Source organism: Klebsiella sp. Lac1, assembly GCF_009825425.1.
Taxonomy (GTDB): Bacteria; Pseudomonadota; Gammaproteobacteria; order Enterobacterales; family Enterobacteriaceae; genus Klebsiella; species Klebsiella electrica.
Map to the genome: position 1 here is coordinate 2,674,114 of NZ_VJZJ01000001.1, position 57,671 is coordinate 2,731,784.

47 protein-coding genes are annotated in these 57,671 nt (G+C 57.2%); 21 read left to right on the forward strand and 26 right to left on the reverse strand.

What is annotated here, in order from left to right; all coding sequences use genetic code 11:
- Positions 1 to 8 precede the first annotated feature (8 nt).
- The 5 genes from FNY10_RS13175 to galF form a co-directional block, all read right to left on the reverse strand.
- Positions 9 to 443: a protein tyrosine phosphatase gene (locus FNY10_RS13175; protein ID WP_160702759.1), complete on the reverse strand. Its 435-nt coding sequence runs from the start codon at positions 441 to 443 to the stop codon at positions 9 to 11.
- 5 nt (positions 444 to 448) lie between these two features.
- On the reverse strand, positions 449 to 1,582 hold the full coding sequence (locus FNY10_RS13180; RefSeq protein WP_160702761.1) for a polysaccharide export protein: 1,134 nt from the start codon (positions 1,580 to 1,582) through the stop codon (positions 449 to 451).
- A gap of 133 nt (positions 1,583 to 1,715) precedes the next feature.
- Positions 1,716 to 3,155 (reverse strand): capsule assembly Wzi family protein, encoded by a 1,440-nt coding sequence (locus tag FNY10_RS13185; RefSeq protein WP_160702763.1) that lies wholly within the window; start codon positions 3,153 to 3,155, stop codon positions 1,716 to 1,718.
- Between the two features lie 940 nt (positions 3,156 to 4,095).
- Positions 4,096 to 4,725: a phosphatase PAP2 family protein gene (locus tag FNY10_RS13190; RefSeq protein WP_160702765.1), complete on the reverse strand. Its 630-nt coding sequence runs from the start codon at positions 4,723 to 4,725 to the stop codon at positions 4,096 to 4,098.
- A gap of 474 nt (positions 4,726 to 5,199) precedes the next feature.
- Entirely contained in the window at positions 5,200 to 6,090 is an 891-nt protein-coding gene (gene galF / locus FNY10_RS13195) for a UTP--glucose-1-phosphate uridylyltransferase GalF (RefSeq protein ID WP_160702767.1), read from the reverse strand.
- A gap of 901 nt (positions 6,091 to 6,991) precedes the next feature.
- Here galF and FNY10_RS13200 point away from each other — a divergent pair.
- Entirely contained in the window at positions 6,992 to 8,578 is a 1,587-nt protein-coding gene (locus FNY10_RS13200; RefSeq protein ID WP_131048271.1) for a TerC family protein, read from the forward strand.
- 305 nt (positions 8,579 to 8,883) lie between these two features.
- On the opposite strand, the gene asmA is transcribed toward FNY10_RS13200, so the two are convergent.
- The 4 genes from asmA to alkA all read right to left on the reverse strand — a co-directional run bounded on the left by asmA (position 8,884) and on the right by alkA (position 13,149).
- Positions 8,884 to 10,731, reverse strand: a complete 1,848-nt coding sequence (asmA, locus tag FNY10_RS13205; RefSeq protein WP_160702769.1) for an outer membrane assembly protein AsmA — start codon at positions 10,729 to 10,731, stop codon at positions 8,884 to 8,886.
- Between the two features lie 27 nt (positions 10,732 to 10,758).
- Positions 10,759 to 11,340 (reverse strand): dCTP deaminase, encoded by a 582-nt coding sequence (gene dcd / locus FNY10_RS13210; protein WP_100685221.1) that lies wholly within the window; start codon positions 11,338 to 11,340, stop codon positions 10,759 to 10,761.
- A gap of 90 nt (positions 11,341 to 11,430) precedes the next feature.
- Positions 11,431 to 12,072, reverse strand: a complete 642-nt coding sequence (udk, locus tag FNY10_RS13215; protein ID WP_100685222.1) for a uridine kinase — start codon at positions 12,070 to 12,072, stop codon at positions 11,431 to 11,433.
- A 228-nt stretch (positions 12,073 to 12,300) separates the two neighbouring features.
- Positions 12,301 to 13,149, reverse strand: a complete 849-nt coding sequence (gene alkA / locus FNY10_RS13220; protein WP_160703297.1) for a DNA-3-methyladenine glycosylase 2 — start codon at positions 13,147 to 13,149, stop codon at positions 12,301 to 12,303.
- A gap of 137 nt (positions 13,150 to 13,286) precedes the next feature.
- Between alkA and yegD the strand changes: the two genes are divergently transcribed.
- The 9 genes from yegD to FNY10_RS13265 all read left to right on the forward strand — a co-directional run bounded on the left by yegD (position 13,287) and on the right by FNY10_RS13265 (position 22,161).
- Positions 13,287 to 14,639 (forward strand): molecular chaperone, encoded by a 1,353-nt coding sequence (gene yegD, locus FNY10_RS13225; protein WP_100685273.1) that lies wholly within the window; start codon positions 13,287 to 13,289, stop codon positions 14,637 to 14,639.
- Between the two features lie 116 nt (positions 14,640 to 14,755).
- Entirely contained in the window at positions 14,756 to 15,664 is a 909-nt protein-coding gene (locus tag FNY10_RS13230; protein WP_160702771.1) for a LysR family transcriptional regulator, read from the forward strand.
- A 107-nt stretch (positions 15,665 to 15,771) separates the two neighbouring features.
- On the forward strand, positions 15,772 to 16,179 hold the full coding sequence (locus FNY10_RS13235; RefSeq protein WP_100685226.1) for a DoxX family protein: 408 nt from the start codon (positions 15,772 to 15,774) through the stop codon (positions 16,177 to 16,179).
- A 10-nt stretch (positions 16,180 to 16,189) separates the two neighbouring features.
- Positions 16,190 to 17,146 carry a glutathione S-transferase family protein gene (locus FNY10_RS13240; RefSeq protein ID WP_160702773.1) on the forward strand — a complete coding sequence of 319 codons (957 nt, stop codon included), beginning with the start codon at positions 16,190 to 16,192 and terminating at the stop codon, positions 17,144 to 17,146.
- 10 nt (positions 17,147 to 17,156) lie between these two features.
- Positions 17,157 to 17,765, forward strand: coding sequence for a dienelactone hydrolase family protein (locus FNY10_RS13245; RefSeq protein ID WP_160702775.1), 609 nt, complete (start codon positions 17,157 to 17,159; stop codon positions 17,763 to 17,765).
- Between the two features lie 392 nt (positions 17,766 to 18,157).
- Complete coding sequence (locus tag FNY10_RS13250) at positions 18,158 to 20,140, forward strand: ATP-binding protein (RefSeq protein ID WP_416309024.1); 1,983 nt, start codon at positions 18,158 to 18,160, stop codon at positions 20,138 to 20,140.
- On the forward strand, positions 20,137 to 20,832 hold the full coding sequence (locus FNY10_RS13255) for a response regulator transcription factor (protein WP_131048110.1): 696 nt from the start codon (positions 20,137 to 20,139) through the stop codon (positions 20,830 to 20,832). The genes FNY10_RS13250 and FNY10_RS13255 overlap by 4 nt, the downstream gene beginning before the upstream one ends.
- Before the next feature lie 421 nt (positions 20,833 to 21,253).
- Positions 21,254 to 21,391, forward strand: a complete 138-nt coding sequence (locus tag FNY10_RS13260) for a small membrane protein (protein WP_141964235.1) — start codon at positions 21,254 to 21,256, stop codon at positions 21,389 to 21,391.
- A gap of 152 nt (positions 21,392 to 21,543) precedes the next feature.
- Positions 21,544 to 22,161, forward strand: coding sequence for a helix-turn-helix transcriptional regulator (locus FNY10_RS13265; protein ID WP_131048111.1), 618 nt, complete (start codon positions 21,544 to 21,546; stop codon positions 22,159 to 22,161).
- Positions 22,162 to 22,467: 306 nt separating this feature from the next.
- Here the strand turns inward: FNY10_RS13265 and FNY10_RS13270 are convergent, their stop codons facing one another.
- From FNY10_RS13270 to FNY10_RS13300, 7 genes are all read right to left on the reverse strand, one after another.
- On the reverse strand, positions 22,468 to 23,736 hold the full coding sequence (locus FNY10_RS13270) for a dicarboxylate/amino acid:cation symporter (RefSeq protein WP_100685230.1): 1,269 nt from the start codon (positions 23,734 to 23,736) through the stop codon (positions 22,468 to 22,470).
- 257 nt (positions 23,737 to 23,993) lie between these two features.
- Positions 23,994 to 25,508, reverse strand: coding sequence for an ABC transporter substrate-binding protein (locus tag FNY10_RS13275; protein WP_131048112.1), 1,515 nt, complete (start codon positions 25,506 to 25,508; stop codon positions 23,994 to 23,996).
- On the reverse strand, positions 25,489 to 26,523 hold the full coding sequence (locus tag FNY10_RS13280; protein ID WP_160702777.1) for an ABC transporter ATP-binding protein: 1,035 nt from the start codon (positions 26,521 to 26,523) through the stop codon (positions 25,489 to 25,491). Before FNY10_RS13280 ends, FNY10_RS13275 begins: the two co-directional genes overlap by 20 nt.
- Positions 26,523 to 27,503, reverse strand: a complete 981-nt coding sequence (locus FNY10_RS13285) for an ABC transporter ATP-binding protein (RefSeq protein ID WP_100685233.1) — start codon at positions 27,501 to 27,503, stop codon at positions 26,523 to 26,525. Before FNY10_RS13285 ends, FNY10_RS13280 begins: the two co-directional genes overlap by 1 nt.
- Complete coding sequence (locus tag FNY10_RS13290; protein WP_160702778.1) at positions 27,500 to 28,345, reverse strand: ABC transporter permease; 846 nt, start codon at positions 28,343 to 28,345, stop codon at positions 27,500 to 27,502. Before FNY10_RS13290 ends, FNY10_RS13285 begins: the two co-directional genes overlap by 4 nt.
- Positions 28,342 to 29,280 carry an ABC transporter permease gene (locus tag FNY10_RS13295; RefSeq protein ID WP_160702780.1) on the reverse strand — a complete coding sequence of 313 codons (939 nt, stop codon included), beginning with the start codon at positions 29,278 to 29,280 and terminating at the stop codon, positions 28,342 to 28,344. Before FNY10_RS13295 ends, FNY10_RS13290 begins: the two co-directional genes overlap by 4 nt.
- Entirely contained in the window at positions 29,280 to 30,179 is a 900-nt protein-coding gene (locus tag FNY10_RS13300; protein WP_131048114.1) for a proline iminopeptidase-family hydrolase, read from the reverse strand. Before FNY10_RS13300 ends, FNY10_RS13295 begins: the two co-directional genes overlap by 1 nt.
- Positions 30,180 to 30,380: 201 nt before the next feature.
- On the opposite strand from FNY10_RS13300, the gene FNY10_RS13305 reads away from it, so the two are divergent.
- Both FNY10_RS13305 and FNY10_RS13310 read left to right on the forward strand, forming a co-directional pair.
- Entirely contained in the window at positions 30,381 to 31,136 is a 756-nt protein-coding gene (locus FNY10_RS13305) for a helix-turn-helix transcriptional regulator (protein ID WP_141964232.1), read from the forward strand.
- 81 nt (positions 31,137 to 31,217) lie between these two features.
- Positions 31,218 to 32,126, forward strand: a complete 909-nt coding sequence (locus FNY10_RS13310; protein ID WP_160702782.1) for a proline iminopeptidase-family hydrolase — start codon at positions 31,218 to 31,220, stop codon at positions 32,124 to 32,126.
- Positions 32,127 to 32,134: 8 nt separating this feature from the next.
- On the opposite strand, the gene FNY10_RS13315 is transcribed toward FNY10_RS13310, so the two are convergent.
- Positions 32,135 to 33,253: a succinylglutamate desuccinylase/aspartoacylase domain-containing protein gene (locus FNY10_RS13315; RefSeq protein ID WP_160702784.1), complete on the reverse strand. Its 1,119-nt coding sequence runs from the start codon at positions 33,251 to 33,253 to the stop codon at positions 32,135 to 32,137.
- Positions 33,254 to 33,267: 14 nt separating this feature from the next.
- On the opposite strand from FNY10_RS13315, the gene FNY10_RS13320 reads away from it, so the two are divergent.
- Positions 33,268 to 33,723: an Lrp/AsnC family transcriptional regulator gene (locus FNY10_RS13320; protein WP_100685240.1), complete on the forward strand. Its 456-nt coding sequence runs from the start codon at positions 33,268 to 33,270 to the stop codon at positions 33,721 to 33,723.
- On the opposite strand, the gene FNY10_RS13325 is transcribed toward FNY10_RS13320, so the two are convergent.
- From FNY10_RS13325 to FNY10_RS13345, 5 genes are all read right to left on the reverse strand, one after another.
- Positions 33,724 to 34,449 carry an ABC transporter permease gene (locus FNY10_RS13325; RefSeq protein ID WP_100685241.1) on the reverse strand — a complete coding sequence of 242 codons (726 nt, stop codon included), beginning with the start codon at positions 34,447 to 34,449 and terminating at the stop codon, positions 33,724 to 33,726.
- Positions 34,446 to 35,138, reverse strand: coding sequence for an ABC transporter permease (locus tag FNY10_RS13330; RefSeq protein ID WP_141964230.1), 693 nt, complete (start codon positions 35,136 to 35,138; stop codon positions 34,446 to 34,448). Before FNY10_RS13330 ends, FNY10_RS13325 begins: the two co-directional genes overlap by 4 nt.
- 64 nt (positions 35,139 to 35,202) lie before the next feature.
- Complete coding sequence (locus FNY10_RS13335) at positions 35,203 to 35,976, reverse strand: ABC transporter substrate-binding protein (RefSeq protein WP_160702786.1); 774 nt, start codon at positions 35,974 to 35,976, stop codon at positions 35,203 to 35,205.
- Positions 35,977 to 36,005: 29 nt separating this feature from the next.
- The gene (locus FNY10_RS13340) at positions 36,006 to 36,767 is read right to left on the reverse strand and encodes a dimethylarginine dimethylaminohydrolase family protein (RefSeq protein ID WP_131048120.1); all 762 of its coding nucleotides are present in this window, start codon (positions 36,765 to 36,767) and stop codon (positions 36,006 to 36,008) included.
- 188 nt (positions 36,768 to 36,955) lie between these two features.
- Positions 36,956 to 38,488: an EAL domain-containing protein gene (locus FNY10_RS13345; protein WP_160702788.1), complete on the reverse strand. Its 1,533-nt coding sequence runs from the start codon at positions 38,486 to 38,488 to the stop codon at positions 36,956 to 36,958.
- Positions 38,489 to 38,831: 343 nt separating this feature from the next.
- On the opposite strand from FNY10_RS13345, the gene FNY10_RS13350 reads away from it, so the two are divergent.
- The 8 genes from FNY10_RS13350 (at position 38,832) to yegS (ending at position 52,618) form a co-directional block, all read left to right on the forward strand.
- Positions 38,832 to 40,076 (forward strand): MdtA/MuxA family multidrug efflux RND transporter periplasmic adaptor subunit, encoded by a 1,245-nt coding sequence (locus tag FNY10_RS13350; protein WP_160702790.1) that lies wholly within the window; start codon positions 38,832 to 38,834, stop codon positions 40,074 to 40,076.
- Positions 40,076 to 43,198 (forward strand): MdtB/MuxB family multidrug efflux RND transporter permease subunit, encoded by a 3,123-nt coding sequence (locus FNY10_RS13355; protein ID WP_131048123.1) that lies wholly within the window; start codon positions 40,076 to 40,078, stop codon positions 43,196 to 43,198. The genes FNY10_RS13350 and FNY10_RS13355 overlap by 1 nt, the downstream gene beginning before the upstream one ends.
- A complete protein-coding gene (mdtC, locus tag FNY10_RS13360; RefSeq protein WP_100685248.1) occupies positions 43,199 to 46,276 on the forward strand; it encodes a multidrug efflux RND transporter permease subunit MdtC in 3,078 nt (1,025 codons plus the stop codon). It begins immediately after the preceding gene.
- A 1-nt stretch (position 46,277) separates the two neighbouring features.
- Positions 46,278 to 47,693, forward strand: a complete 1,416-nt coding sequence (locus FNY10_RS13365; RefSeq protein WP_141964225.1) for an MFS transporter — start codon at positions 46,278 to 46,280, stop codon at positions 47,691 to 47,693.
- Positions 47,690 to 49,192, forward strand: coding sequence for a two-component system sensor histidine kinase BaeS (gene baeS / locus FNY10_RS13370; RefSeq protein WP_160702792.1), 1,503 nt, complete (start codon positions 47,690 to 47,692; stop codon positions 49,190 to 49,192). Before FNY10_RS13365 ends, baeS begins: the two co-directional genes overlap by 4 nt.
- Entirely contained in the window at positions 49,189 to 49,911 is a 723-nt protein-coding gene (gene baeR / locus FNY10_RS13375; protein WP_100685251.1) for a two-component system response regulator BaeR, read from the forward strand. The genes baeS and baeR overlap by 4 nt, the downstream gene beginning before the upstream one ends.
- 168 nt (positions 49,912 to 50,079) lie before the next feature.
- The gene (yegQ, locus tag FNY10_RS13380) at positions 50,080 to 51,441 is read left to right on the forward strand and encodes a tRNA 5-hydroxyuridine modification protein YegQ (RefSeq protein WP_160702794.1); all 1,362 of its coding nucleotides are present in this window, start codon (positions 50,080 to 50,082) and stop codon (positions 51,439 to 51,441) included.
- A 283-nt stretch (positions 51,442 to 51,724) separates the two neighbouring features.
- Complete coding sequence (gene yegS, locus FNY10_RS13385) at positions 51,725 to 52,618, forward strand: lipid kinase YegS (protein ID WP_141964222.1); 894 nt, start codon at positions 51,725 to 51,727, stop codon at positions 52,616 to 52,618.
- Between the two features lie 83 nt (positions 52,619 to 52,701).
- On the opposite strand, the gene FNY10_RS13390 is transcribed toward yegS, so the two are convergent.
- The 4 genes from FNY10_RS13390 to dalD form a co-directional block, all read right to left on the reverse strand.
- Positions 52,702 to 53,364, reverse strand: a complete 663-nt coding sequence (locus tag FNY10_RS13390) for an HAD family hydrolase (protein ID WP_141964221.1) — start codon at positions 53,362 to 53,364, stop codon at positions 52,702 to 52,704.
- A 52-nt stretch (positions 53,365 to 53,416) separates the two neighbouring features.
- Complete coding sequence (locus FNY10_RS13395) at positions 53,417 to 54,694, reverse strand: RbtT/DalT/CsbX family MFS transporter (RefSeq protein ID WP_131048128.1); 1,278 nt, start codon at positions 54,692 to 54,694, stop codon at positions 53,417 to 53,419.
- Between the two features lie 69 nt (positions 54,695 to 54,763).
- A complete protein-coding gene (gene xylB, locus FNY10_RS13400) occupies positions 54,764 to 56,227 on the reverse strand; it encodes a xylulokinase (RefSeq protein ID WP_015583873.1) in 1,464 nt (487 codons plus the stop codon).
- A gap of 9 nt (positions 56,228 to 56,236) precedes the next feature.
- Entirely contained in the window at positions 56,237 to 57,604 is a 1,368-nt protein-coding gene (dalD, locus tag FNY10_RS13405) for a D-arabinitol 4-dehydrogenase (RefSeq protein ID WP_131048129.1), read from the reverse strand.
- Positions 57,605 to 57,671: the final 67 nt, after the last annotated feature.

Here is a 57,671-nt window from a genome sequence, read left to right on the forward strand (position 1 = left end):
CCTGATTATTATGCACCGAGCTTCTTAACCCAACATTTGCCGGCCTGCTCAATTAAGTCATAGACAGAAGCGAATGCTTCTTCACTTTTATGATAAGGATCAGGTATATCTCTTTTCCCTATCCATTGACCAAACAGCATTGTTTTCCCTCTTGCCTCAGGAGAAATACGACTAATCTGCTCAATATGAGATTTTTCCATGGCAAGAATCAGATCATACTGTCTGCCCAGCTCAGACGTGAACTGCCTTCCCTTATGCCCTTCCATCGATATTCCATGTAGCATTGCTATTTTGATTGCAGAGCTATCGGCATCGCAATCTATTAGAGCACCGGTTCCTGCTGAATCTATTTTTTTATAGGGTAATTCACGCTGTAAAAATCGCTCTCCGATGGGAGAACGACATATATTACCTGTACAAACGACAAGAATTGAATCAAACATAATTATCACCAAGTCCGTACAAATTTCGCCGTTTCTGTTATATCGTGCACACCATTAATAGTTGGAACTAATTGAGATATAACTCTGTTCCAGCGAACCAATGGCGTAGCTGTTACATAGACAATATCATAAGGCTGCAATTGGAATTCGGTACCTAAGACCATTGCTGAAGCATCTTGCGCGTTAAGCTGATAGATATTGGCAATTTTACCTTGTTTATCATTTTTCAATTGACGAATGACAAACACACCAGTTGCATCGCTCATCGCTTGTGACATCCCTTCAGCATTACCAATAGCTTCAGCTAAAGTCATACCACTGCGATCCATTTTCATCGTGCTTTGTTTCCCGACTTCTCCCATTACGAAGACTTTCAGGTCGTCATTACGTGGAACAAACAGAATATCACCGGGATACAGCAAATGGTTCTGGCTCAAATCTCCTTTCTGCATTAATGCATACAAGGATATTTGAGTATCCTTACCATTATGTGTTAATACAACATTTCGCCAGTCGGCATCCGGTGCAAGCCCACCAGCGGCATTGATTGCATCCATAACAGTCAGTGGAATATTAGTAATCGGCTGTTGACCAGATTTCATCACTTCGCCTGTAACATAGGCTTTTTGTGAACGAAATGCAGCAACGCTGATATCCACTTGCGGGCTTTCAATATAAGTTGTTAAACGGCTTGCAATTTCTTGACGTACCTGTGCAAGAGTTTTACCTGCAACCTGAACTTTGCCAATATAAGGATAGAAAATTGTACCGTCGGCGTTTACCCAGTTCCCCGTATCACTGGCACTACGGTATTGCCCTGCAGGAGTTGTCAACTCTGGGTGATCCCATACGGTCACCATCAGCACATCGCCGACGCCGATGCGATATTCATAGCTTTTCAGTAGATTATCCAGTTGCGGGTTAGGTTGCGCCATTACTGTAGTTGGACGTAGCTGATCGATCAGCCCAGGTGTCATCGGATAAACGTTAACCAGCTTATCCAAATCGTAATCGCTATCCGGTAATTCAACCACGTTTTTACGCAGGCTATTCAATCCCTGCCCTGGCAAAATAGTACAACCCGCTAATAACCCGATTGCCAACGCTAATGCCGAAAATCTAACCATTTTTTTCTTCATAATGTCACATCATCAGTAAACTAAAATTTGCCAATGCCTGAGCTACATATCGTCCACCAGTCTATTCCTGCCTGGCTGCACGCGGAGAATGGTAGGCTAAACTCCATTCTCCTGACTTCCTGTAGCATCTAGCCTATAAACTAAATGGGATCTCGATCCCGGCGCTTGCGCCAACATCATCGCTATCGCTATGGTCCGCATTGGTATACCACAGCGACGTATTCAGACGAACGGTCTTATAGACATCCCCGCTCCACCCCAACTGTACACCTTTCAATGTGTCGGAGTGCGGGAATGCCTTATTAATTGATTGATCCTTCGGATTCACTTTGGCATAGACCAGACGAGTGCTCCAGCGCTGATTATCTTCAGTTACCAGTTCAACTTTACCGGCAAACAGCTGCCCATCTCCCCCCATCGCGTCTCCCAGCGGGTAACCCTGCTGATAATAACCATCTTTATAAATATGGTGGTTATAACTATAATTTGTTCTACTCATATTTGAGCGCGTATCATGTGCTTCTACATACCAGTTAATCGCATCTTTCCCCCAGCCATGGTGTCCTTCCACACCACCAAGGTACATATTCGCAGAAGGCAAGAAACCTGATTCATCCTCACCAATCATCTGGCCATATAAGCTCACTGGCAAGCCGAGAGTCGGTTCTAGTTTCAGCTTAAAGTCAAACCCTGCCAGCTGGTTGCCAGGCTCATTCTGATCGTTTGCCGTGGTATTGTCTTTCCCGGTAAAACCATCCCAGAAATTACTCAGCGATTGCGGGCGCCCTTCCCCGCCCCACTGCATAATCCGTGAAGCGCCCAGTTCCAGAGACTGGAACGGGGTGAAGGTCAACCGACCGCCGATAATCTTAGTATGGGGTACCGCGGTGTACTGATTCATCTGACTGGCGGAGATCTGATACTGCCAGGGACCAATCCAGCGTAGCCACCAGGTTTCCGGCGCCGCCTGCTCAGCCCGCTGCATCAGGAAGCCGGTCAACGGCCGCATCGCATCCCCGCGGATCAGGCTCCCTTCATAGCCAGGCCCCCACCACTGCGGCATCTGGCCGAAAGACAGCCACTGGTTCCAGAACTTCACCGCGCCGTATGCGCCGTTGGCATTGAAACGCGAACCGTTGCTGATGCGCTCGCCGCCTTCAGCATTCCCCTGCAGGTGAACATCCCACCAGTCGCCGCTGTTATTAAAGGCCAGCGACAGCGAATTATCCGCCGGCTGGCCTTGTCCGAAGCCCTGCGGGGTTCCCGGCTGGTCGGTTGAGGTGTAACCGCTCACGCGGAAATCAGCCTTTAATGAGGAAAGTCGCTGATTGATACGCGCCAGCACCACCTGTTCAGAAGAATAGGAGGGTTTGGCTTTTTTTAACGCCCGGGTAATCTCTTCCTGACTCAGGGGCCAGGTAGAAAGGCTAAGCTGGATAACCCCCCTGTCAGAAAGCCAGGAGAGATCGTTACGCAGTTCGTTATCATTGAGAACCAGACCAGAGGCATAAACCTGCGCACTCATCGATGTCAACAGCCCCAAAGCAAGTGCAAGACGCGCGATTTTCATCATTGTACAAGATCCATTTTTAGCCCCGTTTCCGCAAGCAGGCGCGTCATGGGGAATATGAGTTTAGAGAGCGCACGCTGACGCCAGTCGTAGTATGTTTGTTCGACAGTGATGATGCAATAACCTGTAGCTTAGAACGTCATCAGCCACTCATGATTTCAAAATGTTCAGTGCACGCCAACGTCCCCACACCGGTTATCTCCTTAACCGAGAACATGAGCTATCTCAAGTCAGCCAGAGGTATAAAACGCTGTTGAGTCAGAAATATTGCTGATTATATACGGCAGTGGCGGGTAATCATCCGTCACAACCGGTTTTAGGAATTTCGAACATATGAAGGTGACTGCGGAATTGAGGCTGACGGTTTCGATACGCTACCGCCCCTGGCTTAACAGCTACCAATGCACTGTACTTCATTTATACATTTTAGCTGGCTCAGCGCCCGCCTGATTATTATTCACTGACAGTATTTTAGCGGCATTAAGTTTACGAGATTCTGCTGGCAAATGGGAGTAAAAATGACAACTATTCGCTTATAAAAACAGCTAAAGCTGACTCATCCGACAAGTGGACCGCTCCTCAATAAGATTGTTTAATAATATCTCGCCGGGCCAGCCTGCGGAGCTTAGCTCATCCATCGATAAAAGTTAACTAACTGTTTTTTAAGTGTTTTTTCTGGAAAGCTAAATTAACTGAACTTATTAGCATTACTTTCGTCAACTACAAAAATTAATACCCTTAATTCATTTTTTTATACTTGACAAACATAAGCCATATTCATGATTACGACGCACTCTGTCTATTTAGGATATTTCTCAGCCTCAAGACGTCCTGCGCCAGCAAAAATATTATTCAGATGTAGTAACAACTCTTTATTTCACGCATATGAATGTGGAGACAAGGTTCGTTTTATTATTTTCACTCACATCATTCAGCAGCGCACTCAGTAAAAACGCTTATGCAAATCCGCCCTGGTAAAAGGTTTTTCCAGCGGGCCAAGCTTGACGGCAATGTCTCCCAGCAGAGACTGTGTGGGCGCTTTAGCCCCGGTATTGAGCAGCACCACCGGAATGATAATCAGACTGAATACTCCGCCCCATGAGAGTTGCGCATCAACCACCCGCGATGAGTTCCGCTGCAGCAGCAGAAACAGTGCGCTACCGCAGGCACCAAGCAGCAGCCCGGCAATCACTTCAGACAGGGAATGAGCATGAATCGCCAGACGGGAATACCCCACGAGGCCAGCCAGCAAATACCCCATCACCATTGCGGTCCGACGTAAAGCTACGCTACCGCGAGCGCAGAGCAGCCATAAGAAAATGGGCCAGAAGGCCGTAGATAAAGCGGTGTGCCCGCTAAAACCCGTGAAATCAAGCTCGCGGATGCCGATCCCCCAGCCCATAAAAACCAGTTTTGATGCACTGACGATGGCACCGGTGATACCAAACAGCGAACCCCACTGCCAGGCTATCTGCCGCGAAGGCCTGCGCAGAAATAAAACCATGAACACTGCTGCCGCACTGGGTAACAGCACGGTACTATCGCCAAAAAAAGAAACCCACTGCCAGTTCATTTATTTTTCATCCTTTGACGATTTCTCCAGTCCGCAGCGCCTTTTCCATGACGTTGGTATGGGCATACACATCCAATAACTTCACATTTTTATGCATGCATGACTGTTGTTTAATGCGTAAGCATGATCTCAGTCAAGTTTTATTTTTTTATGACAACCCGCAGCATGCATATTTTTTTAAGAAAGTTCTTACTAAGTGATTATTAGCAAACATAAAATTCTGCTACTCCGACCATTCCATCACAGGAGGGCCAGCACAACAACCAGATGTCTCCGAAGTCGCTTTTTGTGTATACATTTAGCGCGTTTCAGCAAACAGGCATAACCATCTGATTTATATTGATTAATATTTATCTAAAATATGCTGTTTTAATCAACAGCATTGTCTTACAGAAGCATGCGACATAATGAATTTATGCCTCATACTTCTGTAAATCCTGCATTTTCACACTTCTGAAATCTGGCTCCGCCTATTTACGCAAGTAACTTCTTAATACTTTCGCGGAATTTCGTGCCTTCTTTATGGTTACGCAGCCCGTAGTTTACGAAGGCCTGCATATAGCCCATTTTTTTGCCGCAGTCGTAACTTTCGCCCGTCATTAACATGGCGTCCACAGGCTGCTTCTTCGACAACTCAGCGATCGCATCGGTCAGCTGAATACGGCCCCATGCGCCAGGTTGAGTGCGCTCCAGCTCGGCCCATACATCGGCGGAAAGAACATAGCGTCCTACGGCCATCAGATCGGAATCCAGCGTCTGCGGCTCGTCAGGCTTCTCGATAAACTCAACGATCCGCCCAATCTGCCCTTCCACGTTCAGCGGCTCTTTGGTCTGGATCACGGAATACTCGGACAGGTCGCCTTCCATTCTCTTGGCCAGCACCTGGCTACGCCCGGTTTCGTTAAAGCGGGCTACCATGGCTGCCAGGTTATAGCGCAGCGGGTCGGCGCTGGCATCGTCCAGCACGATATCCGGCAGCACAACAACGAACGGGTTATCCCCTACGATCGGGCGGGCGCAAAGAATAGAGTGCCCCAGTCCCAGCGGCTGCGCCTGGCGTACGTTCATAATGGTCACGCCCGGCGGACAGATTGCCTGTACTTCAGCCAGCAACTGACGTTTGACGCGCTGCTCAAGCAACGCTTCCAGTTCATAGGAGGTATCGAAATGGTTTTCCACGGCATTCTTAGAAGAGTGGGTAACCAGTACAATCTCCTTGATGCCTGCGGCCACAATCTCGTCGACGATATACTGAACCATCGGCTTATCAACGATTGGCAGCATCTCTTTCGGAATCGCCTTGGTGGCCGGCAACATATGCATCCCCAATCCGGCTACCGGAATAACTGCTTTCAAACTTGCCATTCTCATATCCACCCATATAGTGATAAATCTTCGATACCCGCCCGATTACAGGTTCCCTTGGTATCAATCTGTGATATTACCCTTTTGCACTCAGTCCGACTTCCTGCAAAATTCCGAAACTACATGTTTCATCAGAGAATACACTCAAAGTATTAGGTCCGACAGAGTGGTTTAAGAAATTTCTCATGAAACTGACGTCATCTTCTGCGCTGTGTCAGGACTTTCTCCTGTTTTCGCACAACTTACAGGATTTCTCTCTACTTCCCCGGCGGCGGACGCGACGGAGGTCGCTATTGAATACTGCGTAAAACGCAGAAAAAAGAGGGGTTATTCTCATGAACACCCGGCCATAATTCATAAAAATAATGATTGCCGCTATTTTCGCTAGAAAATAACGCAGAAAGCTTTCCGCTGCGCCCATCATGCCTTCCCTCGCCCCTTGCCCGCTATCCATGCCTTCCATCGGCTCTGTGCTTTACACCTCATTTCAAACTACTTGTATCCTCTGATTAAACAAAATATTTTGCAAGCCACGACATTCAGTAGGATGAAAATCTGTATAGCGACGATTTGTTGATTGAATAGGGTGTTTTCCCCTGCTCCTGATGGCGTCTGATTTTCATACTGCTATTCGTCCAGAGAGGGCAATAATCCGGCATTATTGATCCAGTACAATATTTGCAAATTTATATTCAGTTGTTCGCCGCCATACTTTTTCCTAATGAGCTTATTCGCATAAAAAATAATCGCGCATGTCTATAATTCATGCAGTTTAATATCACGAGCCGGGACATTCTCCCGCTTCTCGCAACGGCATGAGGTGAGAATATATTGCAATTTAACCGTCGCTTATCCATGATCGACGGATGGCACTCTCAGGTAGTATAGGTTTTAACTAATGATGGAATGGATTGCCGACCCCTCAATTTGGGCCGGTCTCATAACGCTGGTGGTTATAGAGCTGGTTCTCGGTATTGATAACCTCGTTTTTATCGCAATCCTGGCGGAAAAGCTCCCTCCGGCCCAGCGCGATCGCGCGCGGGTGATTGGCCTGCTGCTGGCGATGCTGATGCGTCTGCTGCTGCTCGCCTCGATATCCTGGCTGGTCACTCTGACCAGGCCGCTGTTCACCTACCACGACCTCAGCTTTAGCGCACGTGATTTGATTATGTTGTTTGGCGGGTTATTCCTGCTGTTTAAAGCCACCGTTGAACTGAATGAACGGCTGGAGGGTAAAGACAGCGATAATCCGGTTCAGCGCAAGGGGGCGAGGTTCTGGGGCGTGGTCGCCCAGATTGTGGTGCTGGATGCTATCTTCTCCCTCGACTCGGTGATCACCGCCGTAGGCATGGTGGACCATCTGGCGGTGATGATGGCGGCCGTGGTTATTGCCATGAGTTTGATGCTGCTCGCCAGCAAAGCGCTGACGCGGTTTGTCAACAGCCACCCGACTATCGTTATTCTCTGTCTGAGCTTCCTGCTGATGATTGGTTTCAGCCTGATTGCCGAAGGGTTTGGCTTCCCCATCCCGAAAGGTTATCTGTATGCGGCCATTGGCTTCTCGGTCATCATTGAGTCGCTGAACCAGCTGGCGTTGTTCAACCGCCGTCGCTTCCTCTCCGCGAACCTCACGCTCCGCCAGCGGACGACCGAAGCGGTGATGAATTTACTCAGCGGGCATAAAGAAACCGCCGAGCTCAGTAGCGAGACCGCCGCACTCATTGACAGCCAGGTCGATAACCCGCTGTTCAACCCTCAGGAACGCCGGATGATTGGCCGGGTGCTGAATCTCAACCAGCGCACCGTCAGCAGTATTATGACCTCGCGCCATGATATCGAGCATATTGACCTCAGCGCGCCGGAAGATGAAATCCGCGCGCTGCTGGAGAAAAATCAGCACACCCGGCTGGTCGTCACCGGCGGAAATGATGATGAAGATCTGCTTGGCGTGGTTCACGTTATCGACCTGCTACAGCAATCGCTGCGCCACGAACCGCTCGACCTGCGCGTCCTGCTCCGGCAGCCGCTGGTGTTCCCTGAGACGCTGCCTCTGTTGTCAGCGCTGGAGCAGTTCCGCCATGCCAGGACCCATTTTGCCTTCGTGGTGGATGAGTTTGGTTCCGTTGAGGGGGTGGTGACGTTGAGCGATGTCATGGAAACCATCGCCGGCAATTTACCCAACGAGGCTGAAGAGATTGATGCCCGCCACGATATCGTGAAAAACCCTGACGGCAGCTGGACCGCCAATGGGCATATGCCGCTGGAAGATTTAGTGCAGTACATTCCCCTGCCGCTCGATGATAAGCGCGAGTATCACACGATTGCCGGTCTGTTGATGGAAAATCTGCAGCATGTCCCTGAAGCGGGCGAAGAGGTGAAAATTGGCGACTACATCGTACGAACGTTGCAGGTCGAGAGTCACCGGGTGCAGAAAGTGCAGATTATCCCGCCGCCGCCGCGGGACGATGAGCTGAGCTACGAAGTGTGAGCCCCGCGGCACTGTTGCTCTCCCCTGCGGCTCTGTCGCGCTCCCCCGGTGGCGCTGCGCTTACCGGGGCTACGGGTCGGAAGCCTGGTAGCCCGGATAAGGCGTTAGCGCCGCGATTCGGGTCGGGCGGGTCGTACCGGGTCAATCGTAGACCCGGCAGGTCGCGCCGTGATCAATCATGGTCAGGCAGGTGGCACCGTTGCTTTCCCCGGTGGCGCTACGCTTACCGGGGCTACGGGTCGGAAGCCTGGTAGCCCGGATAAGGCGTTAGCGCCGCAATCCGGGTCGGGCAGGTCGCACCGTGGTTAGCGTTTTTCAAGCAGCTTCTTCACGTCTTTCCCGTCCTGGGTATTTTTATTGCGCTCAATCCAGTCGTTAAGCCGCTGTCTGGCCTCATCCTGCAACTGCTTACGCAGCAACTGGTCGACCTGCAGGCTATAGCTCAACGTTTGCCATTTGCCGTAGATACGCAGCGGAATCGAGGTCTGTTTGAGTCTGTCGATAAGCTTGCTTTCGCCTTTCCAGCCGCCCAGCACGCGCACGTTAAAGCGCATATCGCACTCTTCGTCCAGCAAATTCAGGTCGCCCTGCCCGGTCAGCGCCATCAAATCTGATTGCCCCTGCAGGCTTTGCAACGTGACCTGCCCCTGCGCCAGCTGCAGCTCGCTGCTCAGAGAATCCAGGCGGGTGGCGTTATCGTAATTTTCCTGCGCCTGCACATTGGTGCTGCGCTCAACGGCCTGCTGCACCAGCTGCTGGAAGTTCAGCCCTTCGGTACGAGGATTCGCCATCTGTATCTGCGCATCCCCTTGCCAGTGACGACGGAAATCGTCGGCATCAATTCTTTCGCCGGAGAAATCCCCGGTTAAGGAGAGCTTACCGGTCAGATTGAGCGAATAGTTAAAGGCTTTCAGGATGGTGGCGATCTCAACGTTATCCAGCTTCGGCTGGAAAGAGGCCTGCGAAGTCTCCCCGCGCGCGTCGAGGATGCCAGGCAACGATATCAGGCCGCCATCCAGCTCGCCCTGAAGCTGATTGATCGTCAGCAGCCCAAGCTGGTTGCTGATGTCGCTTTTCACCTGGGTAAAGGTCATTCCGCGCCACTGAAGCTGGTCGGCCGTCAGCGACAGATGGGCGGTAAATCCCCGCAGGCTAGTGTAATCTGCCTGAATATCGCTGTCGGCAATCACCGGGCGCAACGGCCTCGGCTGACCTTGCCCCTGCTGGCTGGCGCCAGAATCCGCCGCCGGCAAGCCGTGCGACAGCAGACTGTCGAGGTCAAGAGTGGTGGCATGAAGGTTGAGATTCCAGTCGGCCCGGTCGCCTAAAATCACGCTGGCGTTGCCGGCAATCGTGCTGCCGTTCGCCGTCAGATTGAGGTTATCGAAGCTCAGCTTTTTCTCATCTTCCTGCCAGTTCGCCTGCAAACTGCCCTGCCCGCTCACGCCGTCAGCCGGCAGCTCAGCGCCGCGCAGCTGCCAGTTAAGTCGCGAGATGTCAGCCTGCAAAGAGTGCGGGTAGTCGCCGCCCTGCACCTCGGCGGAGAAAGAGAGCGCCAGATCGCGCTGGTCGCGGTTGATGCGCCCGGAAAAATCGAGCGTCGCGTGCTGATGTTCATCCTGATCCATCTGCAGACGAATATCGCGTACCGTCACCTGCTCGCCATCTTCATGCTGGAAAAAGAGGACGCTGTCCACCACCTGCAGCTGCCGCACATCGTAGGACCAGCCGCTGTCATCCGCCACCAGAGGCAGCGTACTGTCGTGAGGAACCACCGGTGCATCCTGACTGCGTACCGCTTCGGTCTTCGGCGTCAGCTGAATCACCGCGCCCTTGAGCATCACCTGTTTGACCTGCAGCTGATGGGAAATCAGCGGCAGCAGGGCGACATCAAGACGCATATTATCCGCACGCACCACCGGTTCAGCGGCACCCGGTGCCGTCAGCGTCATGCGCCCGGAAAGAATACTCAGCTGCGGCCAGACGTGCCAGCGCAACGGGCCATCGAGTTCAAGCTGATAACCGCTACGTTCCGCCACCTTATGCACCATATAGGCGCGAAAATCGTTGGGATTAACCAGCAATACCAACGCGGTCAGCCCGGCTACAACCACCGCCAGCAAGATCATCAGCGTCGTCAGAATTCGTCTCATGGCACCCTCAGTACACCGCTTACGTTATCAATCCTTGTCGATTCGACTCGCCACCGCGCCCTGCTGGTCGCGATATTTGGCGTCTTCACGGCGGTTATAGGGCCGTGCCGCAGGGCCTGACAGCGGTTCAAAACTCAATGCGCCGATCGGCATCCCCGGACGCAGCGCCAGCGGCAGCTTGCCGGAGTTAAAGAACTCAAGCACGATGCAGCCTGACCAGCCAGGATCGATACGGTGAGCGGTGACGTGCACCATCAATCCCAGCCGCGCCAGCGAGGAGCGACCGTCCAGCCAGCCAACCAGATCGGCCGGCAGCGTCACCGACTCGTAGGTCACCGCCAGCGCCAGCTCTCCCGGATGCAGATAGAAGGCTTCGCCTTCCGGCAGCACGATCTCTTCGCTCATCACCCGATCCAGCGCCGCGGTCACTTCCGCTTTTGGCCCGCTCAGGTCGATAAAGGGCGCCGTGTGGCCGCGAAACGTGCGAAATTTATTCCCCAGCCGAACGTCTACGGTCGCACCGTTAATACGTTCAACGGGCGGGCGCGGGCTGATAGATAGCCGCCCCTCATCCAACCAGGCTTCTATATCTCGGTCGCACAGACGCATGAGCTCTCTCCTTTATGGCATCGCGCCCCCACACCTTCCGGGGTTAAGGGCAATTTGGGTTCTCTTTGCACGTTACACAATTCGTCTGTGTTATTCAAAGAACTGACTGATTTTCGCCTTCAGAATATCAATCGCGATGCGGTTTTTACCGCCGCGAGGCACAATAATGTCGGCATACTGCTTGGAAGGGTCAATAAACTGCAGGAACATCGGACGAACCGTTTTCTGATATTGCGCCATCACCGAATCCATCGAGCGCCCGCGTTCATTCACATCGCGCTTGATGCGGCGCATCAGGCAGATATCCAGCGGCGTATCAACAAAGATAGAGAAGTTCAGCTCATTGCGCAGGCGAACATCGGTCAGCAGTAAAATCCCTTCGAGGATGATCACTTTTTTGGGTTCGATGTGGATCGTTTCCGGCATACGCGTATGTTCAACGTAGCTGTAGACCGGTAATTCAATCGGCTGGCCGCTTTTCAACATCTGCAAATGCTGAAGCAGTAAACTGTGATCCATCGAGCTGGGATGGTCATAGTTCGTTTTAACACGCTCTTCCATCGACAAATGACTTTGATCTTTGTAGTAGCTGTCTTCCGGAATAACGCCAATATGTTCATCACCAACCTGTTCACGCAATTCGCGATACAGCGTGCTGGCGATAAGACTTTTTCCCGAAGCCGATGCGCCGGCGATACCAATAATGACGCACTGATGAGACGTATCAGTCATAACTTTTTTGCGACCTGATTAACCTGGATGTATATACACATAACCCTTCGAGCTGCCCCCGCGTGACCCGGCGTGCCGCCTCGCCCTTGTGGGGTTTGTTCAAAACGCTAACAGTTTTGAGACGCATCTCGAATAATTTCATGTATTGGAAGGGTGACGTTTGACCGTCAAACGCGGCAATTATAGGGATTTCAGCGCGTCGATACCAGTGATATGCGCCCCGCATGGCTATTCCTCAGTCGGCGCCCATCCTTCGCTATACCAGATATGCAACAGCGCATAAGAACGCCACGGCTGCCAGCGGCTGGCGTAACGCGCAATACGCGCCGGAGTCATACCGCTGAACCGCTGCTTAATCAGGTAATCATCCGCCAGAAAAATGTCCTTCGCCTGCCAGCCGCGCAGGGCAAAATAGCTGGCGGTCCAGCGGCCGATACCGGGCAGCGTTTGCAGCTGTTTCATCGCCGCCTCAATGTCGTCCGGCGCCTCCAGCGGCAGCTGACCGTCAACCGCCGCCTGCGCCAGATGGATAAGAGCCTCAGCGCGTTGCCGCGACATGCCCACGGCTTTAAGCGCTAACGGATCCGCTTGCGCCAGGGTGTGCGGTTGCGGAAAGAGTCTGTATTCCGGCGCCTCCGCCAGCGGTTCGCCGTAAGCCGCCGCCACTTTTGCCGTCAGCTTCGCCGCCATCGCCACGCTGACCAGTTGCCCCAGTATCGCGCGCACCCCTTGTTCAAAGGCATCCAGCGATCCCGGCAGACGCAGCCCCGGACGCGCGCTGGCCAGCGCGCCCAGCGTCCGGGCCACCTGATGCGGGTCGCAGGCTAAATCAAACAGGAGCGCCACCCGGGCGTGGCACGCCTCGGCCACCGGCAGCAGGCCGTCAGATAAGGTCACGCGTAATCCCTGCGCCGCCAGATCGGGCTCAACCGTGATCAGGCCGCGATGGCCCGCCTGGGAAAAACTGCGGGTGTAACGCTCCTCGCTGAACGTTTCAATACCTGCCACCGCACGGGCGCGTAGAAAACCGAATATCCATTGCGGGTCGTAGGGGGAGTGCCAGGGTAACAGCGTCATCATTTCTCCTTCTTTAATTGCCTCAATGATAGACCCTCCACGTCCGGGCTACCTTGCTTTTAAATTCCTGTTGTCGCCGTGGCGGCAATCCGCTAAAGTCGCCCCCCTTCTTCACTGGCATGGGGATTTTTCAGGTCATGTTTATTGGTTTTGACTACGGCACCGCCAACTGCTCGGTTGCCGTAATGCGCGATAATCTTCCGCACTTGTTAACGCTGGAAAACGGCAGCAAGCTGCTGCCGTCAATGCTGTCGGCACCAACCCGCGAAGCGGTCAGCGAATGGCTCTATCGCCATCATGACGTGCCGACCAACGGCGATGAAAACCAGGCGTTGCTGCGTCGCGCCATCAACTATAACCGCGATGAAGACATCGACGTCCTCGACAACAGCGTCCAGTTTGGTCTGGCCTCGCTGCATCAATATGTCGACGATCCGCAAGAAGTCTACTTCGTTAAATCCCCGAAATCGTTCCTCGGCGCCAGCGGCCTGAAGCCGCAGCAGGTCGCGCTGTTTGAAGATCTGGTGTGCGCCATGATGCTGCATATTAAGCAGCAGGCGCAGACGCAGTTGCCGGAAACCATTGACCAGGCGGTGATTGGCCGACCGATCAACTTCCAGGGGCTCGGCGGCGATGACGCCAACGCCCAGGCGCAGGGGATCCTTGAGCGCGCGGCGAAGCGCGCCGGTTTCCGCGACGTCGTTTTCCAGTTTGAGCCGGTTGCCGCCGGGCTGGATTTCGAAGCAACGCTCAAAGAAGAACAACGCGTGCTGGTCGTCGATATCGGCGGCGGCACCACCGACTGTTCGCTGCTGCTGATGGGGCCGCAGTGGCGGCAGAAAGCCGATCGCCAGCAAAGTTTACTCGGCCACAGCGGCTGTCGCGTCGGCGGGAACGATCTCGACATCGCCCTGGCTTTTAAATGCCTGATGCCGCTGCTGGGGATGGGCGGCGAAACGGAAAAAGGGATCGCCTTACCGGTGCTGCCGTGGTGGAACGCCGTCGCTATCAACGATGTACCGGCGCAAACCGATTTCTACAGCAGCGCCAACGGTCGCTTGCTCAATGATCTCCTGCGCGATGCCCGCGACGGCGACAAAGTCGCGCTGCTGCTGAAAGTCTGGCGCCAGCGCCTGAGCTACCGCCTGGTGCGCAGTGCCGAGGAGAGTAAAATCGCCCTCTCCGCACAGGAGCAGGTGACCACAGGACTGCCGTTTATCGGTAATGAACTGGCCGCGGCTATCAGCCAGCAAGGGCTGGAAGCGGCGCTGAATCAGCCGCTGACGCGTATTATGGAGCAGGTTCAGCTGGCGCTGGACAACAGCCGCGAAACGCCGGATGTGATCTACCTGACCGGGGGGAGCGCCCGCTCACCGCTGATTAAGAAAGCGCTGGCGGCCCACCTGCCGGGTATCCCGATCGCCGGCGGCGATGATTTTGGCTCCGTCACCGCCGGTCTGGCCCGCTGGGCGCAGGTCGTCTTTCGTTGATTGATGCCGGGGGCGGCGTCCCCCGGCAGGCAGCTCAGCCGTCGCTCTCCGCGAAACGCCCGGATCTCCGCCGCCCTTTGCTATAATGGCGCTTTCACACTACAAAGGGTGCCCGAATGGAACGGCTGGATTGCGATCGGATGTTTGTCGCGGTAATGGAAACGGGCAGTTTTACGCTCGCCGCACAGCGCTGCGGTACGAGCCACGGCCAGGCCTCAAAACTCATCTCCCGTCTCGAAAGCGACCTTGGCGTACACCTGCTCAGACGCAGTACCCGCTCGCTGACGCCAACCGATGTTGGCCTCGCCTATTATGAGCGTATCCGCCAGCTATTGATTGATTTCGATGAGCTCAACGACTCGGTTCGCAACATCTCCAACGCCCCTGCCGGGCAGCTGCGTATCTCCGCCCCCGTCACCTTTGGCACCACGCAGCTGGCCCCTCACCTGGTGACCTTTGCCCGCCGCTATCCGGATATTGAACTGGATGTCAGTTTTTCCGACCGGCTGGTGAACGTTGTCGATGAGGGTTTCGATCTGGCCCTGCGAATCGGCAACTTAACCGACAGCACCCTGTTGGCCCGTCGCCTTTGCCCCGTGCGCAGCGTGGTGATTGCCTCGCCGGAATACCTGGCCCAGCGGGGCGAACCGCAAAGCTGGGAAGCGCTTAGCCAGCACGATTTGATTGTCGATACTAACTTTCGCGATCCCTGGCACTGGCCGTTTCTCGATCAGCAGCAACAGCTGCATTCCCAGCCGGTGCGCGGAAAGATGAAATTTTCCAATGCCGAAATTTGCCTTGCCGCCGCCTGCGCCGGGCTCGGGATCGCGCGCTTGCCGTTTTTTATTGCCCGCAAAGCGCTCGATGAGCACCAGGTTGTGCCGGTGCTGGCCGCTTATGAAGCGCCGCCGCTGGCGCTGTTCGCCGTGTTTCCGCCCGCACGCTATCTGGCGCATAAATCACGGGTGATGATCGATTTTCTGGTGGATATCTTTTCCGCCGCGCAAGAACGGGTGAAGTATTAAGCCTTATTATTTCCAATATAGGAATAAACATGCGCGTTTTAACGGGATAATCCACAAAAAAGAAATAGTGTACAGTCCTTCAGTCAACTGAAAATGAGGACTCCACCATGTTCGATCAACGCACCACCCCTTATGCTGCCCTGGTCATGCGCCTTGCGCTCGGTATTCTTTTCCTCGCGCATTTTAGTCTCAAGTTTTTCGCCTTCACCCCCGCCGGAACCGCCAGGTTTTTCGTCTCGCTCGGCCTTCCCGGCTGGCTGGCCTATATCACCATGGCTGTTGAATTCTTCGGCGCCATCGCCCTGATTCTGGGAATTTATACCCGTATCGTCGCCGTGGTGCTGATCCCCATTTTATTGGGCGCGATTTTCACCGTTCACGGCCCGGCAGGCTTCTTCTTTACCAACCCCAACGGCGGCTGGGAATTCCCGGCATTGTGGATTGTCGGCCTGCTCGTCCTAGCGCTGACCGGGGATGGTAAATATGCTTTAAAACCAACGTCGGCAAAACGTTAACGAGGTCGCTATGCTCATCGATGGAAAATGGACCGCCGACTGGCACCCGGTACAGGCAACGGATAGTCGGGGCGGCTTCGTGCGTCAGACCTCCAGTTTTCGCCACTGGGTCACGCCGGATGGCGCCCCCGGCATCACCGGTAACGGCGGGTTTGTCGCTGAACCCGACCGTTATCATCTGTACGTCGCGCTGATTTGCCCGTGGGCCTCCCGCACGCTGATTGCCCGTAAGCTCAAAGGGCTGGAGGCGGTGGTCAGCGTATCGGTCGTCGAGCCCTGGCTGCTGAATGAAGGCTGGCATTTTGGCGACTACCCCGGCGCTAACCGCGATACGCTGAATAACGCCGAATGGGTTCATCAGCTGTATACCCTGGCCGATCCCCACTTTACCGGGCGCGCCACGGTCCCGGTGCTGTGGGATAAACACACCGGGACGATCGTCAACAACGAGTCTGCCGATATCGTACGGATGTTGAACAGCGGCTTTGGCGAACTGGCCCGTCACGATATCGATCTGTACCCGCAGGCGCTGCGCGAAGAGATTGACAGGCTCAATGCCGAAATTTATCCGCAGCTCAACAACGGCGTCTATCGCGCCGGGTTTGCCACGACCCAGGAGAGCTATCAGGACGCCGTAAGCGATGTCTTCTCAATGCTCGATAGGCTGGAGCAGCGCCTCGCCACCCGCAACTACCTGTGCGGCGAGGCGTTGACCGAGGCGGATATTCGCCTGTTCGTGACCCTGATTCGTTTCGATGCCGCCTACCACGGCCTGTTTAAATGTAATCTCCGTCCCCTGACGGCCTACCACAATATTGACCGCTATGTACGCGATCTGCTGGCAGTTCCGGGTATTCGTGAAACGGTCAGTCTCGATCATATTAAGCAGGGCTATTATTCCATCAAGGCGCTGAACCCCAACGGCATTGTACCGGCAGGGCCAGACCTGAGCCGCTACGGACTTTAAGCGAGTCGCAATGAACAAGACACTGATTATTTTGCTCCACGGCGTCGGTAGCCGCGGCGAAGATTTACAAGGGCTGGGCCATTTCTGGCGTCAGAATCTACCGGAGGTGATGGTCGCCACGCCTGACGGCCCAGACGCGTTTGATATGGGGCCGGGTTATCAATGGTTCAGCGTCAACGGCATCAGCGAAGCGTCGCGCGCTGAACGTATCGCCAGCGCGCGCGGCGCCTTCAACCGCACCCTTGAAGAGGTGATGGATAAGCATCATTTTTCCCCTGACGAGGATCGGCTGATCCTCGCGGGCTTCTCTCAGGGGGCGATTATGTCTTTGGATGCGCTGGTCAGCGGACATCTGCCGCTCGCCGCGGTCATCTCCTTTTCCGGACGCCTTGCCTCCCCGCAGCCCTGGCAGCCGGTTTATGGCACGCCCGCGCTGCTGGTCCACGGCAGCAACGATCCGGTCATCAGTCAGACCGAGAGCGTAAACGCCGCGCACAAACTCGCCGCCCTCGGCGTGGATGTCGATACCTACTTCGAGCCCGGCGTCGGTCACACCATCACCACGAATGGCGCCATGAAAGCGGCGCACTTTTTAACCCCGCTGCTTCAGGCTGAATAATATTCATCGCGTTAAATACACGTCAGCCGACATTGATCGCTAAAAAGTCCTGCACCTGTTTTCACGACATAGCGTGCAGAACTTTTTTAATCCGCCAGACCCGCCCGCTATCACAAAATCGAACTATCACAAAATCGTATCCTCCGGTTCATCGCGCTGTGGTATACCGATGCCGCCACCGCTATTCGGTTTGTTGCCTTTAGCGGCGCAGGTCTGGCCAGTATCGCGCATGACAGATAAGGCTGGAATAATCTCGCGCACGTCAGCAAAATGCCTCACCGTCCGGACCTAAGAATTTTCCTAGAATCAGGGAGGATTGGCGATGCGGGTTATAAACGCGCTGACTATTTAAATCGAACTCATATCGTAAGAGATGCCACAAGGGGGCGTGATTGAATCACGTGTGCGCTGTTATTCATTCTGCTCGGGCGGCGGGCTGGCTCCGCGCCACTTTTCGGCTGTGTTGCGGCCTGTTTATTTTCTTCCAGATGTCCGGGCCGCTTCATGCCCAGGTACGCCAGTTTGGCATTGATATTCCCGTCCATGGGTATGCCGACGCCACCGGCAAGATGACGGTAGATGAATTTATCGCTTTACCCGCGAGCGCGCTGACTACCGCGCAACGCATTCCCTCATTTGGCTACTCGTCAAAAGCTTACTGGCTCAAAGCTTCGTTACCGGCGACGTACTTCAGCGGGGAGCAGCGCTGGCTTCAGCTCGGCCCCTCCTTTATCGATCATTTCAGCGTTTTCTACCGCCCTTCAGCGCAAGGCGGGCCATGGATTAAAAAAGAGTTTGGCGACCGTTCATCGGCCAGGGAGAGCGATCTTGACTATCGTGAAAGCGTCCTGATTTTGCCGCCGCCCCCGGCGGCGACAGGTTACGACGTGGTGTTCCGCATTCAGAGTAGCAGCACCCTGCTGCTGCTGAGCACACTCTCTTCGCCGCAGGAGTTTCTCCAGTCCGCGACCCGGGATACCGCATTCTGGAGCTTTTACTTTGGCCTGGCGGTGATTGCCAGCGGCGTCGCTCTGTGGCTCGCCGTTTTATTGCGCCGCCGTTTACTGTGGGGGATCTGCCTGTTTTCCCTCAACTATCCGCTGGTGGCCGCTCTGCACGGCTACCCGGAGTGGTTTTTCGGCAATGCCGTTCTCCGGATCCAGGACGCGATGATCAGCTACCTGTCGCTGCTCAGTTACGCTACCGCGCTGTGGCTGCATAGCGAGGTGTTTGATCTTAAGAACAACATGCCGCGCTTACAGCGGATACTCGTCGCGGCTATCGGTTTAAATATGCTCCTCCTCGCCAGCATTCCACTGGACTTTTACGGACTGGCTATGCAAATTGAGGCGGGGATCTTCTTTGTCGCCGCCCCCGTGCTGCTGGTGACCTCATGGGCGCTCTGGCGACGAAAAGCCATTGACTGGAATACATTCCTGTTGGGGCTGCTCCCGCCGGCGTATGTTGTTGCCACCGCGCTGGCGCTGTTATCGATCCATGGCATCATTCCCTTTCACAACGCGATTTACTCCATCTGGCAGTACGCGCTGATTGTACATATCATCGCCGTGCTGATTATTGCGGTCCTGCGCGTACGGGCCGAAAACCGCAGGCTGGTGCAAAAACAACAGCTGACGCGCGAACTGCGGATCGAGCGCGAAGCAAGCTTTCATCAACGTCAGTTTATGGGCATGGTGGCACATGAATTCCGAACGCCGCTCTCGGTTATCCAGGCCGCGCTGGAGAACCTGCGTCTGTGCTCCCCGGAACCGGCGCAACGGCCGCGCCTGGAGCGCATGCAGCGCGCCACCACACGCCTGGTTCAGTTAACCGATAATTGTCTGGCCGATGCCCGGCTCTCCTCCAGTGCGCTGCATGTGGATAAACAAAACGCCGATCTGCTCTCGGTTATCCGCATGGCGGCCACCGTCGTTGAACTCTCGGCCAATCATTATCTGACTATCACGCTGGACGGGCACAGGGTCGACTCGACGACCCGTTCGCCGCCGCTGTTTGCCGACAGCGCACTGCTGTGCATTGCGCTGGCCAACCTCCTGGACAATGCGGTGAAGTACACGCCGTCCGGCGAGATTGCGATCGCCATTCGCCCGCAGGCGGAGCGCTGCGAAATCGCTATTCGTGACCACGGGCCCGGGATTGCCCTTGATCATGTTGACCAGATTTTTGAGCGTTACCGGCGCGGCGTCGTCTGCACCGCGACGCCGGTTGGCACCGGTCTTGGGCTGTATGTCGCCCGACAAATCATCCAGGCTCACGGCGGTGAGCTTTGGCTGGCAGTAAACGGTCCGACGGGATGCGAATTTACGCTCACGCTTCCCCAGGATGCCCCACCACAGCAAAAGGGTAAATCATGACATTACGCGTCGCCATCATCGAAGATAGCGCCGATCTCCTTGATGAACTGCTGGCCTTCCTGCGCTTTCGCGGCTTCAGCGCATGGGGCGTACACAGCGCGGAAGCGTTCTGGCGGCAGCTGCATCGCGATCCGGTAGACATTGTGCTGGTTGATATTGGCTTGCCCGGCGAAGACGGCTTCAGCGTTCTGGAGTATCTGCATGAGATTGGCGAGTACGGGCTGATCGTCATGACGGCCAGAGGGCATGAGCAGGATAAGCTGCAGGCGTTCAATCTTGGCGCAGACTTCTATCTCATCAAGCCGGTGAATTTTTCCGTTCTGGCGGAGACCATTGATTCGCTGGGCGCCCGGATTGTGCAGCAAACCCCCGCCCCCCCTGTCGCGGCCCCCGTCGACGAGAAGGCCGCCTCTTCATCCTGGGTACTGCAGCCGGAAAGCCTGTTGGCGCCGTCCGGCATCGCGCTGCCGCTGACCCAGCAAGAGCACCGGCTGATAGCGCGCTTAATGCGTAACCCCAGCGAAGTCTGTCGCAAGGTCGATCTGCACGCCTATCTTTTCCCCGATGAAGATGAGGCGGAACTGCACCGCATTGACGTGGTGATCAGCCGGCTGCGCAACAAAGCGAGGCTACACGGTATGACCTTGCCCATCCGGGCCATTTTTGGCAAAGGTCTGGCGTTTATTCCCTGAGGATCCTCACCGCCGTCATACGACCGGCGAGAGGCATTCTCCGCCAGCTCGATCATCCATACGTTATTTACTTTGCTATTGTTGTTAATTTTTCTCATTTTTTGAGAGAAATGAGAGAAATGAGACTGACAGTACATTAAGAATTTTCTTACATTGACCTTATACCGCAACGATAGCGCCCCAAATTAGCCATGCGACGAGAGGGGAACCGCGCCCGCCCTTTCGTACTAGCCATCTTGCGGACAGGCCGGGTTTCACTCTGCCAGGGTTGGGTTCCAGGCGGCGATGTCGCGCGAAAATTTTACGCGGCAGACGCCGCGACGACAGCAGCAGCTTCACGCGGAATAACAGAATAATAATATTGGCGTTCGCGCTGATGCATATTTATCACAGCACAAAACTCAGTTAAGGATGATCCATTATGGCTTTGCAAACGTGGCTGGCTTTATTGCTATGCCTGTTTTTCTTCGGCATCTCCGTTTATAGCTTTATTTCTTACATAAAAGACAGAAGAAAACAGAAAATCCCCTTCGCCGACCGAAAAATGCGAAGGAAATAATCATGGCAGAGCTTCTGCCCCTCCCGTCGTGTTGATGAAAGGCCATTTTCCGTTCATCAAATACGATATTCCCGATTCACGGCAATTGCCGTAAACGCCAGAAAGGTTACTCGCAGCATGGTATTATGTTGATGCCGCCGGAAAGTCACGCCATGAGAAAAATAAGCATCGCGATTATCAGCCGAAACACCTTCCTCAAGGCGTCGCTAATGGCAATTGTCAACGATCTCACCCGGACCCGCGACGACCTGACCATCGGGTTTAGCGGTCACTCAAGCGAATTGTCCGCTGCGGACATTATCATCGCTGAGATTCTCCCGGGTGAGATTCATCTCTGTAATACCAGTATTAAAAACCGTAAACAAAACAGTTCGGTCATCATTTTGCATAGTTATGATGAGCTGCCGGAAAAGACGCGGATCGTCAATTGCCTGAAAGACGTTACCTTCGTTCCGGTCAAAGCGGTCAATATTGACAGCCTGCGTGAAATTATTGCCAGGGCGCTAAAGAAGAATGAACAGCCGGAATCAAAACGGGCGGTCGATTCAGCATCAATATGCGCCAACTGCCCGCACAAAAGCCTGTCGCCTTCGCAGGTCGTCGTTGCCCATGGTCTGATGAATGGTTTTGATATTGGTAAAATTTCCGCACTGCACCAGATTAGCCCGAAGACCGTTATTTATCATAAGAACCAGATCATGGAAAAATATGGACTGAATAATCATCATGACTTCTTTCAGTTCATTAGCGTGTTAAAAGAGCGCGGCTAAGATCAATCAGCGTGATACGGGACAGGATTAAAAACAGTGAAAATTCGGAATTCGCCGGGTTGCCCGGGTTATCCGTTCTGAAAACAATCTTATAAGCGGGAAATAACTTCTCATGCCGCGCAATTAACCGGTAAAATTATCCCACACCCGGGTATAAAGATACTGCCGCGTATTTTTGTACCATGAAAATAAGACGTTAATCGCGGGTGATATTCTTTCGTCACATTGCCCCTTGCGTGCCTGTTGGGGGCCTCTTTTTCCGCAACCGGCGGAAAATACGCCCCCCGCGAAGAGGGCGTTGAGCTATCAGGCCTGCGCCTGCTGAGGCTCCGCTTCCGGCTCCTCTTCCTCTAACAGCCCTTCGTTTTTCGACAGCATCGCCGTAGCAATGCCATTGCCCAGCACATTGATCGCCGAACGGCCCATATCAAGGAAATGGTCGATGCCCATCAGCAACAAAATCCCGGCGACGGGAATATTGAAACTCGGGATCGTGGCGGCAAGTACCACCAGCGCGGAACGGGGAACCCCGGCAATCCCTTTTGAAGCCAGCATCAACGTCAGCATCATGACGGTAATTTCGCTAAAACTCAGCTGGATATTATAAGCCTGGGCAATAAACATTGAGGCGAACGAGCAGTAGACCATCGACCCCACCAGGTTAAAGGAGTAGCCAATGGGCAGCACGAAGGAGACGATGTTGCGCGAGCAGCCAAAGCTGACCAGCCGCTCCAGCGTCTTCGGATACGCCGCTTCCGAGCTGCTGGTGGTAAAGGCCACCAGCACCGGATCTTTGAGCATATTGAGCAGGCGGAAAACCTCTTTTTTCAGCACCATATAGCCCACCGCCAGCAGCGCCGCGCTGGTAAGCAGCACCGCCACATAGTAGCCGCCGATAAAGGAGGCATAGTTAAGCAGAATGCCCATCCCCTGTGAGGCGATAACCGACGAGATCGCGGCAAAAATCGCTAACGGCGCCACGTACATCACATATCCGGTGACCTTGAGCATGATATGCGAGACAACATTCAGCGCAGCGACCAGCGGCGCGTTGAACTTTTCCCCCAACGAGGCCCCGGCAATGCCGAAGAACATCGAGAACACCACGATTTGCAGAATTTCGTTGTTCGCCATCGCCTCGGTAATGCTGGTCGGGATGGTGTGAGACAGGAATCCTTTCAAGCTCATTCCGCTGACCGCGAGGCCGGTATCAACCGACTCTTTCGGAATCGCCAGGTTTAAGCCCGCGCCGGGATGTTCAATGGTCACAATCACCAGCCCGACCAGAATAGAGAGGATCGACGAGGTGATGAACCACACCATCGCCTTGCCGCCTACTCGTCCGATAGTCGCGGTTTCTCCCAGACGCATAATCCCCACCGTCAGCGTACTGAAGACTAATGGCGCAATCACCATCTTAATCAGTCGTAAGAACATGTCGGTAAAGAGCGTGATATTTTCTGCCCATGCGGTAATCGTGCCCGGAGAGGCATACGCATGGATCACTGCGCCGGAGAGGATCCCCAACAGCATGAAAATAACGATAAACAGCGTAAGTTTGTTTGCACTTGCCACAAAAAAGAACCCCTGATTTATTTAATGTATTGATTTTAATGCACATATGTTTTTTTTATACGAGTGCATTAAACATTCACCACATAAATTGAATAAAAGACGCCAGGGTTACAACTCTTTTTTAGTTATTTATGTCGATAGTTGAAGCAAACCTTGACACATATCAATCCCGTTCGGGTTGTCAGGTTTTGCGCGGCAGGAGCGTCGGCGGCGATGAAAAAAGCGTCGGCGACCGGGGCCGACCGACGCGAGAAGGCTCAGTTTTTCACGGTATCTTCGAGGAAGAAGCGACCCAGCGGATTCTGATAGAAACCGCTAATATTTTTACGACTGACGTTGCGGTACGGGCTGTAATACAGATCGATCCAGTTCACGTCTGCTTTCGCCATTTTCTGCAGCTCGATATACATCTGCTCCCGCTTTTTACTGTCCATCTCCACACGCGCGGCGGCCACCAGCGCTTTGACCTGCTCGTTATGGTAGCGGGTCATATAGTTCATGTTGGCGTCATGCCCCAGCACAAAGGTGGTTTTTTGATCGGGGTCGAGGATATCGTTAGTCCAGTACATCACCGAAATATCGTAATCCCCGGCCACCAGCATATCCCAGCTCTGACTCGGGTCCACTTTTTGTAAATTGACCGTCACCCCGGCTTTCGCCAGCTGCTGCTGGAGTAAAATAGCGATTTGCTCATCCACTTCATCCCCGGCGTTCACCACATAGTTCAGCTTCAGGTCGGCGGCGCCCGCCGCTTTCAGCATCGCTTTGGCCTTTTGCGGATCGTATGGCCGACGGAGATTATCCGCATAGTGATAAAGCGCCCCGGCGGGAATGTAGGAGTTCGCCACCTGACCATAGCCAAAGGTCACGGTCTTGACGATAGCGTCTTTATCAATGGCAAAATCCAGCGCCTGGCGCACTTCCACTTTGCCCAGCGCGCCATGAGAATGGTTAATCAGCAGATGATCTTCGCGGGTTGACGGGTCAAGCTCCACCTTCAGGCTGGCGTCCTTTTGTAAGGATGCAATCCGCGAGAAAGGCACCGTCAACGCGGCATCCAGTTCGCCCGCCTGCACCTTCAGCATGCGGGTATTATCATCCGGAATGGTTAACCACTCCACACCATCAAGACTGACGTTTTTCGCCTGCCAGAAGTTGGGATTCTTGACCAGCACGATTTTTTCGCCACGCAGCCACTCTTTGACGCTAAACGCGCCGGATCCCACCGGTTTTTCGGCAAAAGCCTCCTCGCCTTCCGTTTTCATCGCCTGCTGCGAAATCACCGACGCATTCGGCAACGCCAGTTGCGATAAGAAAGGGGCTGAAGGCGATTTCAGCGTCACCACCAGGGTTCGCGGGTCCGTCGCTTGCGCCTGCGCAATAATGCTGTAGGAATCGCGCCACAGCGATCCCGCATCGTCGCGGATACGCAGCAGGCTAAAAGCCGCATCGCTGGCGGTCAACGGCGTCCCGTCCGAGAATTTAGTCTCGCGAATTTTAAAGGTATAGACCTTGCCATCCGCGGAGATAGTCCAGCTCTCCGCCACGCCCGGCTCCAGCTTCGTCCCCGTCTTATCCACCCGCACCAGCGGGTCGAAGACGTTGGAAAAGACCCAGTTATCGGCATTCTGCGCCGATTTTATCGGGTCAAACGTGGTGCTGTCCTCACGGCGACCGATGGTCAATACGCCCGCCGCCTGCGCCATTTCGCTGACCACGCTCAGCGCCAGAAAAACGCTCGCCGCCAGTAACTTAACATGTCTGTGCTTCATCAAAAGATCCCCCTGTAAAAGGAAAAACGGTCTCATTACCCGTGTGGTTGAGTACGCAGGCATATGCGCGATCGGCAATCTGCCGGATTGGTGGTGGTGCGCCGGTGCGACACGGCACCTGCGCATAAGGGCAGCGCGGATGAAATGCACAGCCTTGTGGAACAGCGACGGGACTGGGCGGCTCGCCCCCCAACCCACTCTTCGGCAACGGCTTATCGGGGTCGATCTCCGGGATTGCCGCCACCAGCGCGGCGGTATAGGGATGCAGCGGTCGGCTGAAAACCGCTTCCACCGGCCCTTCTTCCACGATACGCCCGAGATACATCACCGCGACGCGATCGCAGAGCCGACGCACAATCGCCAGGTCATGCGCGATAAACAGAATCGCCAGCCCCATCTTCTCCTGCAGATCCATCAGTAAATTGACGATCTGCCCCTGAATAGAGACATCCAGCGCCGCGACGCACTCATCGGCGACGATCAGCCGCGGTTCCATCGCCAGCGCTCGCGCTATACCGGCGCGCTGGCACTGGCCGCCGCTAAGCTGCGCCGGTTTGGCGCTGGCCTGCTGCGGACGCAGGCCGACTTGAGTGAGCAACTCCGCGACTCGCTGCGCGACCGCGCCGCCCGGCACCTTTTGATGAACCCGCAGCACCTCGGCGATGCTTTCCCCGATGGTCTGACGTGGGTTCAGTGAGCCAAAGGGGTCCTGAAAAATCATCGCGCTTTGCTGGCGCAGACGGGCGATATCGCTGGTTAAACCATGCGTAATTCGCTGACCATCGAAGCGCACCTCTCCGGCGGTCACCCGCTCAAGCTGTAACAGCGCCCGACCCAGCGTGCTTTTACCGCTGCCGGATTCGCCGACCAGACCGAGCGTCTCGCCGGGATAAATTTGCAACGAAACCTGACTGACGGCATGCACCGCCCGTTTCGACAACCCGCATCCGCCGGAAAGCGGAAAGGTAACGGAAAGATTATCGGCCTCCAGCAACGGCCAGTGAGTACGCACCATTATTCCTCCCGCCGGACGAGCGTCGGCAACATGTGATGACAAGCCGCCGCATGACTGTGGCTATCCTGCCCGTAAGCCAGCGACGGCTGGTGCAGGCAAGCCTCATCGGCGCGGTGGCAACGTGGGTGAAAGCGGCAGCCTGACGGAAAATGGTCGGCGACCGGCGGCTGGCCGTCGATAGTCGTCAGCCTCCCCCGCCCGCCTTCGCTGACCGGTTGGCAGTCGATAAGCCCGCGGGTATAGGGATGCAGCGGCCCGGCCAGCACTTCGCGCTTACCGCCGACCTCACACAACCGGCCAGCGTACATCACCGCAATGCGGTCGCAGGTTTGCGCTACTACGCCGAGATCGTGGGTGATCATAATGACCGCCAGCCCCAGCTCGGCGCGCAGGTCGCTGAGCAGGCGCAGAATCTGCATCTGCACGGTCACGTCCAACGCCGTCGTGGGCTCATCGGCAATCAGCAGCGCGGGCTCCGGCGCGAGAGCGACGGCAATCATCGCCCGCTGGCGCATGCCGCCGGAGAATTCATGCGGATAGTTATTGAGCCGGTTTTGCGGGTCGGGGATCCCCACCTGTCGCAGCAATGCCAGCGCATCCTCCCGCGCCTGACGGCGGCTGGCGCCGAAATGGAGGCGGCGGCTTTCGGCAATCTGTTCGCCGATGGTCATCACCGGATTAAGGTGGCTGGTTGGGTTCTGAAAAATCATGCCGACCTCCCGCCCGCGCACCGCCGACATGTGGTCGTCGCTCAAGGTCAGAATATCGCGCCCGTTCAGCACAACCTCGCCGCCGGTAATCCGCAACCCGGCCCCCGGCAGCAGACGCATCAGCGCCCGACAGGTCACGGTTTTACCCGAACCGCTCTCGCCGACCAGCCCCAGCATCTCTCCGGCGTCGAGACTCAACGAAACGTTGTCCACCAGCGCCAGATCTGCGCCGCGCATGACCGTCAGATTGTTTACCTTCAGCAGAGTCATCCGCGCGCTCCTGATTTATCGCCCAGCCCGTCGGCCAGCAGGCTAAACCCCATCGCCAGCAGCACGATGGCCAGTCCGGGAAAGGTGGTTATCCACCATGCGGTGGTGATAAAACTCTGCCCCTCCGCAATCATGACGCCCCACTCGGCGGTAGGCGGCTGCACGCCAAGCCCCAGATAGCTCACCGAGGCCCCGTTAAGCAACACCAGCACGCAGTCGGACATCGAAAAAACAATCGCCCCGCTCAGCGCATTCGGCAGCAGATGACGAAATAAAATCCGCGGATGCCCATAGCCGAGGCTGCGGGCCGCCAGAACAAAATCGCGCAGCTTTAAGGTCAGTACCTGAGCGCGTATCAGTCGGGCGTAGGAAACCCAGCCCACCAGCGCCATAGCGATATAAAAACTGCCCAGTCCCGGCCCGAGGACGGCGATGATCGCCAGCATCAGTACCAGAAACGGAAAGGCCAGCACGATATCAATGATGCGCATGATCAGCGCATCAACGGCGCCGCCGGCATAGCCAGAGAGCGCCCCCAGCGTGGTGCCGAGCATAAAAGGAAACAGCACCCCCAGCAGGCAGATCTGCAGATCCACCCTCGCCCCCCACAGCACGCGGGAAAAAATATCGCGGCCAAAGTTATCGGTGCCGAACGGATGCGCGCCGCCCGGCGGCAGCAGGCTGGAGGAGGCATCCTGGGCTATCGGATCGAACGGCGCTATCCACGGCGCCAGACAGGCGATGAGGAACCATAAACCGACAATCGCCAGCCCGAAATATAACGCCTGCTGGCGCGGGATGACCCGCTGACGCAGACGGGAAAAAGTCGCGATCGCTTTCATAGCTTTATCCTCGGGTCGAGAGCCACGGTCAACATATCCGCCAGCAGGCTGACCGCCACGGTGGCGAGTGCAAAGACCATCACTACCCCCTGGACCACCATGTAGTCGCGGCTAAAAATCGCCTTGATCAGCAGTTGGCCGAGGCCGGGGATGGCAAACACGCTTTCGATAACCACCGTACTGCCGATGAGCCAGCCGATATTCACCGCCAGCAGATTGATGGTCGGGACCAGCGAATTGGGTAGCACGTGCCGCCAGAAAATGCGTCTTTCCCGCTGTCCGCGCGCCCGCGCCGCCACCACATAGTCGCTACTCATCTCCATCAACAGGCTGGCGCGCAGGTTACGAATCAATACCGCCGAGAGAGCCAGCGCCACGGTCAGACACGGCAGCGCCATATGGTGCAGCTGGTCAAAGAAATCGCTGCCATAGCCGGAGACCGGAAACCAGCCCAGCGCGATGCTGAACAGCAGAATCAGCATAATGCCGAGCCAGAACGCCGGAAAACCCAGCCCGGCGGTGGTAAAGAGGCGGATCAGCCGATCGGCGAGACGTCCACGCTGGCGGGCGGCAATCGCGGCCAGCGGCACCGTCAGAATGATAGCCAACAGCACGCTGCCCAGCACCAGCCACAGCGTTGGCTCAAGTCGGGAAGCAATCAGCTTGAGGGTGTCGACCCGATAGACGATGGATTTTCCCAGCTCCCCCTGCAACAGATTGCGCAGGAAGTAGCCGTACTGCACCCACAGCGGTTCGTCGAGGCCAAACTGCGCGCGGATACGCGCCAACGCCGCCGGGGTGCTCCGCGTCCCCAGCAGAATGCGCGCCGGATCGCCGGGGATCGCGCGCACCATCATGAAGGTAATCAGGCTGATGCCTAACAGAACCGGGATCAGTTGTAGCGGACGAAACAGCAGAAAGCGGTAGCGATGCATTAACGGCCTCCTGTATCGCGCTGGCGTGCCAGAAAGTCGAGCAGCACCGGGTAGTAAGCCTGCGGCTCTTCATAAAACGGCATATGGCTGCTGTTGGCAAAAATCGCGATTTCGGCATTCGCCAACCCCTGCTTCATTTTCAGGGCGCAGGCGGGAGTGAGTTCATCATGCTGGCCGCTGGTGATCAGGCACGGTGCCCGGATTAAGCTCAGTTCGGCGCTGCGATCCCATGCTTTTAAATTACCGGTATAGAGGAATTCGTTCGGCCCCTGCATGGTGATATACGGCGCCATATTCCAGTCCTCCAGCGAGCGTTTAACCGGTTCGGGCCAGACATCGAGACGGCACACATGGCGATAATTCAGTAGGGTAATCGCCGCCTGATAGGCCGGATGATCCAGCCAGCCCAGCGCTTCATAGCGCTGCATCATGGCGACGGTTTCTGGCCCCAGCGCACCGCGCAGACGGTTAAGCTCCTGCACCAGATGCGGCATATCGGCGACGGTATTTTCCAGAATCAGCGAGCGAATTGCGCCAGGATGGTGCAATGCCACTTCAATGGCCAGCCATCCGCCCCACGAGTGACCAAGCAGATGCACCTTGCCGAGCCCCAGCGCCTGACGAACGGTTTCCACCTCCCGCACGTAGCGCGCCATGGTCCAAAGGCTGGTGTCATCCGGCCGGTCCGATTTTCCGGTCCCCAGTTGGTCGAAGGCGATCACCCGATAGCCGTGCTGTTTCAGGCAGGAGTGGGCCTCGCGCAGATAGTCACAGGGTAGCCCCGGCCCGCCGTTGAGGCAGAGTACGCACTCATCGCCGTCGCCAAATTCCCAGGCCACGACGTTGTATCCGTCTACCGCAATGTTATGGCATCGATCGGCCGTTATTTCACTCCACATGGTCTATTCCTCGTCGTACAGGGCTGGCTACTGGCGTTGCGTTAACGCTAACGGCATCGCCGGAAGCTGAACAGTTAGCAAAAATACTAGTTTTACGCCGCGCCGGTACGGCATCGGAATTGCATACCTCACAGCGGGCGATTGACGGATTTGCACAAATCATGCCCGTAGCAGGTCTCGTTTTTATGTGAGGGGGGTTATATGCGACTGGAGTTTGAACGCCCCGGCGGCGCGCAGGCTGGCAGCCTGGATGAGGCATTCGGCGGGCTATTTCAGCAAACGCGAAAGCTGGGGTTTGACGCGGTTATTTACGACTACACCCCGGTCCCGCGCTCTCTGGAAGGGGAGCTGATTACGCCCTCGCTGCTCAAAACGTGCAATGTGCCGGAAGATATGCGTCAGCTATGGTGCGAACGCGGCTATTACCAGCTTGATCCGGTGCAGCATTGCGCGCTGGAGAGCTGCGCGCCCTTTATCTGGTCCTATCAGCGCCCGGACAGCAACATGCTGCGCGGCAGACTGGACCCGCATACGACCGCCGTCACCCACTATATGCGTGAACACAATATGCCCTGCGGCGCCACGGTTCCCCTGCATCTGCCTAACGGCGGTTTCGTCACCCTGACCGGTATTCACACCGATCAGCGTCAGGAGCCGGAAATCAGCGCCACTCTGGCGCAGCTGATGCTGCTTGCCCATCAGTTTCAGGAGACGGCTTTTCCGCTGTTCGACAGCACCATGCTGACCTGCCGCCACGTGAAATTAAGCAACCGCGAGCGCGAATGTCTGGCCTGGTCCGCCGAAGGACTCACCGCCAAAGAGATCGCCCGCAAGCTCCATCGCTCAGTGGCGACGGTGACGTTGCACCTGAATACCGCGGCGAAAAAACTGGGCGCCAGCAACCGCGTACAGGCGGTGGTTCGCGCCCTGCATTACCGCCTGCTCGACAGCCAATAACTAGCATTTTTACTAGTGTTCAGCTTCGCCGATGACCCTTTACCCTGAAAGCCGGTCCATTTAACAGGGTAAAGATCACTCATGTATACCATTCGCGAAGGCTATGCCCCGTTTCGGCAGTATCAAACCTGGTTTCGTATTTGCGGCAATATCGATAGCGGACTGACGCCGCTGGTCGTGGCCCACGGCGGGCCGGGGTGTACGCACGATTATGTCGATGCGTTCCGCGACATCGCGCTGAGCGGACGAGCGGTGATCCACTACGATCAGTTAGGCAACGGGCGCTCAACCCATCTCCCGCAGCAGCCTGCCGACTTCTGGCAGCCGGCGCTGTTTCTCGACGAGCTGGATAACCTGCTGCGACACCTCAATATTGCCGATAATTATGCCCTGCTCGGTCAATCGTGGGGAGGGATGCTGGGCGCGGAGCACGCGGTGACGCAGCCAAAAGGCTTAAAAGCGCTGGTTATCGCCAACTCCCCGGCCTCAATGGCGCTGTGGCTCCAGGGGGCGGCAGAGCTGCGGGCGCAGTTGCCCGCCGATATCCAGCAAATGCTGTTGCAGCACGAGGCCGCCGGGACGCTGGACAGCGCGGAATATAAGGCGGCAAGCCAGGTCTTTTATCAACGCCACGTCTGCCGGCTTGATCCCTGGCCGCCGGAAGTACGGCGCACCTTCGATGCGATGGACGCGGACCCGACGGTCTATCACGCGATGAACGGCCCCACCGAATTCCACGTTATCGGCAGCATGAAAGCGTGGACCATTATCGACCGTCTGCCGCAAATTGAGGTCCCGGTGCTGCTGATTTCCGGGCGTTACGATGAAGCCACGCCGGCAGTGGTACAGCCTTTTATGGACTACATTCCTGATGCCCGGTGGGTTATTTTCGAAGCCTCAAGCCATATGCCGCACGTGGAAGAGCGCGAACTGTGCATGAAGACGGTGAGCGACTTTCTGGCCCGTTCGACATCAATGCCGCCGGTTTAACCAACGGGTCACATCGCCAGCCCGCCGCCTCCGGCATAACTCTGCCTGCCGACGATTTTCATCACCTCGGCGCCAAAGGTGACAAAAGGCGCCCGACGGCTGGCGTAGATCAACCCGCCGGTCTGCGGGCGGACCGATTGAATCATATCGGTGAGCGGATCGATAATCTCGGCCACCACCTCATCGGCGCTGACCCACTCGCCGGGCTGTTTCAACGCTACGAAGATCCCGCTCGCCGGCGCGGTCACTATCTCTCCCGCCGCAAACGGCAGCATCAGCGTCTCCTGCTGCGGGACAGGCTGGACTTCGCCCGCCAGCACGCCGCGATATTGCAGATAACGGTACAGACGTTCAGCGTCCTCGCGGGCCAGCGCGTGATTCACATCCTGCTGACCGCGCAGCTCCACGGTCACCGCCATACAGCCAGGCTGGCCGTGCTGCCATTGCGGAGCGCGCGCCGCCAGGTGATGCCAGGGCAGCCCGCAGGCCTCGTCAAACGAGTTACCGCCGCTCTCTTGCGACAGCAGTACCGTTTCAATACCTAAAAAGGCCGCCATCACCCCGGCCTCCGCCTGCCAGGCCGGATCGGCGTACAGATGCAAAATGGCACGATCGTCACAGTGCAGATCCAGCACCACATCGGCATCACAGGCCAGGCTCAGCAGATGGTGGCGTAACGCCTGAACTTCACTGCGCTGCGGTTCGGCGACCAGCGCCTCGCGCATCGCCGCGCGGACCTGCCGCAGGTACGCTTCGCGGGTCTGCGGGGCATCGGCGCCGAGATAGCGCTGCGCAAGGTGGGCGAGGTCGGGAAAATCGCGGTTGAAGTTGCGGCCGCTGGCGAGATCAAATCGTCCGATCCCGCCGTTGAGCACGACCTGCGCCAGCCCCGGCGGGTTAGCGACCGGCACGAGGATAATCTCACCGCGCAGCTCGGCGCGCCGTTCCGCCTGGTTAAGTAATCTTTTAAGATAATGCAGTACCAGCATGCCCGGGATTTCATCGGCGTGCAGCCCCGCCTGCAGATAGATTTTCTCTCCGCGGCCGGGTTCGCCAAAGTGAAAATGGGTTAATTGCCGCTGCCCACTCAGCGCATGTTCGGGTAAGGTATAGTGTTTAATTTTCATTGGACGTCCTATCTGTGGAAAAGAAAGCCCGGCTCGACCGTATCGATCATAAGATCCTTGAAATCCTGCGCCGGGATGGCCGCATTTCTTATCAAAAGCTCTCGGAGCAGGTAAACCTCACCGCCCGTCCCTGCCTGGAACGCGTACGTGGCCTTGAGCGCGACGGCATTATCCGCGGCTACAGCGCGGTGATTGAACTCCCGGAACCGGAACATGCTTTCGTGGTGCAGGCGCAAATTGCGCTGGCCGACCATGGCCGCTCACAGCCGGTCTTTGAGCAGGAGATGCGCCAGACGCCGGAGGTGCTCGACTGCTGGCTGGTCAGCGGCAGCTTTGACTTTCTGGTGCGTATCGGCTGTCGCAGCATGGCGCACTACTGCCAGCTGGCCGACGGCTGGCTGACCAGCAAAAAATTTCGCATCGATAAAATCGTCACCCTGACGGAACTGCAGTCCATCAAACGCTCCTGATCAGGGGCGCTTGATAAACGCCAGCCAGCGTCGTTCCGCCCGCGAAAAGACGAAAATCAGCAAAAAGGTGCACACTAAATAGAGCGCGGCGGCCATCAGGAACGGGATAAACGGCGAGTAGGTGATGGCATAGAAAGCGCGCGCCACGCCGGTGATATCCAGCAACGTCACGGTACTGGCCAGCGAAGTGGCGTGGAGCAAAAACACCATCTCATTGTTCAGCGCCGGAATCCCCCGCCGCAGCGTAGCGGGCAGCACCAGTCGGCGAATAATCTGCCACTTAGTCATACCATAGGCTTCCCCGGCCACCCACTCCTGGCGCGGAAACGTCGCCATCATCCCCGCCAGCAATTCCGCGACGTAGGCCGCGGTGTTCAGCACCAGCGCCAGGGTGGCACAGAAGGTGGCGTCGCGGAACAGCAGCCAGAACGGCCGATCGTTTTGCCAGCCCAGCTGGACAATATCGAACTGAGACAGCCCGTAATAGATAAGCATCAGCTGCAGATAAAGCGGCGTGCTGCGGAAAAACCAGGTAAAGCCGCGGACGGGCCAGGCCAGCAGGCGCGGACCGTAGACCTGGCCTATCGCCAGCAGCACCGCCAGCACCATTCCGGGCGCCAGGGAGAGCAAAAACAGCTCCGCCGTCATCGCCAGCCCGCTCGTCGAACCGTTGCCATCGCTCCACAAATAGCCCGGTACCGCCTCGATAAAGGTCTGCAGATTCATTGCGCCGCCCCCGCCGTTGACGAACGCAGCGCGTAGCGCTTCGCCAGACGGCTAAACAGCCAGCTGGACAAGGCGGTGATAACCATGTAAATCAGCGAGACCAGGAAGTAGAACAAAAAGGGTTTTTGCGTGGCGCGCCCGGCCTGTTCCGCCAGCCACACCATATCTTCTAAACCGAGAATGGAGACCAGCGCCGACGCTTTCATCAGTCCCAGCCAGTTATTATTGATGCCCGGAATGGCAAAGCTCAGCATCTGCGGCAGCATGATGCGCCGGAAGACCAGCCACGGCCGCATGCCGTAGGCTTCAGCCGCTTCGGTTTGTCCGCGATCGACGGTGAGAAACGCGCCGCGAAACGTCTCGGTGTAATAGGCGCCAAACACGAAGCCAATCGCCAGCACGCCGGAAATAAAGGTATTAAAACGCACCGGCCCAACTCCAGCCAGCGACAGCAGGGCGTTGACCAGCATCTCGCCACCAAAAAACAGCAGCAGCATAATCACCAGCTCCGGGATGCCGCGCACCAGCGTGGTATAACCGGTGGAAAACCACCGCAGCCAGCGCGGTCCGAACAGCTTAATCAGCGCGTTCACCAGCCCCAGCAGCAGCGCCACCAGCAGCGAGACCAGCATCACGCACAGCGACACCCCCGCGCCGCGTAACAGTAGCGGTAAATAATCTGCAACCATATTCTGCCTTCCACCCGTGGCGTAAAGGGGCGCCGGTCGCCGACCGCGCCCTCCCCTTTACGGCTTAATTGCCGTAGATATCGAAGCTAAAGTACTTTTTCTCAATCGCGGCGTAGGTGCCGTCGGCGCGGATTTGCTTGATGGCCTCGTTGAGAGCGTCGCGCAATGCCGGATTGTCTTTATTGACCGCAATGCCGACGTCAGACGAAATGCTGCCGTCGCTGATGACCGGACCGGCGAAGGCGAATTTTTGTCCGCGCGGCGTGTCGACAAAGCTGGTCGCCGCCTGGATATTGTCCTGTAAGGAGGCATCGATACGCCCGGAGAGCAGATCCAGATAGACGTTGTCCTGGTTGGCGTAGCCCACGATCTTCACGCCGTGACCGGCCCAGTGGCTTCTGGCGTAAGCTTCATGCGTCGAGCCGGTTTGTACGCCGACGGTCTTGCCCTTGAGGCTGGCGGCATCCGGCAGCAGCGGGCTTCCCTTGCGCGCCACCAACTGCGCCGCGCTGCGATAGTAGCGGTCGGTGAAATCCACTTCCTTCTTCCGCTCGTCGGTAATATTCAGCGAAGCAATAATTGCATCAAATTTATGTGCGTTCAGCGCGGCGATCATGCTCTCAAACGGTTGCTTGACGAAAACGCACTTCGCTTTCAGCTGCGTACAGAGCGCGTTGGCAATATCAATGTCAAAGCCGGTTATTTCGCCGCTGGGCGCCAGCACGTCAAAGGGCGGATAGCCGCCGTCAACGCCGAAGCTGATGGTGTCGAACTGCTGAGCGGCCAGTGGCGCGCTCAGGGCCATACAAGCCAGTAAAGCGGCAATACCTGTTTTCATATCTGTGACCCCTGATGTCAGCGACGTGGCTAAAAACGCAGTGAAAGGCAGGTCAGGCCGCCATCCATTTTCTTAAATTCGCTGGTGTCGAGCTGCACAACCGGCATCCCCAGCTTGCTGATTTCGCCCAGAGTGTAAGGGTACCCCTGAGGCGTAATTAAGGTGTCGTTGATCCAGAGCGTATTCCCGGCATACGACTCTTCTTGTGGAATAACGATGGTATTGAACCCGCTAAACGCCGGGTGATTGACGTAGTCTTCCGTTAGCAGCAGCGTATTGCGTCCGACATAGTTGACGATCGACTTCAGGTGCAGCCCGGCGCTCACTTCAATGGAGGTCACCTGATAGCCATGCGGTTCAACGGCGGCCGCAAACTCGCGGATCCCCTGTTCATCGGTACGCGCGGTCTGACCAACAAAAAACTGCTTACCCACCAGCAGCACGTCGCCGCCGTCCAGATGACCGCGCTCGCTCATATGCGCCAGCGAACGAAAACCGGCCAGCACCGGCGCTATCGAGGCCACTTCTCCCTGGCGACTCGGCGCGCCGGGATGGGTGATGACCGCCAGTTCCGGCATGACGACCGCGGTATCTTCAACAAAATGGGCATCCGGATAATCCGCTGCCGCAGGCAAGACCGTCACTTTCAGGCCGAGCTGCAGCAAGGTGTGCACATAGGCGAGAAACTGACGTGTAGTGTCGGCAATATCCGGCGCGCCGAGCCGGGCGGTGGTTTGTCCGGCGGCACAGGTTGCGGCCGGCAGGCGGGCGATAGCCTGGGTAAAATGCATAGAGAACCCTCAGGTGACGAATGATCGTTGTTGTTCCCGCCAGGCTGGTAAAGCCACGGGTTTTCTTGATTATCAAACAGATGTTGTCACCAGTCCGGCTGAATAGCCGGCCACGGCGGTCAATTTACGCTGTATATTGCCGGGGAAACGACGCATTCCGCTGTCGGATAACGGTCTCTTGCCGCAGGCTAATCCCGTACGCCAGGCGCCGGGTCGGAGGGAGGGACGGAAAGGAGCAGCGCGGTGAGTTTGTCGATGGGCATCGACCGGTAAAAATACCATCCCTGAATTAACGCATTTTCATCGAAGGATTTGACGAACTCAAAATCAATTTTACTTTCCACGCCTTCGAAAACGATCTGCTTATTCAGCCCGTAGACGACATCAAGAATCGAGGTCAGGATGGCTCGTTTATACTCATTTTTAAGGCCGTTGACGAAAAACTTATCCAGTTTTATCTCATCATAAAACACTTCGGTTAACCACTGCAGGTTTGAAGATCCGGTGCCGAAATCATCGAGGGCGATGCGCAATCCGCGGCTCTTCGCCTGTAATGAAAAGTCCGCGATTTTTTTATAGTATTCGCCGCTTCTTTCGGTTATCTCAATTTTAATCTGCTGGGGTCGAATGCCGTTACGTTGCAAAATGTGCAGAAGATTATCTAAAAACAGCGGGTCGTTAATTTCATATTTGCCGATATTTATCGCGAGGGTAAACTGCGCGTCGGCGTGCAGAATGGTTTTCAACTCGCTGGTGGCCTTCTCCATCACCAGCTTAGAAATATCGGGGTATACATTCAGCTGTTCCGCCATTGAAATAAACAGTTCCGGGGAGACCTGGCCAAAGACCGGATCATACCAGCGAACCAGTGCCTCGACGCCGACCACCCGTTCGTTTTTAGCGCGCACCAACGGCTGATACTCCATATAAATACGCTGCTTAAAAATCGCTTTTTTTAAGCGATACTCCAGCGACCGCCGTTCGCTGAGATAGCTCTGAATGGAGTAGAAGAAGGCGGCGCCGAGAATAAAAGCCGTCCCGGTAATGAGCGCGATAAGGAGTGGAGAGAGTGAGAAAAACCCTTTTTTTCGCTGCGTCAGATGGCTGCAAATGTTGTATTTACTGCTGCATAGGTTAACGCTTATCGACGGCTTGGCCACGGATTTCACATCATTCAGAAAAATGTGATCGCCATTGAAACTGGTTAACGAAAAATTAAAGTCCTGGTGGCGTCGGGCAAAGGCGCTAAAGGCAAATGTCGAGGTAAAGGAAACAATATTACCCTGACGGCTCATATCCATAATCACACCGTACGGGAGATAATTCTCTACGCCTTTGTAAACGCTATATCCATTTGCTACGACATATTTCTCGGCGGGCATCGGCAGCGGTTTATCCAGCATCCCCCAGTTGGCGGTGCAGGCCAGCTTATCGTTCTCCACGATGCCAATATCTTCCACGCTGGCATACTTCCAGATGACCTCCCGCAAGGCGGCGATCGCCTGCTTGTTACAACCATCAAGATGCCGCCGCTGCGCATGATGAATAGCAGACGTGATTTGCGTGGTCACATCTTCGGCATGCGTGAGGAGTTCCTGGCTCAGCGTCTCAAGCTGAACGCGCTGGTTGTTTAACATCACCACATTGGTCAGCAAAACGGAAACGAGCACGCTCACACCGCCGCCCGCCAGCAGCCATTTCGTCTTCTGGATAAGTTTCATCGTCTCTCCGCAATCCCTGGTGGATACCGGTTTGCGTTGCAAATCCTGACACCCGACGTACCCGTCCCTGCAGTACAGACCTATCGTGTTGATAATAAGGGCGTCGGAGCGGTTATACCAGAAATGAAAAGTCGCTCCATCCAGGCCGGGCTGCGAGAAAACGCGCGGACAGCGGCGAACACCTGACCCGACGCCCCGTTTTTTTAGCCTAACCGGCTCATCGAAAAGCATTTTATCCAGACATATCTCAACAGTCTTTTCATAATTCCTCCATTTTTGCGGGGCGTTTGGTCACTAAACTAGTATCATTTCGCGAAACGTTTCAGGATGAGATAGCAAATACATGAAAGGCAGCCATACACTCCGTTGGGGCACCGCGCTGGCGGTCATCGTCATTGCTGGTGCCGGGTACTGGTTCTGGCAAAGTCGTGAAGCGACCAACGCTACGCCTGCGGCGGCAAATGACTCCCCGCGGCAGACGCCAGGCGGTCGCCACGGTCGCTTCGGCGCGGCCCTGGCGCCGGTTCAGGCAGCGACGGCCACCAGCGAGTCGGTGCCTCGCTATCTCAGCGGCCTCGGTACGGTGACGGCGGCCAATACGGTGACCGTCCGTAGCCGGGTGGCTGGGCAACTGCTGGCTATCCACTTCCAGGAGGGCCAGCAGGTCAAAGCGGGCGATCTGCTCGCCGAAATCGACCCCAGCCAGTTTAAAGTCGCGCTGGCCCAGGCCGAGGGCCAGCTGGCGAAAGACAAAGCCACGCTCGCCAACGCCCGACGCGATCTCGCCCGCTATCAACAGCTGGTGAAGAGCAACCTGGTTTCACGCCAGGAGCTGGATACCCAGCAGTCGCTGGTTAGCGAAACGGAAGGCACCCTCAAAGCCGACGAAGCCGCCGTCGCCAGCGCCCAGCTGCAGTTGAACTGGAGCCGCATCACCGCGCCGATTGACGGCCGCGTGGGCTTAAAACAGGTGGATATCGGCAATCAGATTTCAAGCGCCGATACCACCGGCATCGTGGTGCTCACCCAAACCCATCCGATCGATGTGGTCTTCACGCTGCCGGAAAATGATATCGCCACGGTGGTGCAGGCGCAGAAAGCCGGGAAACCGCTACAGGTTGAGGCCTGGGATCGGACCAATAAACAAAAAATCAGCGAAGGGTCCCTGCTGAGTCTGGATAACCAGATTGACGCCACCACCGGCACCATCAAACTGAAGGCGCGCTTTAGCAACCAGGACGACGCCCTGTTCCCGAATCAGTTCGTTAACGCCCGTATGCTGGTGGATACGGAACAGAACGCCGTCGTCATCCCTACCGCCGCGCTGCAAATGGGCAATGAAGGCCACTTCGTCTGGGTACTGAACGACGAGAACAAAGTCAGCAAACACACCGTCACGCCGGGTATTCAGGACAGTCTGAAAGTGGTGATTAACGCCGGGCTGTCGGCGGGTGACCGGGTGGTCACTGACGGTATCGACCGTCTGACCGAAGGGGCGAAAGTGGAAGTGGTGGAGCCGCGCAGCGCGCAGGCCGCGCCGGTAAAAGCCACCAGCCGTGAATACGGCCAAAAAGGAGCGCGCTCCTGATGCAGGTCTTACCCCCGAGCAGTACGGGCGGCCCTTCCCGACTGTTTATTCTGCGCCCGGTCGCCACCACGCTGCTGATGGTGGCGATTATGCTGGCGGGGATCATCGGCTATCGATTCCTGCCGGTTTCCGCCTTGCCGGAAGTGGATTATCCGACCATCCAGGTGGTCACCCTCTATCCTGGCGCCAGCCCGGACGTCGTCACCTCGGCGATTACCGCGCCGCTGGAACGCCAGTTTGGCCAGATGTCCGGCCTGAAGCAGATGTCGTCGCAAAGTTCCGGTGGCGCCTCGGTGGTCACGCTCCAGTTCCAGCTGACCCTGCCGCTGGACGTGGCCGAACAGGAGGTGCAGGCCGCGATCAACGCCGCCAGCAACCTGCTGCCGTCCGACCTGCCGAACCCGCCGGTGTACAGTAAAGTCAACCCGGCCGATCCGCCGATCATGACCCTCGCGGTCACCTCTTCCGCCATTCCGATGACCCAGGTGGAAGATATGGTAGAGACCCGCGTGGCGCAGAAAATTTCCCAGGTTTCCGGCGTCGGGCTGGTGACTCTCGCGGGCGGCCAACGCCCGGCGGTGCGCGTGAAGCTCAATGCGCAGGCCATCGCCGCGCTGGGGTTGACCAGCGAAACCATTCGTACCGCCATCACCAGCGCCAACGTCAACTCGGCAAAAGGCAGCCTTGACGGCCCTTCCCGCGCCGTGACCCTCTCCGCCAACGACCAGATGCAGTCGGCGGAAGATTATCGCCGCCTGATAGTCGCCTGGCAGAACGGCGCGCCGATTCGTCTCGGCGATGTCGCCACCATCGAGCAAGGGGCGGAAAACAGCTGGCTCGGCGCGTGGGCGAACAACCAGCAGGCGATCGTCATGAACGTTCAACGCCAGCCGGGTGCGAACATCATCGCCACCGCCGACAGCGTGCGTCAGATGCTGCCGCAGCTGACGGAAAGCCTGCCGAAATCGGTCAAGGTGCAGGTCCTTTCCGACCGCACCACCAATATCCGCGCGTCGGTGAGCGATACCCAGTTTGAGCTGATGCTGGCGATTGCGCTGGTAGTGATGATCATTTACCTGTTCCTGCGCAACGTCCCGGCGACCATTATCCCCGGCGTCGCCGTGCCGCTGTCGCTGGTGGGCACCTTCGCGGTAATGGTGTTTCTCGACTTCTCGATCAACAACCTGACGCTGATGGCGCTCACCATCGCCACCGGTTTCGTCGTCGATGATGCTATCGTGGTTATCGAAAACATCTCGCGCTATATCGAAAAAGGCGAAAAGCCGCTCGCCGCCGCGCTGAAGGGCGCCGGAGAAATCGGCTTTACCATCATCTCGCTGACCTTCTCGCTGATTGCGGTGCTGATCCCGCTGCTGTTTATGGGCGATATCGTCGGCCGGCTGTTCCGCGAGTTCGCCATCACCCTGGCGGTGGCGATATTGATCTCCGCCGTCGTCTCGCTGACGCTAACGCCAATGATGTGCGCGCGGATGCTCAGCCACGAGTCGCTGCGTAAGCAAAACCGCTTCTCGCAGGCCAGCGAACGCTTCTTCGAGCGGGTGATCGCCGCCTATGGCCGGATGCTCAGCCGGGTGCTGAATCACCCGTGGCTGACCCTGAGCGTGGCCTTAGGCACGCTGGCGCTGTCAATCATGCTGTGGGTCTTCATTCCGAAAGGCTTCTTCCCGATTCAGGACAACGGCATTATTCAGGGGACGTTACAGGCTCCGCAGTCCGCTTCGTTTGCCAATATGGCGCAGCGCCAGGAGCAGGTTTCCGCCGCGATCCTCAAAGACCCGGCCGTCGAGAGTCTGACCTCCTACATCGGGGTGGACGGCACCAACCCGGCGCTGAACAGCGCCCGCCTGCAGATTAACCTCAAACCGCTGGATCAACGCGCCGACCGCGTGCAAACCGTGATTACCCGCCTGCAAAAAGCGGCGGACGGGATCCCCGGCGTCGAGCTCTACCTTCAGCCGACGCAGGATCTGACTATCGATACCACCGTCAGCCGGACCCAGTATCAGTTCACCCTGCAGGCGAACTCGCTGGATGCCCTCAGTCACTGGGTGCCGCAGCTGCTGGCGCGTCTCCAGGCGCTTCCGCAGCTCTCCGACGTCAGCAGCGACTGGCAGGATCAGGGCCTCGCCGCTTATATCAAAGTCGATCGCGACAGCGCCAGCCGTCTCGGCATCAGCATGGCCGACGTCGATAACGCGCTGTATAACGCCTTCGGCCAGCGGCTGATCTCGACTATCTACACTCAGGCCAATCAGTATCGCGTGGTACTGGAGCATGACACCCGCGCGACGCCGGGGCTGGCGGCGCTGGACAACATTCGCCTGACCAGCAGCGGGGGCGGCATCGTGCCGCTGAAGTCCATCGCCAGCGTTGAGCAGCGCTTCGCGCCGCTGTCGATTAACCATCTCGATCAGTTCCCGGTGACCACCATTTCGTTCAACGTCCCGGATAACTACTCGCTGGGCGATGCGGTCGACGCCATCCTCGCCGCCGAACAGGCGCTGGATTTGCCGACCGATATCCGCACCCAGTTCCAGGGCAGCACCCTCGCCTTCCAGTCGGCGCTCGGCAACACCGTCTGGCTGGTGGTGGCGGCGGTCGTGGCGATGTATATCGTGCTCGGCGTGCTGTATGAAAGCTTTATTCACCCGATTACCATTCTCTCGACCTTACCAACCGCCGGCGTCGGCGCGCTGCTGGCGCTGTGGCTGGCGGGCAGCGAGCTGGACGTGATCGCCATTATCGGGATTATCCTGCTGATCGGTATCGTCAAGAAGAACGCCATCATGATGATCGACTTTGCGCTGGCCGCCGAACGCGAACAGGGCATGCCGCCGCGTGAGGCGATTTATCAGGCCTGTCTGCTGCGTTTTCGCCCGATTCTGATGACCACGCTCGCCGCCCTGCTCGGCGCGCTGCCGCTGATGCTGAGCACCGGCGTCGGCGCCGAGCTTCGCCGTCCTCTCGGTATCGGGATGGTGGGCGGCCTGATGCTAAGCCAGGTGCTGACGCTGTTCACCACCCCGGTTATCTATCTGCTCTTCGACCGCCTGGCGCTGTATATCAAAAGCCGCTTCCCGCGACATGAGGAGGAGGCGTAAATGAAGTTTTTCGCGCTCTTCATTTACCGTCCGGTGGCGACGATTCTGATTTCGCTCGCCATCACCCTGTGCGGGGTGCTCGGTTTCCGCCTGCTGCCGGTGGCCCCGCTGCCGCAGGTGGATTTTCCGGTGATCATGATCAGCGCCTCGCTGCCCGGCGCGTCGCCGGAAACCATGGCCTCGTCGGTGGCGACGCCGCTTGAGCGCTCCCTCGGCCGGATCGCCGGCGTGTCGGAAATGACCTCCACCAGCTCGCTGGGCAGCACGCGCATCATTATGGAGTTTAATTTCGACCGCGACATCAACGGCGCCGCCCGCGATGTGCAGGCGGCGATCAACGCCGCGCAAAGCCTGCTGCCGAGCGGCATGCCGGGCCGCCCGACCTATCGCAAAGCCAACCCCTCCGACGCGCCGATCATGATCCTGACGCTCACCTCGGATACCTACTCGCAGGGCGAGCTGTACGATTTTGCCTCGACTCAGCTGGCGCAAACCCTCTCCCAGATTGACGGCGTCGGCGACGTCGACGTGGGCGGCAGCTCGCTGCCTGCGGTACGCGTCGACCTCAACCCGCAGGCGCTGTTTAACCAGGGCGTTTCGCTGGACGCCGTGCGCACCGCTATCGATAACGCCAACGTGCGTAAACCGCAGGGCGCGCTGGAGGACCACAGCTCGCGCTGGCAGATACACACTAACGATGAGCTCAAAACCGCCGCGCAATACCAGCCGCTGATCGTGCACTACCGCAACGGTGCGGCGGTACGCCTTGGCGACGTCGCGCGGATCAGCGATTCGGTGCAGGATGTGCGCAACGCCGGGATGACCAACGCCAAACCGGCCATTTTGCTGATGATCCGCAAGCTGCCGGAAGCCAATATTATCCAGACGGTGGACAGCATTCGCGCCCGCCTGCCGGAGCTGCAAAAAACCATTCCGGCGGCTATCGACCTGCAAATCGCCCAGGACCGCTCGCCGACCATCCGCGCCTCGCTGGAGGAAGTCGAGCGGACGCTGGTTATCTCGGTGGCGCTGGTGATCCTCGTGGTGTTCCTGTTTCTGCGCTCCGGGCGGGCGACGCTGATCCCGGCGGTGGCCGTTCCGGTTTCGCTGATTGGCACCTTCGCGGCGATGTATCTCTGCGATTTCAGCCTCAACAACCTGTCGCTGATGGCCCTGACCATCGCCACCGGCTTCGTGGTCGACGACGCTATCGTGGTGCTGGAGAATATCTCCCGCCATCTTGAGGCCGGGATGAAGCCGCTGCAGGCGGCGCTACAGGGGAGCCGTGAAGTCGGTTTCACCGTGCTATCGATGAGTCTCTCGCTGGTGGCGGTCTTTTTACCGCTGCTGCTGATGGGCGGCCTGCCGGGGCGATTGTTACGCGAATTCGCCGTCACCTTATCGGTGGCGATCGGCATTTCGCTGGCGGTCTCCCTGACCCTGACGCCGATGATGTGCGGCTGGCTGCTGAAGCGCGGCAAACCCCACGAGCCGACGCGCAAGCGCGGGTTTGGCCGCCTGCTGATCGCCGTGCAGGGCGGCTACGGTAAATCGCTGAAGTGGGTCCTCAGGCACAGCCGCGTGACCGGTCTGGTGCTGCTGGGGACCATGGCGCTCAGCGTCTGGCTCTATATCTCGATTCCAAAAACCTTCTTCCCGGAGCAGGATACCGGCGTGCTGATGGGCGGCATTCAGGCTGACCAGAGCATCTCCTTCCAGGCAATGCGCGGAAAACTGCAGGACTTTATGCAGATCATTCGGGAAGATCCGGCGGTGGATAACGTCACCGGCTTTACCGGCGGCTCACGGGTCAACAGCGGGATGATGTTTATCACCCTCAAACCTCGCGACCAGCGACATGAAACGGCGCAGCAGATTATCGACCGGCTGCGTCAAAAACTGGCGAAAGAGCCGGGCGCCAACCTGTTCCTGATGGCGGTGCAGGATATTCGCGTCGGCGGCCGTCAGGCCAACGCCAGCTATCAGTACACCCTGTTATCGGACGATCTTTCGGCGCTGCGCGAATGGGAGCCGAAAATTCGTAAAGCGCTGGCCGCGCTGCCGGAGCTGGCGGACGTCAACTCTGACCAGCAGGATAACGGCTCTGAGATGGATCTCATCTACGACCGCGATACCCTGTCGCGCCTCGGGATCAGCGTCAAGGATGCCAACAATCTGCTGAATAACGCCTTCGGCCAGCGGCAGATCTCGACGATTTACCAGCCGCTGAACCAGTATAAAGTGGTGATGGAGGTCGATCCGGTGTATACCCAGGACGTCAGCGCGCTGGATAAGATGTTTGTGATCAACAGCGCAGGCAAGCCGATCCCGCTCGCCTATTTCGCCAAATGGCAACCGGCCAACGCGCCGCTGTCGGTCAACCACCAGGGGCTGTCGGCGGCATCGACGATCTCCTTTAACCTGCCGACCGGTCAATCGCTGTCGGAAGCCAGCGACGCCATCAACCGCGCGATGACTCAGCTTGGGGTGCCTTCCAGCGTGCGGGGCTCCTATGCCGGTACCGCGCAGGTCTTCCAGCAGACCATGAATTCGCAGGTCATTTTGATTCTGGCCGCCATTGCGACGGTCTATATCGTGCTCGGGGTACTGTACGAAAGCTATGTCCATCCGCTGACCATTCTCTCCACCCTCCCCTCGGCAGGCGTAGGCGCGCTGCTGGCGCTGGAGCTCTTTGGCGCGCCGTTTAGCCTGATTGCGCTTATCGGCATCATGCTATTAATTGGTATAGTGAAGAAAAACGCCATCATGATGGTCGACTTTGCCCTCGAGGCGCAGCGTAACGGCAATCTGCCGCCGGAGGAGGCAATCTTCCAGGCCTGCCTGCTGCGTTTTCGCCCGATTATGATGACCACCCTCGCGGCGCTGTTTGGCGCGCTGCCGCTGGTGCTCTCGGGCGGCGACGGTTCGGAACTGCGTCAGCCGCTGGGGATAACCATTGTCGGCGGACTGGTGATGAGTCAGCTGCTGACCCTCTACACCACGCCGGTGGTCTATCTGTTCTTTGACCGTCTGCGGTTGCGTTTTTCGCGAAAAGTCAGCCAACCGGTAAGCGAATAACATGACAGAACTGCCCTCCAGCGTGCGCTGGCAATTATGGATAGTGGCTTTCGGCTTCTTTATGCAATCGCTGGACACCACTATCGTGAATACCGCCCTCCCCTCAATGGCCAAAAGCCTTGGCGAGAGCCCCTTGCATATGCATATGGTCATCGTCTCCTACGTGTTGACGGTAGCGATTATGCTGCCGGCCAGCGGCTGGCTGGCGGACCGGGTGGGGGTACGCAATATCTTTTTTAGCGCCATCATTCTGTTTACGCTCGGGTCGCTGTTTTGCGCCCAGGCCGCAACCCTCGATCGGCTGGTGCTGGCCCGCGTATTGCAGGGCGTCGGCGGTGCCATGATGGTGCCCGTTGGTCGCCTGACGGTGATGAAAATCGTGCCGCGCGCCCAGTATATGGCGGCCATGACCTTTGTGACGCTCCCCGGCCAGGTCGGGCCGCTGCTTGGCCCGGCCCTCGGCGGTCTGCTGGTGGAATACGCCTCCTGGCACTGGATTTTCTTAATCAATCTGCCGGTAGGCATTATCGGCGCCATCGCCACCCTGTGGCTGATGCCGAACTACACCCTGCAGACCCGGCGCTTCGATATTTTTGGCTTTATTCTGCTGGCGCTGGGGATGGCGACCTTAACCCTCGCGCTCGACGGTAAAAAAGGGCTGGGGATTTCCCCGCTGCTGCTGGGCGCGCTGGTGGCGATCGGTGTGGCCTCGATTCTGCTCTATTTATACTACGCCCGGGGCAACGACAACGCCCTGTTCAGCCTGAAGCTGTTTCGCAACCGCACCTTCTCCCTCGGGCTCGGCGGCAGCTTTGCCGGACGCATCGGCAGCGGTATGTTGCCCTTTATGACGCCGGTATTCCTGCAAATCGGTCTCGGCTTTACGCCGTTTCACGCCGGGATGATGATGATTCCGATGGTGCTTGGCAGCATGGGCATGAAACGTATCGTGGTACAGGTGGTGAACCGCTTTGGCTACCGCCGCGTCTTAATGATGGCGACCGTTGGTCTGGCGCTGGTTAGCCTGCTGTTTATGGCCGTCGCCCTGGCGGGCTGGTACTGGCTCCTGCCGGTGGTGCTGTTTATGCAGGGGATGATCAACTCCAGCCGCTTCTCGTCGATGAACACCCTGACGCTGAAAGATCTGCCGGACGACCTCGCCAGCAGCGGCAACAGCATGCTGTCGATGGTTATGCAGCTGTCGATGAGTATTGGCGTGACCCTCGCCGGGATATTGCTCGGCCTGTTCGGCCAGCAGCATATCAGCGCCGATGCCGCCGCCACCCATCAGGTCTTTCTCTATACCTACCTGAGCATGGCGGTAATTATTGCGCTACCGGCCTGTATTTTTTCCCGCGTTCCGGATGATACCGACAGCAATACCGCTATCGCCCGACATAACAGGAGTGAGCCATGAAGCTATGGCGTCCCGGTATTACCGGTAAGCTATTTCTGGCTATTTTGGCCACCTGCATTGTGCTGCTCATCAGCATGCACTGGGCGGTACGCATCAGCTTTGAACGCGGATTTATCGATTATATCAAGCGCGGCAATGAACAGCGGCTGACGATGCTGGGCGATGCGCTGAGCGAGCAGTATGCCCTGCATGGCAACTGGAAATTTCTGCGCAATAACGATCGCTTTATTTTCCAGCTATTAAAGTCGTTCGAACGCGATAACGACGATCGTTTACCCGGCGGGCACAAAATAAATACCGCTGGCGCCCCTGGCGGCCACCCCGGCGCCGAAGGTCCCCCGCCCGATGGTCCGCCGCCGGACGGCCCGCGCGGCCCCGGCGCGGATATGCCCCCGCACGGCTGGCGCACGCTTTTCTGGGTCGTTGATCAGCAAGGACGCGTCCTGGTTGGCCCGCGCGAACGGGTGCCTGAAGACGGCAGCCGACGCAATATTATGGTTAACGGCGTGTCGGTGGGCGAGGTTATCGCTTCACCGGTCGAGCGTCTGACGCGCAATACCGACATTAATTTCGACCGTCAGCAAAAGCGCACCAGCTGGCTGATTGTTGCCCTGTCGACGATCCTTGCTGCGCTGGCGACTTTCCCGCTGGCGCGCGGCCTGCTGGCGCCGGTAAAACGTCTGGTCGAAGGCACCCACCGCCTGGCGGCGGGGGATTTCACCACCCGCGTGGCGGTCAGCAGCGGCGATGAGCTCGGCCGTCTGGCGCAGGATTTTAACCAGCTCGCCAGCACCCTGGAACGCAACCAGCAAATGCGCCGCGACCTGATGGCGGATATTTCTCATGAGCTGCGGACCCCGCTGGCGGTACTGCGCGGCGAACTGGAAGCCATTCAGGATGGCGTGCGCAAATTCACCCCGGACTCCATCACTTCGCTGCAGGCGGAGGTCGCCACCCTGACCAAACTGGTCGACGATCTGCACCAGCTCTCGATGTCCGATGAAGGCGCCCTGGCCTATCAAAAAACCGCCGTGGATATCATTACGCTGCTGGAAGTCGCCGCAGGCGCCTTCCGCGAACGCTTTGCCAGCCGGGGGCTGACCATCGCCGTTTCGCTGCCGGAAAACGCGACGGTATTTGGTGACGCCGATCGCCTGATGCAGCTTTTTAACAACCTGCTGGAAAACAGCCTCCGCTATACCGATAGCGGCGGACGTCTGTTGATCAGCGCCAGCCAGACCGGCCGTCGCATCACCCTCGATTTTGCCGACAGCGCCCCGGGCGTCAGCGACCAACAGCTGGAACGACTGTGCGAGCGCTTTTATCGCGCCGAAGGTTCGCGCAACCGCGCCAGCGGCGGCTCCGGGCTGGGTCTGGCCATTTGTGTCAACATCGTGGCGGCCCACGGCGGCACCTTACGAGCCGACCATTCGCCATTTGGCGGGGTTAGCATTAAAGTAGAGTTACCTCTGGAACGTGATACACCGAGAGACCTATGAGCGAATTACCTGTTGATGAAAATACCCCGCGCATTCTTGTCGTGGAAGATGAGCCCAAACTGGGTCAATTGCTGCTCGACTATCTGTTCGCCGCAGGGTATGTGCCAACGCTGATTAATCATGGCGACAAGGTCCTGCCTTACGTTCGCCAGACCCCGCCACATTTGATCTTGTTAGATCTGATGCTGCCGGGAACCGATGGCCTGACGCTGTGCCGGGAGATCCGTCGCTTTTCCGACGTTCCGGTAGTAATGGTGACGGCGAAAATCGAGGAGATCGATCGGCTGCTTGGGCTGGAGATCGGTGCCGACGATTATATCTGCAAGCCCTACAGCCCGCGCGAAGTCGTCGCGAGGGTGAAAACGATCCTCCGCCGCTGCCGGCCGCGCCGGGATCTGCTGGCGCTGGATGCGGAAAGCCCGCTGATTGTCGATGAGGGCCGTTTTCAGGCCTCATGGCGCGATAAGCTGCTGGATCTGACCCCCGCCGAGTTTCGTCTGCTGAAAACCCTGTCGCAGGAGCCGGGCAAAGTTTTCTCGCGCGAGCAGCTGCTCAATCACCTGTACGATGACTATCGGGTGGTGACCGACAGAACTATCGACAGCCATATCAAAAATCTGCGGCGTAAGCTGGAGTCGCTGGACGCTGAGCAGTCCTTTATCCGCGCGGTGTACGGCGTTGGCTACCGCTGGGAGGCCGACGCCTGTCGCCTGGCGTAACCCCTGCTCGTTTCGCAAGGCAAGATTGGGCTCAGGGGAAAGGTTTACTCTCCTGACCCACAGCGCTACAATGCCCACCCTTAATGTGTGGGCACTGTTCTAACGGTGCTTCCCCAAGTCGCCGCATCGGGTGTGGCGAATCTGACCTGTCATCAGAACGAGAACATCATGTTTAAACCGGAACTCCTTTCCCCGGCGGGAACGCTGAAAAATATGCGTTACGCCTTCGCTTATGGCGCAGACGCCGTTTATGCTGGCCAGCCGCGTTACTCTCTGCGCGTGCGCAACAACGAATTCAACCATGAAAACCTGCAGCTGGGCATCAATGAAGCCCATCAGCTGGGGAAAAAATTCTACGTGGTGGTCAACATTGCGCCGCACAACGCCAAGCTGAAAACCTTCATTCGCGATCTGAAGCCGGTGGTGGATATGGGGCCGGACGCGCTGATTATGTCCGATCCGGGTTTGATCATGCTGGTACGGGAAAACTTCCCCGATATGCAGATTCATCTGTCGGTACAGGCCAACGCCGTTAACTGGGCGACCGTTAAATTCTGGCAGCTGATGGGGCTAAGCCGGGTCATTCTTTCCCGCGAACTGTCGCTGGACGAAATCGGCGAAATCCGCAGCCAGGTGCCGGAGATGGAACTTGAGATTTTCGTCCACGGCGCGCTGTGCATGGCCTATTCCGGTCGCTGCCTGCTCTCGGGCTATATCAACAAACGCGACCCGAACCAGGGCACCTGCACCAATGCCTGCCGCTGGGAATATAACGTCCAGGAAGGCAAAGAAGATATTGTTGGCAATATCGTCCACCAGCATGAGCCGATTCCGGTCAAGACCGTTGAACCGACGCTGGGTGTCGGCGCGCCAACCGACCGGGTGTTTATGATTGAAGAGGCCAAACGGCCGGGCGAATACATGACCGCCTTCGAAGATGAGCACGGCACCTACATCATGAACTCCAAAGACCTGCGCGCCATTGCGCACGTCGAGCGTCTGACGCAGATGGGCGTGCATTCGCTGAAAATCGAAGGCCGCACGAAATCGTTCTATTACTGCGCGCGCACCGCCCAGGTTTACCGCAAGGCTATCGATGACGCCGCGGCGGGCAAACCGTTTGACGAGAGCCTGCTGGAAACGCTGGAAGGGCTGGCCCACCGCGGCTACACCGAAGGTTTCCTGCGCCGTCATACCCATGACGATTACCAGAACTACGAGTACGGTTACTCCCTCTCCGAGCGCCAGCAGTTTGTCGGCGAATTTACCGGCGAGCGCAACGGCCAGCTGGCCGCCGTGGCAGTGAAGAATAAGTTTTCCGTCGGCGACAGCCTTGAGCTGATGACCCCGCAGGGCAACGTGAACTTCACCCTTGAACATATGGTGAATGCCAAAGGCGAGGCGATGCCGGTCGCCCCTGGCGATGGCTACACCGTATGGTTGCCTGTGCCGGAAGAGATGGCGCTGCAGTATGCCCTGCTGATGCGCAACTTTACGGGTCAGACGACCAGAAACCCGCACGGTAACTAGTTTATCGGGGTTATTTTTTCAGGATGCGCGGATATTAGAAACGGATCACACACCGTTTCGTTTGAAGTGGGTATCATCCATTTTGCTGAAAAACATAACCCATAAATGCTAGCTGTACCAGGAACCACCTCCTTAGCCTGCGTAATCTCCCTTACGCGGGCTTATTTTTTTACCACCCGCTTTGTAAGCCCCTTTTCTCGCCGCCGCCCGGCTTTACAAAATATCCATCCTCGCTGTCATAGGGTACACTTTCTGCATCTTGCACAAAAAGGAAGCCATAACTATGCCTGTGTTTCCAGCCAGCTTACTGATTCTCAATGGCAAAGGAGCTAACGAGCCGCAGCTTCGCGAAGCGATCGCGCTGTTGCGCGAGGAAGGCGTCGACATCCATGTCCGGGTGACCTGGGAAAAAGGCGATGCCGCCCGGTTTGTCGATGAAGCGCTACAGCTTAAGGTGGGGACGGTGATTGCCGGCGGCGGCGATGGCACCATCAATGAAGTCGCCACGGCGCTGGTCCAGCGTGAAAGTCAGGTAGCGCTCGGCATCCTGCCGCTGGGTACCGCCAATGATTTCGCCACCAGCGTCGGGATCCCGCAAGATCTCGCCAGCGCCCTCAAGCTGGCGATTGTCGGCCGCGATATCGCCATCGACGTGGCGCGGGTGAATGATAAAACCGGCTTTATTAACATGGCGACCGGCGGCTTCGGTACCCGGATTACCACCGAAACGCCGGAGAAACTTAAAGCCGCGCTGGGCGGCGTCTCCTACCTGATTCATGGCCTGATGCGTATGGACGCTCTGAAACCCGACCGCTGCGAAATTCGCGGCGAGAACTTTAGCTGGAGCGGAAACGCGCTGGTTATTGGTATCGGCAACGGTCGTCAGGCCGGCGGCGGTCAGCAGCTTTGCCCACAGGCCCTGATTAATGACGGACTGCTGCATTTGCGGGTTTTTACCGGCGAAGAGCTGCTCCCCGCGCTGTTTACTACCCTGGCGGACCCCGACAACTCCCCTAACCTGGTGGACGGCGTGTCGTCGTGGTTTGAAATCACCGCGCCGCACGAGATGACCTTTAACCTTGATGGCGAGCCTTTGAGCGGTAAACATTTCCGGATGGAAATTCTCCCGGGCGCCCTGCGCTGCCGCCTGCCGCCGGACTGCGCGCTGCTGAAATAATACCAGGTGGAAAGTGAGCGCAGAACGAAGAGATTAAAAGACCGTTTACATCTCCAGGGCTTCTGCGCTCACCGATAAGGTCGTTACCCGAGGGCCAGAGCAGGTTCAGAGCGCGTCTGCAGCAGTTCCGGTAACGAGCGATGGCGGGCGACGGCGGCGGCAAAACGCGGATGCTGGCAGTCTGGCGCAATCACGACCGTGGCAATGCCCGCCGCCTGCGCCGCGCAAAAGCCATGAAAACTGTCCTCGATAACCAGACACTCCCCGGCGCTCAGCCCCAGCTTGCCCAGGGTCGAGAGGTAGACCGCCGGGTGCGGTTTGCCCCACGCCTCATCATCGGCGCTGGAAATCACATCAAAACAGGAGCGTAGAGAGAGCTTATCGAGTACCGCGGAAATCACCTGATGAGAAGAAGACGTCGCCAGCGCAATCCGATAGCCCAGGCCACGAAAATGCGCCAATGTCTCGTTGACGCCGCCCATCGCCGCTCCTTTGGCGGTAATCAATCCAACGATACGTTGTAAAATGAGCGCCTCCAGCTGCTGTGGCGCAATCGCCAGCCGGCAGTGCCGACACCACACGCGGGCAATATCGTCCAGTCGTTTACCTTTGGTCAGCGTTTCACACTCCTCCTCGCTGACCGTCGCCCCCCAGCTGGCCAGCGCCTCCCGTTGCGCCTGCCGCCACAGGGCTTCTGAATCAATAATCACCCCATCCATGTCAAAAATAACCGCTTTGATGCTCATCTTCTACCTCAAACCGGGCTGACGGGGCTCGCCTGTCAGCCCGGGAACTGTGTCAGGAAAACTCAACGCTTTTGCGCGCAGGCACAGGCTTCAGGGTAAAGCCCGGCTGCTCGACGCGAATAAAGGCGCAGAGGAAAAAGGCCAGCACGTACAGCGCGGTGTACGCCACCACCACTCCAATCGTACTGAAGTACGGCAGCAACACCACCGCAATCGCCGGAGCCAGGAAGTTGGACAGCCCCGCCGACAGGTTGTAGACCGAAATGGCCGCCCCTTTATGCTGCGGCTCCAGCGCCGGGAAGACCGCCGCCATCGGCACAAACGCCGCCACGAAAATCCCCAGCGCAATCGCCGGCACCAGCGCCATGGCAAAGTTATGCCCGAAATGCTGCGGGATGTAGTAAAACGCCAGACTCGACAGCGCCATCCCGATGCAGCCAAACCAGCGCACTACTTTCATCCAGCCCAGTTTCTCGCCGAGGATCCCCCACAGTACGTTGGAGAAAATGGTGGTGAAGAAGAAAGCCGCCCATACCTGGAGCCACTCGGAGGTGGTAAAGCCCAGCTCATCGACAAACATCAATGGCATGATCACCGCAAAGCCAAACAGCGACAGGGTGTTGATGATGCGCACCATGCTGGAAAGCAAAATATTGCGGTTGGTGTAGAGCAGGGTGGCGGCGCGCCCCAGCTCGGCAAACTTCTCGCGGGTGGTGAGGTTCTGCATATGGCGCGGCGTCTGAATATGGCGCAGCGAGACCAGGGCGATAATGCCGCCGGTGACGCAGAACACCAGCGCCAGCCACAGGGTGCCCAGCTCGCCAATATGCGGGATGGTAAAGCTCGGGATATAGCTGCCGAACACGCCAATACCAATCGAGTAGACCGCCCAGAACCAGCCCAGCGCCGAGCTGGCGCCGTCGCTTTTCACGTTGTGCACGATGGCGACGATAAAGGAGTAGAGGAACAGCGGGTAGGCAAAGCCGCGAATACCGTAGAACAGCAGGATCAGCGGATAGTTGGCGTGGCCGAGGCCAAAAATCAGGAACAGCACGTGGAACACGCACCACAGCACAAAGCCGATCAGCATGGTTTTCTGCGGGGTGATGATCTCGGCGACCACGCCGGAGATCCACGCCGACAGGGCGGCGGCGAGGCCGTAGAGGGTAAAGGCGAAAGAAGCCTGGGCCGGGGTGAAGCCCAGCTCCTTGATGTAGTGCGAGAGAAAAGCCAGCTCAAAGCCGTCGCCGGTCATAAACACGGCGATGGCGATGTATCCCCAGATCAGATTCAGCGGCAGACCGAACCACTGTTTGCTATTCACGGACATAATGACCTCGTTTTCAGGGTGCAGGAAGACTCTCCGGTGCAACCACCGGAGGATTTTTTATTATTAAAATCAGTGATGTCGGTAATTCAGGTCGTTGAGATATAGCGCTTTAAATTGCGCATAGCGTTGCATCAGAATGTGATGGCGTTCAGGTGCGGCGCGCCAGGTCTGGTAGACCTCTGGTTTTTCGCAGACGGCAGCCAGCGGTTTCCCCGCCGCCAGACAGGCCAACCGCGCCGCCCCCAGCGCGCCGCCGGTTTCGCCGCCTTTGTGGGTCACAACCGGCATAGCAAGAATATCCGCCAGCAGCTGCGCCCAGAACGGACTGCGGGCGCCGCCGCCGACCAGCGAACACTGTTCAATCCGCGTGCCGCTCTCTTTCAGTACCTGCAAGCCATCGTTGATACCGAAACTCACCCCCTCCAGCACCGCGTAACCCAGCTGGGCACGTAGGCTGGAATGGGTCATGCCCCAGAACATTCCGCGCGCGTCCGGATCGTTATGCGGCGTACGTTCCCCGGAAAGATAGGGCAGAAAGAACGGTGCGTTGGCTTTCTCTTCCTCGCTCAACTGGGCAATCTCTTCCAGCAGCGCCACTTCGGTGGTGCTGGTTAAACGGCAGAACCACTGCAGGCAGCTGGCGGCGCTGAGCATCACGCTCATCTGATGCCACAGGTTCGGTAAGACGTGGCAGAAGGCGTGCACCGCCGACTGCGGCGCCGGCCGATAGGCATCGGTCACCACGAACAACACCCCGGAAGTGCCCAGCGAGATAAATGCATCGCCCGGCGAGACCGCGCCGACGCCGATCGCGCTGACCGCGTTATCGCCACCGCCGCCGGCCACCACCACCGAGGGATTCAGGCCCCAGCGCGCGGCAACCTGCGGGTCCAGGGTGGCGGACACCTCGCAACCTTCAACCAGCGTCGGCATCTGACTGCGCGACAGGCCACACTTATCCAGCAGCGCATCGGACCAGTCGCGTTTCGCCACGTCCAGCCACAGCGTCCCGGCGGCATCCGACATATCGGAGATTTTTTTACCGGTCATTTTGTAGCGCAGATAATCCTTCGGCAGCATCACCGTTGCCGTGCGCTGAAAGTTTGCCGGCTCGTGACGGCGCACCCACAGCAGTTTTGGTGCGGTGAAGCCCGGCATCGCCAGGTTTCCGGCGACCTGATGCAGCTCAGGCGCCCTCTCCTCCAGCTCACGACACTCCTGGGCACAGCGCGTATCGTTCCACAAAATGGCCGGACGGATCACCTCCCCGCCGCTATCCAGCAGTACCGCCCCGTGCATCTGCCCGGAGAGGCCAACGGCCTTAATCGCGGACCAGTGATGGCCACATTTTTCCCGCAGCGTGGCGACCAGATATTCCGTGGCTTCCCACCACGCCTGCGGCGCCTGTTCTGACCAGTGCGGATGAGGCCGCTGAATAGTCAACGGCGCGCTATGGCTGGCGACAACCGCATTATTCTCATCAATAACCAGCGCTTTCACTTCCGAGGTGCCAAGATCGATGCCTAAGTACATAGCCCGCTCCTACTGAATCAGGGAATAGACGGCGGCAATCTTCTCGCGCATCAGCGCCAGGAAATCAGCCCGTTCAGCCAGGGAACCAAACAGCGCCCGATCTTTGGCATAAAGCGCAATCGGGTCGCTGGATTCAAACATTTCATGGACCGCCTGAGCATCGAGAATGCCATCCTGGTATTCGTAAGGCAGAGTGCCTTTGTGCCACTGTTCCATAAAGACAAAGAACAGCGCGGGCAGCATGGCCGTCGCCTCCGGGCGGGCGCCGCGCTGATAGCACTCCTGTAGGGTCGGGGCGATCATCGCCGGGATTTTTGAGAACCCATCCGCCGCAACCCGCTGGTTGGTGTCCTGAATATAGGGGTTGGTGAAGCGCTTAAGGACCACGTCGCGGTAGGTCGCCAGATCGATTCCGTTGTCGCCGAGGCACGGAATCACATCTTCGGTGACGTAGCGGTCGGCAATAGCGTAAATAAAATCGGTCAACGTGCTTTCGTGGATATAGCGTTGACCCATTAACGTACCGGCCCACGCGATACAGCTGTGCGACGCATTCAGAATGCGGATTTTAGCCTCTTCGTAAGGGATAACCGAGTCAACCATCTCCACGCCGACGGCCTCCAGGTTCGGACGCTCAGCGCGGAAATTATCTTCGACCACCCACTGAATAAAGGTCTCGCCCATCACCGGCGCTTTATCGTCAATACCGGTTTGCGCCTTGATGCGCGCCGGCAGATCGGCCGCTGGCCGCGGCGTGATGCGGTCCACCATGGTGTTCGGGCAGGTCGCATTCGCCCCCAGCCATGCTATTACCGCCCGCTTGCCGGTTAACTGGAGAAACTCCACCAGCCCGTCGTGAAAGCGCTCGCCGTTGTGGCGAACGTTATCGCAGTTGAGCAGCGTCAGCGGTCCGGCGTTATCCGCCATGCGTTTTTCCAGAATGCGTGCGATGGTGCCGTAGATGGTTTTGCAGCCCCCCTGCAGATCGTTGATTAAATCCGCATTGCTGGTCTCCAGCTTATGGCTGGTATTCAGGTAGTACCCCCCTTCCGTCACGGTAAAGGCGATAACTTTGGTCTGCGGGTTTGCCCCTTCGTCAATCAGCGGCTGCAGTCCGTTCTGCCACGGCAGCAGTTTTTGAATCGAGGCGATCTCTTCATATTCGCGCTCCCCTTCCGGGCTGACGGTTTCCAGAACGTAGCGCCCGTTCTGGGCGATAAGCGCCTCAACCACCTGCTCGGCATCCTGACGAATATTGCCCGCCGCGATATGCCAGCGCGTATCGCCGGATGCGATCAAACGATGCAGATACCACGCCTGGTGCGCACGATGAAATGAACCCAGACCGATGTGAAGCCATGTGAATTGCTGATTCATATTCTGATCTCCTTGAGTGATGGGACTCACTGTAGATGATCATTTGTTCCAAACAAGAGCCATAGAT

What these genes read in the sequence shown, in the direction of transcription:
- FNY10_RS13280 (WP_160702777.1), bottom strand. Translation starts at nt 26,523, where the DNA reads ATGGTGCGTACTCACTGGCCGTTGCTGGAGGCCGATAATCTTTCCGTT.
- FNY10_RS13240 (WP_160702773.1), top strand. Translation starts at nt 16,190, where the DNA reads ATGCTCATCGATGGAAAATGGACCGCCGACTGGCACCCGGTACAGGCA.
- mdtC (WP_100685248.1), top strand. Translation starts at nt 43,199, where the DNA reads ATGAAGTTTTTCGCGCTCTTCATTTACCGTCCGGTGGCGACGATTCTG.
- FNY10_RS13300 (WP_131048114.1), bottom strand. Translation starts at nt 30,179, where the DNA reads ATGTGGAGTGAAATAACGGCCGATCGATGCCATAACATTGCGGTAGAC.
- yegQ (WP_160702794.1), top strand. Translation starts at nt 50,080, where the DNA reads ATGTTTAAACCGGAACTCCTTTCCCCGGCGGGAACGCTGAAAAATATG.
- FNY10_RS13325 (WP_100685241.1), bottom strand. Translation starts at nt 34,449, where the DNA reads ATGAATCTGCAGACCTTTATCGAGGCGGTACCGGGCTATTTGTGGAGC.
- xylB (WP_015583873.1), bottom strand. Translation starts at nt 56,227, where the DNA reads ATGTACTTAGGCATCGATCTTGGCACCTCGGAAGTGAAAGCGCTGGTT.
- FNY10_RS13315 (WP_160702784.1), bottom strand. Translation starts at nt 33,253, where the DNA reads ATGAAAATTAAACACTATACCTTACCCGAACATGCGCTGAGTGGGCAG.
- FNY10_RS13255 (WP_131048110.1), top strand. Translation starts at nt 20,137, where the DNA reads ATGACATTACGCGTCGCCATCATCGAAGATAGCGCCGATCTCCTTGAT.
- yegS (WP_141964222.1), top strand. Translation starts at nt 51,725, where the DNA reads ATGCCTGTGTTTCCAGCCAGCTTACTGATTCTCAATGGCAAAGGAGCT.
- FNY10_RS13275 (WP_131048112.1), bottom strand. Translation starts at nt 25,508, where the DNA reads ATGAAGCACAGACATGTTAAGTTACTGGCGGCGAGCGTTTTTCTGGCG.
- FNY10_RS13180 (WP_160702761.1), bottom strand. Translation starts at nt 1,582, where the DNA reads ATGAAGAAAAAAATGGTTAGATTTTCGGCATTAGCGTTGGCAATCGGG.
- yegD (WP_100685273.1), top strand. Translation starts at nt 13,287, where the DNA reads ATGTTTATTGGTTTTGACTACGGCACCGCCAACTGCTCGGTTGCCGTA.
- FNY10_RS13310 (WP_160702782.1), top strand. Translation starts at nt 31,218, where the DNA reads ATGTATACCATTCGCGAAGGCTATGCCCCGTTTCGGCAGTATCAAACC.
- FNY10_RS13340 (WP_131048120.1), bottom strand. Translation starts at nt 36,767, where the DNA reads ATGCATTTTACCCAGGCTATCGCCCGCCTGCCGGCCGCAACCTGTGCC.
- FNY10_RS13245 (WP_160702775.1), top strand. Translation starts at nt 17,157, where the DNA reads ATGAACAAGACACTGATTATTTTGCTCCACGGCGTCGGTAGCCGCGGC.
- FNY10_RS13285 (WP_100685233.1), bottom strand. Translation starts at nt 27,503, where the DNA reads ATGACTCTGCTGAAGGTAAACAATCTGACGGTCATGCGCGGCGCAGAT.
- FNY10_RS13335 (WP_160702786.1), bottom strand. Translation starts at nt 35,976, where the DNA reads ATGAAAACAGGTATTGCCGCTTTACTGGCTTGTATGGCCCTGAGCGCG.
- FNY10_RS13365 (WP_141964225.1), top strand. Translation starts at nt 46,278, where the DNA reads ATGACAGAACTGCCCTCCAGCGTGCGCTGGCAATTATGGATAGTGGCT.
- FNY10_RS13290 (WP_160702778.1), bottom strand. Translation starts at nt 28,345, where the DNA reads ATGAAAGCGATCGCGACTTTTTCCCGTCTGCGTCAGCGGGTCATCCCG.
- FNY10_RS13305 (WP_141964232.1), top strand. Translation starts at nt 30,381, where the DNA reads ATGCGACTGGAGTTTGAACGCCCCGGCGGCGCGCAGGCTGGCAGCCTG.
- FNY10_RS13265 (WP_131048111.1), top strand. Translation starts at nt 21,544, where the DNA reads ATGAGAAAAATAAGCATCGCGATTATCAGCCGAAACACCTTCCTCAAG.
- FNY10_RS13350 (WP_160702790.1), top strand. Translation starts at nt 38,832, where the DNA reads ATGAAAGGCAGCCATACACTCCGTTGGGGCACCGCGCTGGCGGTCATC.
- FNY10_RS13395 (WP_131048128.1), bottom strand. Translation starts at nt 54,694, where the DNA reads ATGTCCGTGAATAGCAAACAGTGGTTCGGTCTGCCGCTGAATCTGATC.
- dcd (WP_100685221.1), bottom strand. Translation starts at nt 11,340, where the DNA reads ATGCGTCTGTGCGACCGAGATATAGAAGCCTGGTTGGATGAGGGGCGG.
- FNY10_RS13235 (WP_100685226.1), top strand. Translation starts at nt 15,772, where the DNA reads ATGTTCGATCAACGCACCACCCCTTATGCTGCCCTGGTCATGCGCCTT.
- FNY10_RS13200 (WP_131048271.1), top strand. Translation starts at nt 6,992, where the DNA reads ATGGAATGGATTGCCGACCCCTCAATTTGGGCCGGTCTCATAACGCTG.
- asmA (WP_160702769.1), bottom strand. Translation starts at nt 10,731, where the DNA reads ATGAGACGAATTCTGACGACGCTGATGATCTTGCTGGCGGTGGTTGTA.
- baeS (WP_160702792.1), top strand. Translation starts at nt 47,690, where the DNA reads ATGAAGCTATGGCGTCCCGGTATTACCGGTAAGCTATTTCTGGCTATT.
- galF (WP_160702767.1), bottom strand. Translation starts at nt 6,090, where the DNA reads ATGGCAAGTTTGAAAGCAGTTATTCCGGTAGCCGGATTGGGGATGCAT.
- FNY10_RS13330 (WP_141964230.1), bottom strand. Translation starts at nt 35,138, where the DNA reads ATGGTTGCAGATTATTTACCGCTACTGTTACGCGGCGCGGGGGTGTCG.
- FNY10_RS13345 (WP_160702788.1), bottom strand. Translation starts at nt 38,488, where the DNA reads ATGAAACTTATCCAGAAGACGAAATGGCTGCTGGCGGGCGGCGGTGTG.
- FNY10_RS13295 (WP_160702780.1), bottom strand. Translation starts at nt 29,280, where the DNA reads ATGCATCGCTACCGCTTTCTGCTGTTTCGTCCGCTACAACTGATCCCG.
- dalD (WP_131048129.1), bottom strand. Translation starts at nt 57,604, where the DNA reads ATGAATCAGCAATTCACATGGCTTCACATCGGTCTGGGTTCATTTCAT.
- FNY10_RS13260 (WP_141964235.1), top strand. Translation starts at nt 21,254, where the DNA reads ATGGCTTTGCAAACGTGGCTGGCTTTATTGCTATGCCTGTTTTTCTTC.
- FNY10_RS13175 (WP_160702759.1), bottom strand. Translation starts at nt 443, where the DNA reads ATGTTTGATTCAATTCTTGTCGTTTGTACAGGTAATATATGTCGTTCT.
- FNY10_RS13390 (WP_141964221.1), bottom strand. Translation starts at nt 53,364, where the DNA reads ATGAGCATCAAAGCGGTTATTTTTGACATGGATGGGGTGATTATTGAT.
- udk (WP_100685222.1), bottom strand. Translation starts at nt 12,072, where the DNA reads ATGACTGATACGTCTCATCAGTGCGTCATTATTGGTATCGCCGGCGCA.
- FNY10_RS13190 (WP_160702765.1), bottom strand. Translation starts at nt 4,725, where the DNA reads ATGAACTGGCAGTGGGTTTCTTTTTTTGGCGATAGTACCGTGCTGTTA.
- FNY10_RS13230 (WP_160702771.1), top strand. Translation starts at nt 14,756, where the DNA reads ATGGAACGGCTGGATTGCGATCGGATGTTTGTCGCGGTAATGGAAACG.
- FNY10_RS13185 (WP_160702763.1), bottom strand. Translation starts at nt 3,155, where the DNA reads ATGATGAAAATCGCGCGTCTTGCACTTGCTTTGGGGCTGTTGACATCG.
- baeR (WP_100685251.1), top strand. Translation starts at nt 49,189, where the DNA reads ATGAGCGAATTACCTGTTGATGAAAATACCCCGCGCATTCTTGTCGTG.
- FNY10_RS13355 (WP_131048123.1), top strand. Translation starts at nt 40,076, where the DNA reads ATGCAGGTCTTACCCCCGAGCAGTACGGGCGGCCCTTCCCGACTGTTT.
- alkA (WP_160703297.1), bottom strand. Translation starts at nt 13,149, where the DNA reads ATGACGCTGTTACCCTGGCACTCCCCCTACGACCCGCAATGGATATTC.